The sequence below is a fragment of the Bacillus sp. REN3 genome (genome assembly GCF_017912555.1).
Lineage (GTDB): Bacteria > Bacillota > Bacilli > Bacillales > Cytobacillaceae > Mesobacillus.
Map to the genome: position 1 here is coordinate 115,343 of NZ_JAERSD010000007.1, position 54,058 is coordinate 169,400.

At 48.2% G+C, this 54,058-nt stretch carries 54 protein-coding genes, 2 pseudogenes, 1 riboswitch and 1 other annotated feature (1 of these 58 only partly in view); of the genes and pseudogenes, 24 read left to right on the forward strand and 32 right to left on the reverse strand.

Features of this window, described 5'->3' with window-relative positions; translation table 11 throughout:
- The 4 genes in view from ppaX to hprK are tightly spaced (at most 57 nt apart) and all read right to left on the reverse strand, a layout consistent with a single transcriptional unit that may run on beyond the window.
- Window positions 1–424, reverse strand: the 5' portion of a protein-coding gene (ppaX, locus tag JJQ88_RS08570) for a pyrophosphatase PpaX (RefSeq protein WP_210365327.1). Its footprint begins 221 nt before the window's first position; 424 of the gene's 645 nt are visible here — the first part of the coding sequence; it begins with the start codon at window positions 422–424; its stop codon lies off the left edge, out of view.
- On the reverse strand, window positions 414–1,358 hold the full coding sequence (locus JJQ88_RS08575; protein ID WP_210365328.1) for a nucleoside recognition domain-containing protein: 945 nt from the start codon (window positions 1,356–1,358) through the stop codon (window positions 414–416). The genes ppaX and JJQ88_RS08575 overlap by 11 nt, the downstream gene beginning before the upstream one ends.
- A gap of 57 nt (window positions 1,359–1,415) precedes the next feature.
- Window positions 1,416–2,234 carry a prolipoprotein diacylglyceryl transferase gene (lgt, locus tag JJQ88_RS08580; RefSeq protein WP_210365329.1) on the reverse strand — a complete coding sequence of 273 codons (819 nt, stop codon included), beginning with the start codon at window positions 2,232–2,234 and terminating at the stop codon, window positions 1,416–1,418.
- 47 nt (window positions 2,235–2,281) lie between these two features.
- Window positions 2,282–3,217: an HPr(Ser) kinase/phosphatase gene (gene hprK, locus JJQ88_RS08585; protein WP_210365330.1), complete on the reverse strand. Its 936-nt coding sequence runs from the start codon at window positions 3,215–3,217 to the stop codon at window positions 2,282–2,284.
- Window positions 3,218–3,482: 265 nt separating this feature from the next.
- Between hprK and JJQ88_RS08590 the strand changes: the two genes are divergently transcribed.
- From JJQ88_RS08590 to murQ, 3 genes are all read left to right on the forward strand, one after another.
- Complete coding sequence (locus JJQ88_RS08590; RefSeq protein WP_210365331.1) at window positions 3,483–4,856, forward strand: PTS transporter subunit EIIC; 1,374 nt, start codon at window positions 3,483–3,485, stop codon at window positions 4,854–4,856.
- A 73-nt stretch (window positions 4,857–4,929) separates the two neighbouring features.
- A complete protein-coding gene (locus JJQ88_RS08595; RefSeq protein WP_210365332.1) occupies window positions 4,930–5,988 on the forward strand; it encodes a DUF871 domain-containing protein in 1,059 nt (352 codons plus the stop codon).
- Window position 5,989: 1 nt separating this feature from the next.
- Entirely contained in the window at window positions 5,990–6,898 is a 909-nt protein-coding gene (gene murQ, locus JJQ88_RS08600; protein ID WP_210365333.1) for an N-acetylmuramic acid 6-phosphate etherase, read from the forward strand.
- Here murQ and JJQ88_RS08605 read toward each other — a convergent pair.
- Window positions 6,883–7,077 carry a hypothetical protein gene (locus JJQ88_RS08605; protein WP_210365334.1) on the reverse strand — a complete coding sequence of 65 codons (195 nt, stop codon included), beginning with the start codon at window positions 7,075–7,077 and terminating at the stop codon, window positions 6,883–6,885. The two genes, murQ and JJQ88_RS08605, sit on opposite strands and share 16 nt — an antisense overlap.
- Window positions 7,078–7,178: 101 nt before the next feature.
- Between JJQ88_RS08605 and nagA the strand changes: the two genes are divergently transcribed.
- The 5 genes from nagA to JJQ88_RS08630 all read left to right on the forward strand — a co-directional run bounded on the left by nagA (window position 7,179) and on the right by JJQ88_RS08630 (window position 11,185).
- The gene (gene nagA, locus JJQ88_RS08610; RefSeq protein ID WP_210365335.1) at window positions 7,179–8,357 is read left to right on the forward strand and encodes an N-acetylglucosamine-6-phosphate deacetylase; all 1,179 of its coding nucleotides are present in this window, start codon (window positions 7,179–7,181) and stop codon (window positions 8,355–8,357) included.
- Between the two features lie 15 nt (window positions 8,358–8,372).
- Window positions 8,373–9,098: a glucosamine-6-phosphate deaminase gene (gene nagB, locus JJQ88_RS08615; RefSeq protein WP_210365336.1), complete on the forward strand. Its 726-nt coding sequence runs from the start codon at window positions 8,373–8,375 to the stop codon at window positions 9,096–9,098.
- A gap of 45 nt (window positions 9,099–9,143) precedes the next feature.
- The gene (locus tag JJQ88_RS08620) at window positions 9,144–9,869 is read left to right on the forward strand and encodes a GntR family transcriptional regulator (RefSeq protein WP_282597677.1); all 726 of its coding nucleotides are present in this window, start codon (window positions 9,144–9,146) and stop codon (window positions 9,867–9,869) included.
- A gap of 263 nt (window positions 9,870–10,132) precedes the next feature.
- Window positions 10,133–10,360, forward strand: coding sequence for a DUF2164 domain-containing protein (locus JJQ88_RS08625; RefSeq protein WP_210365338.1), 228 nt, complete (start codon window positions 10,133–10,135; stop codon window positions 10,358–10,360).
- 87 nt (window positions 10,361–10,447) lie between these two features.
- Window positions 10,448–11,185, forward strand: coding sequence for an N-acetylmuramoyl-L-alanine amidase (locus JJQ88_RS08630; RefSeq protein WP_210365339.1), 738 nt, complete (start codon window positions 10,448–10,450; stop codon window positions 11,183–11,185).
- A 38-nt stretch (window positions 11,186–11,223) separates the two neighbouring features.
- Here the strand turns inward: JJQ88_RS08630 and JJQ88_RS08635 are convergent, their stop codons facing one another.
- From JJQ88_RS08635 to JJQ88_RS08650, 4 genes are read right to left on the reverse strand one after another with little or no spacing between them, the layout of a single operon-like run.
- A complete protein-coding gene (locus JJQ88_RS08635; RefSeq protein WP_210365340.1) occupies window positions 11,224–11,580 on the reverse strand; it encodes a phage holin family protein in 357 nt (118 codons plus the stop codon).
- Window position 11,581: 1 nt separating this feature from the next.
- Window positions 11,582–11,770: a PspC domain-containing protein gene (locus JJQ88_RS08640; protein ID WP_210365341.1), complete on the reverse strand. Its 189-nt coding sequence runs from the start codon at window positions 11,768–11,770 to the stop codon at window positions 11,582–11,584.
- Between the two features lie 19 nt (window positions 11,771–11,789).
- Window positions 11,790–12,884 (reverse strand): DUF4097 family beta strand repeat-containing protein, encoded by a 1,095-nt coding sequence (locus tag JJQ88_RS08645; protein ID WP_210365342.1) that lies wholly within the window; start codon window positions 12,882–12,884, stop codon window positions 11,790–11,792.
- Window positions 12,885–12,909: 25 nt separating this feature from the next.
- On the reverse strand, window positions 12,910–13,218 hold the full coding sequence (locus JJQ88_RS08650) for a magnetosome magnetite crystal formation protein family (RefSeq protein ID WP_210365343.1): 309 nt from the start codon (window positions 13,216–13,218) through the stop codon (window positions 12,910–12,912).
- 269 nt (window positions 13,219–13,487) lie between these two features.
- Between JJQ88_RS08650 and JJQ88_RS08655 the strand changes: the two genes are divergently transcribed.
- The gene (locus JJQ88_RS08655; RefSeq protein WP_210365344.1) at window positions 13,488–14,501 is read left to right on the forward strand and encodes a polysaccharide deacetylase family protein; all 1,014 of its coding nucleotides are present in this window, start codon (window positions 13,488–13,490) and stop codon (window positions 14,499–14,501) included.
- A 159-nt stretch (window positions 14,502–14,660) separates the two neighbouring features.
- Here the strand turns inward: JJQ88_RS08655 and uvrA are convergent, their stop codons facing one another.
- The 7 genes and pseudogenes from uvrA to JJQ88_RS08685 all read right to left on the reverse strand — a co-directional run bounded on the left by uvrA (window position 14,661) and on the right by JJQ88_RS08685 (window position 23,952).
- Window positions 14,661–17,540 (reverse strand): excinuclease ABC subunit UvrA, encoded by a 2,880-nt coding sequence (gene uvrA, locus JJQ88_RS08660; protein ID WP_210365345.1) that lies wholly within the window; start codon window positions 17,538–17,540, stop codon window positions 14,661–14,663.
- Between the two features lie 7 nt (window positions 17,541–17,547).
- Complete coding sequence (uvrB, locus tag JJQ88_RS08665) at window positions 17,548–19,527, reverse strand: excinuclease ABC subunit UvrB (protein ID WP_210365346.1); 1,980 nt, start codon at window positions 19,525–19,527, stop codon at window positions 17,548–17,550.
- A 236-nt stretch (window positions 19,528–19,763) separates the two neighbouring features.
- Window positions 19,764–19,994, reverse strand: a complete 231-nt coding sequence (locus JJQ88_RS08670) for a CsbA family protein (RefSeq protein WP_210365426.1) — start codon at window positions 19,992–19,994, stop codon at window positions 19,764–19,766.
- Between the two features lie 136 nt (window positions 19,995–20,130).
- Window positions 20,131–21,393, reverse strand: a complete 1,263-nt coding sequence (locus JJQ88_RS08675; protein ID WP_210365347.1) for an EAL and HDOD domain-containing protein — start codon at window positions 21,391–21,393, stop codon at window positions 20,131–20,133.
- A gap of 123 nt (window positions 21,394–21,516) precedes the next feature.
- On the reverse strand, window positions 21,517–22,464 hold the full coding sequence (locus tag JJQ88_RS21830) for a methyl-accepting chemotaxis protein (RefSeq protein WP_481748288.1): 948 nt from the start codon (window positions 22,462–22,464) through the stop codon (window positions 21,517–21,519).
- Window positions 22,462–23,289: pseudogene (locus tag JJQ88_RS21835) on the reverse strand (HAMP domain-containing protein); the annotation flags it as partial. The gene JJQ88_RS21830 and the pseudogene JJQ88_RS21835, both read right to left, overlap by 3 nt.
- 153 nt (window positions 23,290–23,442) lie before the next feature.
- Window positions 23,443–23,952 (reverse strand): hypothetical protein, encoded by a 510-nt coding sequence (locus JJQ88_RS08685; protein WP_210365349.1) that lies wholly within the window; start codon window positions 23,950–23,952, stop codon window positions 23,443–23,445.
- Between the two features lie 166 nt (window positions 23,953–24,118).
- Here JJQ88_RS08685 and JJQ88_RS08690 point away from each other — a divergent pair, with 166 nt between their 5' ends.
- From JJQ88_RS08690 to chrA, 4 genes are read left to right on the forward strand one after another with little or no spacing between them, the layout of a single operon-like run.
- On the forward strand, window positions 24,119–24,427 hold the full coding sequence (locus tag JJQ88_RS08690; protein ID WP_210365350.1) for a PadR family transcriptional regulator: 309 nt from the start codon (window positions 24,119–24,121) through the stop codon (window positions 24,425–24,427).
- Between the two features lie 26 nt (window positions 24,428–24,453).
- Window positions 24,454–25,080, forward strand: a complete 627-nt coding sequence (locus JJQ88_RS08695; RefSeq protein WP_210365351.1) for an ABC transporter ATP-binding protein — start codon at window positions 24,454–24,456, stop codon at window positions 25,078–25,080.
- Window positions 25,073–25,882 carry an ABC transporter permease gene (locus JJQ88_RS08700; protein WP_210365352.1) on the forward strand — a complete coding sequence of 270 codons (810 nt, stop codon included), beginning with the start codon at window positions 25,073–25,075 and terminating at the stop codon, window positions 25,880–25,882. The genes JJQ88_RS08695 and JJQ88_RS08700 overlap by 8 nt, the downstream gene beginning before the upstream one ends.
- On the forward strand, window positions 25,879–27,063 hold the full coding sequence (chrA, locus tag JJQ88_RS08705; RefSeq protein ID WP_210365353.1) for a chromate efflux transporter: 1,185 nt from the start codon (window positions 25,879–25,881) through the stop codon (window positions 27,061–27,063). Before JJQ88_RS08700 ends, chrA begins: the two co-directional genes overlap by 4 nt.
- 646 nt (window positions 27,064–27,709) lie before the next feature.
- Here chrA and JJQ88_RS08710 read toward each other — a convergent pair.
- From JJQ88_RS08710 to JJQ88_RS08735, 6 genes are all read right to left on the reverse strand, one after another.
- Window positions 27,710–28,240, reverse strand: a complete 531-nt coding sequence (locus tag JJQ88_RS08710) for a chromate transporter (protein ID WP_210365354.1) — start codon at window positions 28,238–28,240, stop codon at window positions 27,710–27,712.
- Window positions 28,240–28,818, reverse strand: a complete 579-nt coding sequence (locus JJQ88_RS08715; protein ID WP_210365355.1) for a chromate transporter — start codon at window positions 28,816–28,818, stop codon at window positions 28,240–28,242. The genes JJQ88_RS08710 and JJQ88_RS08715 overlap by 1 nt, the downstream gene beginning before the upstream one ends.
- 25 nt (window positions 28,819–28,843) lie before the next feature.
- The gene (gene ggt / locus JJQ88_RS08720; RefSeq protein WP_210365356.1) at window positions 28,844–30,457 is read right to left on the reverse strand and encodes a gamma-glutamyltransferase; all 1,614 of its coding nucleotides are present in this window, start codon (window positions 30,455–30,457) and stop codon (window positions 28,844–28,846) included.
- Window positions 30,458–30,912: 455 nt separating this feature from the next.
- A complete protein-coding gene (locus tag JJQ88_RS08725) occupies window positions 30,913–31,362 on the reverse strand; it encodes an Lrp/AsnC family transcriptional regulator (RefSeq protein ID WP_210365357.1) in 450 nt (149 codons plus the stop codon).
- Between the two features lie 413 nt (window positions 31,363–31,775).
- Window positions 31,776–32,948: a beta-aspartyl-peptidase gene (gene iadA / locus JJQ88_RS08730; RefSeq protein ID WP_210365358.1), complete on the reverse strand. Its 1,173-nt coding sequence runs from the start codon at window positions 32,946–32,948 to the stop codon at window positions 31,776–31,778.
- Between the two features lie 62 nt (window positions 32,949–33,010).
- Window positions 33,011–34,249, reverse strand: a complete 1,239-nt coding sequence (locus JJQ88_RS08735) for an MFS transporter (protein ID WP_210365359.1) — start codon at window positions 34,247–34,249, stop codon at window positions 33,011–33,013.
- Between the two features lie 129 nt (window positions 34,250–34,378).
- Window positions 34,379–34,602, forward strand: a binding site (T-box leader).
- Window positions 34,603–34,686: 84 nt separating this feature from the next.
- Between JJQ88_RS08735 and JJQ88_RS08740 the strand changes: the two genes are divergently transcribed.
- The 9 genes from JJQ88_RS08740 to JJQ88_RS08780 all read left to right on the forward strand — a co-directional run bounded on the left by JJQ88_RS08740 (window position 34,687) and on the right by JJQ88_RS08780 (window position 43,743).
- Entirely contained in the window at window positions 34,687–36,024 is a 1,338-nt protein-coding gene (locus tag JJQ88_RS08740) for a sodium-dependent transporter (protein ID WP_210365427.1), read from the forward strand.
- 104 nt (window positions 36,025–36,128) lie between these two features.
- Entirely contained in the window at window positions 36,129–37,631 is a 1,503-nt protein-coding gene (locus JJQ88_RS08745) for a spore germination protein (RefSeq protein ID WP_210365360.1), read from the forward strand.
- Between the two features lie 18 nt (window positions 37,632–37,649).
- Window positions 37,650–38,759, forward strand: coding sequence for a GerAB/ArcD/ProY family transporter (locus JJQ88_RS08750; RefSeq protein ID WP_210365362.1), 1,110 nt, complete (start codon window positions 37,650–37,652; stop codon window positions 38,757–38,759).
- Entirely contained in the window at window positions 38,756–39,877 is a 1,122-nt protein-coding gene (locus tag JJQ88_RS08755; RefSeq protein WP_210365364.1) for a Ger(x)C family spore germination protein, read from the forward strand. Before JJQ88_RS08750 ends, JJQ88_RS08755 begins: the two co-directional genes overlap by 4 nt.
- Window positions 39,878–39,994: 117 nt before the next feature.
- A riboswitch (TPP riboswitch) is annotated at window positions 39,995–40,104 on the forward strand.
- 95 nt (window positions 40,105–40,199) lie between these two features.
- Window positions 40,200–41,198 (forward strand): ABC transporter substrate-binding protein, encoded by a 999-nt coding sequence (locus JJQ88_RS08760; RefSeq protein WP_210365366.1) that lies wholly within the window; start codon window positions 40,200–40,202, stop codon window positions 41,196–41,198.
- Between the two features lie 14 nt (window positions 41,199–41,212).
- Window positions 41,213–41,506, forward strand: coding sequence for a thiamine-binding protein (locus JJQ88_RS08765; RefSeq protein WP_210365369.1), 294 nt, complete (start codon window positions 41,213–41,215; stop codon window positions 41,504–41,506).
- Entirely contained in the window at window positions 41,503–42,261 is a 759-nt protein-coding gene (locus JJQ88_RS08770) for an ABC transporter permease (protein ID WP_210365371.1), read from the forward strand. Before JJQ88_RS08765 ends, JJQ88_RS08770 begins: the two co-directional genes overlap by 4 nt.
- Window positions 42,258–43,001 carry an ABC transporter ATP-binding protein gene (locus JJQ88_RS08775; protein ID WP_210365372.1) on the forward strand — a complete coding sequence of 248 codons (744 nt, stop codon included), beginning with the start codon at window positions 42,258–42,260 and terminating at the stop codon, window positions 42,999–43,001. The genes JJQ88_RS08770 and JJQ88_RS08775 overlap by 4 nt, the downstream gene beginning before the upstream one ends.
- Window positions 42,994–43,743: a TatD family hydrolase gene (locus JJQ88_RS08780; protein ID WP_210365374.1), complete on the forward strand. Its 750-nt coding sequence runs from the start codon at window positions 42,994–42,996 to the stop codon at window positions 43,741–43,743. Before JJQ88_RS08775 ends, JJQ88_RS08780 begins: the two co-directional genes overlap by 8 nt.
- A gap of 73 nt (window positions 43,744–43,816) precedes the next feature.
- Here JJQ88_RS08780 and JJQ88_RS08785 read toward each other — a convergent pair whose 3' ends face one another.
- Window positions 43,817–44,338 (reverse strand): CueP family metal-binding protein, encoded by a 522-nt coding sequence (locus tag JJQ88_RS08785; protein WP_210365376.1) that lies wholly within the window; start codon window positions 44,336–44,338, stop codon window positions 43,817–43,819.
- Window positions 44,339–44,716: 378 nt separating this feature from the next.
- Between JJQ88_RS08785 and JJQ88_RS21840 the strand changes: the two are divergent.
- Both JJQ88_RS21840 and JJQ88_RS21845 read left to right on the forward strand, forming a co-directional pair.
- Window positions 44,717–45,454 (forward strand): annotated as a pseudogene (locus JJQ88_RS21840) (HAMP domain-containing protein); the annotation flags it as partial.
- A gap of 123 nt (window positions 45,455–45,577) precedes the next feature.
- Entirely contained in the window at window positions 45,578–46,396 is an 819-nt protein-coding gene (locus JJQ88_RS21845) for a methyl-accepting chemotaxis protein (protein WP_481748289.1), read from the forward strand.
- A gap of 351 nt (window positions 46,397–46,747) precedes the next feature.
- Here the strand turns inward: JJQ88_RS21845 and JJQ88_RS08795 are convergent, their stop codons facing one another.
- The 9 genes from JJQ88_RS08795 to JJQ88_RS08835 form a co-directional block, all read right to left on the reverse strand.
- The gene (locus JJQ88_RS08795; RefSeq protein ID WP_210365379.1) at window positions 46,748–47,440 is read right to left on the reverse strand and encodes a copper homeostasis protein CutC; all 693 of its coding nucleotides are present in this window, start codon (window positions 47,438–47,440) and stop codon (window positions 46,748–46,750) included.
- A gap of 564 nt (window positions 47,441–48,004) precedes the next feature.
- Complete coding sequence (locus tag JJQ88_RS08800) at window positions 48,005–48,289, reverse strand: SHOCT domain-containing protein (RefSeq protein WP_210365381.1); 285 nt, start codon at window positions 48,287–48,289, stop codon at window positions 48,005–48,007.
- Window positions 48,290–48,315: 26 nt separating this feature from the next.
- Window positions 48,316–48,504 carry a hypothetical protein gene (locus tag JJQ88_RS08805; RefSeq protein ID WP_210365382.1) on the reverse strand — a complete coding sequence of 63 codons (189 nt, stop codon included), beginning with the start codon at window positions 48,502–48,504 and terminating at the stop codon, window positions 48,316–48,318.
- A gap of 44 nt (window positions 48,505–48,548) precedes the next feature.
- Complete coding sequence (locus JJQ88_RS08810) at window positions 48,549–48,965, reverse strand: hypothetical protein (protein ID WP_210365383.1); 417 nt, start codon at window positions 48,963–48,965, stop codon at window positions 48,549–48,551.
- Window positions 48,966–49,005: 40 nt separating this feature from the next.
- Window positions 49,006–49,260, reverse strand: coding sequence for an SHOCT domain-containing protein (locus JJQ88_RS08815; RefSeq protein ID WP_246861001.1), 255 nt, complete (start codon window positions 49,258–49,260; stop codon window positions 49,006–49,008).
- A 70-nt stretch (window positions 49,261–49,330) separates the two neighbouring features.
- Window positions 49,331–49,564 carry an SHOCT domain-containing protein gene (locus tag JJQ88_RS08820; protein ID WP_210365385.1) on the reverse strand — a complete coding sequence of 78 codons (234 nt, stop codon included), beginning with the start codon at window positions 49,562–49,564 and terminating at the stop codon, window positions 49,331–49,333.
- Between the two features lie 348 nt (window positions 49,565–49,912).
- The gene (locus JJQ88_RS08825) at window positions 49,913–50,152 is read right to left on the reverse strand and encodes a hypothetical protein (protein ID WP_210365386.1); all 240 of its coding nucleotides are present in this window, start codon (window positions 50,150–50,152) and stop codon (window positions 49,913–49,915) included.
- 12 nt (window positions 50,153–50,164) lie between these two features.
- The gene (locus JJQ88_RS08830; protein ID WP_210365388.1) at window positions 50,165–50,839 is read right to left on the reverse strand and encodes a response regulator transcription factor; all 675 of its coding nucleotides are present in this window, start codon (window positions 50,837–50,839) and stop codon (window positions 50,165–50,167) included.
- Window positions 50,836–52,155, reverse strand: coding sequence for a sensor histidine kinase (locus JJQ88_RS08835; RefSeq protein WP_246861002.1), 1,320 nt, complete (start codon window positions 52,153–52,155; stop codon window positions 50,836–50,838). Before JJQ88_RS08835 ends, JJQ88_RS08830 begins: the two co-directional genes overlap by 4 nt.
- Between the last annotated feature and the right edge of the window lie 1,903 nt (window positions 52,156–54,058).

Consider the following 54,058-nt stretch of genomic DNA (forward strand, 5'->3'; position numbering starts at 1 on the left):
CAGGCTTGGGCTTTTCCACATGATCAAGTGCGACAACGACTTCAAAAAATTCATCAAGCCCGGTAAGCTTCAAGCCTTTTTGGACCACATCCGAAAGTTTCGTCGTGACAATCCCGAGTTCAAAACCGTTTTCCTTCAGGGTCCGGACCGTTTCATAGACGCCCGCGAACTCTTTCACAAGCATGTCATGGTTCTCGAGATTGTAGGTCCGGTAAGTCTTGATCATCTCTTCATAGCCATCCGGCCTTAGCTTTTCGAACGTCTCCTGCAGCGAAGGCCCTAAAAAGGGCAGGACATCCTCACGCCCATACTGGCCTGGAAAATAGGTTTCCATCGTATGGAGGAATGATGAAACAATCAATTCATTTGTATCTATCAATGTCCCGTCAAGATCGAACAGGACAGTGTCTATTTTATTGCTCATATACTGCTTCCTTTCTTTTTGATAGTTCAGCCCGTTTCCAGAGGATTGCCACAGCCATGGTAAGCGATACTGCCACACCGAGGCGGATCAGCAGCAGCGGCAGTACCGGGATGCCAAGCGGGACGAAAATCAATGTATCCTCGACGACCGCGTGGCAGGCAACGAGGAAAATGAACGCAATCGTCACATCTTTCTTGCTTACCCCATCCTCCTGTACAGCCTGGATCATGACGCCAGCGCCGTAGGCGAGGCCGAACAGCAGCCCAGCCGCCAGCGTCGTCGAAGTGTTTTCCTTCATTCCAAGCGCTTTTGTCACCGGCGCCATCCACCTTGAGAACACGGCAAGCCATTGCTTATCCTTCATGATTTGGACGAAAACCATCAGCGGGATGACGATGACCGCGAGCTGGAAAATTCCCATTCCCGCTTTCGTGACACTGTCAAGCAGGATCGGCCCGAACCCATTCACCGTTTCCATTTTTGCAGGAATCATCCCGTACTTAGCCATTTCCGATCCCCCATGCCAAATGAGGTTGATGAAGATGGCAGAAGCGAATGCCAATCCAAGACGGACGAACACGATGATCCACAGCTTAACGCCAACTTTGAGAGCGACGCTTGATTCAACGAACATATTATGCGAAAAACTCAGCATCACTGCGATGATGAAGACTTCTTTCACCGTTAAGTCAAGTGACAGAATCGCTCCGATGGCAGCGTACAAATTAAGGAAGTTCCCGATCACAAGCGGGATCGCCGCATCCCCGGACAGGCCTAACAGCGACATCAGCGGGGTGATTGCCTCTATGAGCCATGGCAGGATAGGCGTATATTGCAGGATCGAAACGATCAAGGTGACCGGAAAAATGACCTTCCCAAGCGCCCATGTCGTCTTCAAGCCGACAATCAACCCGTTTTTCAATGTTGAAACCATCGAAGCACCTCTCCCCTTTCCAAGAGTTCACAATATGGTATGGATCCCCTCTGGAACTTAATTCGTTTTTTCCAAGTATCGTATCTTTGAATAACCCTTAACCCTTCTGTATACCCATACAGCTGCCGCTGCGGCGATCAGGACTATCGAAATCGTCTGGGCCATCCGCAATGTATCCGTCAGCATTAGGCTGTCCGTACGCATGCCTTCCACAAAGAAACGGCCAATTGAATACCAGATGATATAGCTGAGGAAAATTTCCCCGCGACCTGGATTGACCCTGCGAAGTGACATCAGCAGGATGAAACCTAGCAGATTCCAGACAGATTCGTATAAAAATGTCGGATGGTAATAGGCGCCATTAATGTACATCTGGTTAATGATGAATTCAGGAAGATGGAGGTTCTCCAAAAACGCCCTGCTCACTTCCCCGCCATGCGCCTCCTGGTTCATGAAGTTCCCCCAGCGGCCGATCACCTGGCCGATGATCAGGCTCGGAGCGGCGATATCAGCCAGCTTCCAGAATGACACGTTTCTTGATCGGGCAAACACGTAAGCAGTTGCCACCGCCCCGATCAAAGCTCCATGGATGGCAATTCCGCCATTCCAGATTTGCGGGATTTCCGCAGGGTGCTGGCTATAGTAGTCCCATTGAAAGATGACATAATAGATGCGTGCGCAAATAATTGAAATCGGGATTGCCCACAGCATCAAATCGGCAAAAATATCTTTTGGCAAGCCTCGGCGTTCGCCTTCCCTGATCGCAAGCCACAGGGCAATCGCAATTCCTGCTCCAATGATGATGCCATACCAGTACACCTGGATCGGTCCAAGTGAAAAGGCGACCGGATCAAGCGGTTGAATGTTTTTTTCCATTTCATTTCCCCTTTTTCATTATCGAAATAAAGACACCTGGTCAAAAATCACATGTCTTCCTGGTCCCCTTCTTCAATGACGTCAGCCAGCCTGCTTGTGAACTGCTCAGCTGCATTGACGCCCATCCTCTTCAGCCTGAAGTTCATTGCGGCAACTTCGATGATGACTGCCAAGTTCCGTCCAGGACGGACAGGGACAGTCAGCTTGGTGATTTCTGTGTCGATAATCTTCATTTTTTCCTCATCAAGGCCAAGACGGTCATAAGACTTCTTCTGATCCCAGATTTCAAGATTGATTATCAGGGAAATGCGCTTATGGCTTCTTACCGCACCAGCCCCGAACAGCGTCATGACATTGATGATTCCAAGGCCGCGGATTTCAAGGAGATGCTCGATCAATTCAGGTGAATTGCCGACAAGCGTCCCTAAATCCTCCTGGCGGATTTCCACGCAATCATCGGCGACGAGCCTGTGGCCGCGCTTGACGAGTTCAAGCGCGGTTTCACTTTTACCGACGCCACTTTTGCCTGTGATCAGGACACCGATTCCATAAACATCGACAAGCACTCCATGGACTGCCGTGGTTGGGGCAAGCTTGCTTTCAAGAAAATTCGTCAAATGGCTCGAAAGCCTTGTTGTTTTCAGGTCCGACCTCATGACCGGAACCGACTCATGTTCAGCTGCTTCAATCAGTTCGGCTGGAACTTCCATATTCCTTGTCACGATGATGCCGGGCGTAATGTCGGTGCATAGCTTCTCCATCCGCGACACACGCTCACTCGGGTTAAGCTTTTCAAAAAAGCTCAGTTCAGTCTTTCCAAGCAGCTGAAGGCGCTCAGCCGGGTAATATTCGAAGTAACCCGCTATTTCAAGGCCTGGCCTCGAGATATCACTTGTTATAATCGGCCGATTGACCCCTTCCTCCCCGCTCAGCAGCTCCATGTTGAATTTTTCTATTATATCTTTAGTGCGAACCTTTGCCAAAGAAATTCCTCCTTTGTCTCGCATATTCCTTCTCACTTGAATGCAATATTATATATTTTAGCACTTTTTCACTCATAACCAAATACAAGGGTCCTAAAAACGAGCGAAAGAGAAAATTATTTCCAACTTAACTGGTATATACTACCATAAAACACTGTTTATTTTTTAGAAAAAAGGTATAGACAACTATACTATTATATTGCTATTATCGAACTGTAAGCGAATACATCCTATAGACATTTTTATTAACAAGGGGGAAAACACCATGCGTAAAGAAGAACGCCTGGCAAAAGAGATTATCGAACAGCTTGGCGGCGCGGACAACATTATGGATGTTGCTTCGTGCATGACCCGTCTTCGTGTCCGGCCGGCAGACCCTAGCAAAGTCGATATCGCCGCAATCAAAAAAATCGATGGCGTGCTTGGCCTGGTCGAACAGGAAACATTGCAAATCATCCTGGGACCTGGCATTGTCACCAAAGTGGCGAATGAAGTTTCCGAGATTACCGGAAAGACCGCAAAGCTTGTGGATGAAGAGGATGGGAACTCGTTCGAAGGACTTGCAGACCGCACGAAAGCCGATCTGAAACAAAAGAACGCCACTCCTTTCAAGCTATTTTTAAGAAGGATCGCCAGCATCTTCATTCCGCTGATTCCAGCGATTGTCGCTTCTGGTCTGATTGCTGGAATCACGAACGTCGTCGTCCGTTCAGGCGCCGACCCAGAATCGACGATCATCCAGTTCCTGAATTTGATTGGCTGGGGAATTTTTGGCTATCTTGGTGTATTCGTCGGGATCAATACTGCCCGCGAATTCGGGGGATCTCCTGCCCTTGGCGGTGCTGCCGGCATCCTGCTTATCAATCCAGGCCTAGCGAACATCACTCTGTTTGGTGAAGCACTTGTTCCTGGTCGTGGTGGTTTGATTGGCGTCATGCTTGCTGCAGCGTTCATTGCCATACTGGAAAAAAGGATCCGTAAATTCATTCCGTCCTCATTGGATATCATTATTACTCCTACTCTTTCCTTATTGATTACTGGCATTGCGACTCTATTCGTACTCCAGCCTGTCGGCGGCTTCATTTCCGACTTGATCACCAAAGGTTTGCTCTCATTGCTTGATATCGGTGGCATCCTTGCGGGATTGGTCCTTGCCGGCACATTCCTGCCGCTTGTCGTAACTGGTCTGCACCAGGGCTTGACTCCGGTGCATATGGAATTGATCAACACAATCGGCGATGACCCGCTTCTGCCAATCCTGGCAATGGGCGGCGCTGGCCAGGTCGGAGCTGCATTCGCGATTTATTTCAAGACAAAGAACGAACGTTTGAAGAAGGTTATCAAGGGCGGACTTCCTGTCGGCATTCTTGGAATCGGCGAGCCGCTGATCTTTGGTGTCACACTGCCGCTCGGCCGTCCATTCCTGACCGCGTGCCTTGGCGCAGCTGTCGGCGGAGCTTTCCAGGCTTTCTTTAAAATCGCAACGATCGCGATCGGCGTTTCAGGCATCCCACTAGCCTTCCTGGTAAAGGATAACCAAATCCTCTTGTACCTGATTGGCTTGCTGATCGCCTATGTATTTGGCTTCCTCTTCACATGGCTGTTTGGCTTCAAAGAGGAAATGGCTAAAGGTATCTAATAAAATAAAGGCGAAGGAGGAAGACTGCTTTCCTCCTTTCTTCTTTTCCGGCAAAATGATTGGAGGGATTTCCTTGCTAGGCATTTCCGTTTATTTGAACAAGGGTCGCATGGAACAGAACGCAGCCTGGATTGAAAAAACTGCAGGCTATGGATTCAAGTCGATCTTCACTTCCCTGCATATCCCGGAAGACAATCCGGCAGATTACAGGGATCTTTTACAGAAGCTCGGAGCATTGGCCAAACAGTTCGATATGGAGCTGATGGCGGATGTATCGCCCCGTTCCCTCGAGTATCTTGGCCTTGACTGGAACAGCTACGGGACTTTGCTTGACTGGGGACTTTCGGGGATCAGGGCAGATTATGGCTTCACCCGGGAACAAATCGTCACGCTGTCAGGAAAGATGAAGATAGGAATCAATGCCAGCACCATACCAACAGAAGAACTGTCGGACTGGCTTGCTTCCGGGTTAAGAGCAGAAAATGTCGAAGCCTGGCACAATTTTTATCCGCGGCCTGAAACCGGATTGGACAAAGCTTTCCTTATTGAAAGAAACAGGATGTTCCGCTCGATGGGGATTACGACGATGGCTTTCATCCCTGGTGACGGTGACCTGCGCGGACCGATGTTTGCCGGGCTGCCTTCACTTGAAGAACACCGCGAACATTCTCCGCATATTGCCGCAGCCGAGCTGATGTTTTCAGGTTTTACTGATAAAATCCTGATTGGCGACCATACTGTGAGCGATGAACAATTGGAGCTGCTTGCGTTCCTCAGCAAAGGCATCGTTCCTCTCCGGATGGCAGTTTCCAATAAACAACAGCTGCCTGTTTCACCGCTGACCAACAGGATGGATCCAGCCCGGGATGTCATCCGTGCCGTTGAATCCAGGTCTTTCGCCCAGATAGGAGACAGACAGATCGCACCAGGAAACCAGCAGAAACGACTGCGCGGGACTGTGACGATCGACAATGAGATGTATGGCCGTTATGCAGGTGAACTGCAGATTGCCATCCATGACCTGCCAAAGGACGATAAAGTGAACTGCATTGGAAACATCATCGCTCAAGACCTTCCCCTGCTCCAGCAGATTAAAGCAGGCGGAAAATTCCAATTTATTGTGAGGGATTGAAATGAATATCACGAAGCTTAATACAGAACAGCAAAATCCGAAAACAATGAATATTGACCAGATGTCGACCGAAGAAATCATCACTGTCATCAACCAGGAAGACACCATTGTGCCGAATGTACTCGCAAGACAGATCCCGGTCATTGCCGAGGTTGTGGATGAAATTGTCGCCAGGTTCAAAAGAGGCGGACGGTTGATATATGTCGGCGCAGGAACTTCCGGCCGGCTGGGAATCATCGATGCTTCAGAATGCCCTCCTACATATGGAACCGATCCTGAACTTGTCGTCGGGATCATCGCCGGGGGAAAAGAAGCCATGACCGAAGCAATCGAAGGGGTCGAGGATGACATCGAACAGGGCCGGACTGACATGGAAAACATCCACGTTTCGGAAAAGGATATCGTTGTCGGCATCGCAGCAAGCGGGCGGACACCATACACGATTGGCGCACTCGAATACGCGAAGCAAAAAGGGGCAAGGACAGTCTCCGTTGTCTGCAGCAAGGATTCCAAAATGGAGAAAGTTACAGATTACGCGATAGCGGCTGTCGTCGGCCCAGAAGTCATCACCGGATCGACAAGAATGAAAGCTGGAACCGCTCAAAAGCTGATCCTGAATATGCTTTCAACTGCCTCCATGATCAAAATGGGCAAGGTGTACGGCAATCTGATGGTTGATGTCCAGATGACGAACGAAAAGCTGCATAATCGGGCCGTCAATATCGTTAAGATGGCGACGGACGCGTCAGACGACGAAGCCAAGGCGGCGATTAAAGACCAGAACGGCCATACAAAAGCCGCGATCCTGCAAATCATCACTGGATTGAAAGCTGCCGAGGCAAAAGCGCTGCTTGAAAAACATGAAGGCTACCTGCGACAAGCAATCAGCGAACATTACGAAGGAAAATGATGGCCACTGATCAATCCGAGGCTTGCCGAAGTACTCCGTTCTTCTTCCAACCGGAATGGCGCATGTTTCCTTCCGATGACGCCATCAACGGACCTTTCGAAGACTCGATTCTTAACTCGATAAAGAGCGGAGGCAGCCTCCGCTTTTTCATCTGTATAGACCATTTGTTCGATAGTCAATAGGGGTTTTCACTGGTATAGACAAGCTATCTCAACAAGACTATAATGGAACTATAGAGGGTATAAGAAAATTGGATAATACAATGAATCAGGTGATGAAGTTGAAGAATTTATTATTGCGAAACGCATCGGTTTTGACAGAGAACGGAATGATTGATAAAGGATATATCTTTGTCAAGGAGGGCAAGATTGCCGAAGCGGGCTCTTTATCGGACATGCCTGAAAACATCGCTGGAAGCGAGGTCATCGAACTTCCCCCAGGCAGCACAGTCGTCCCGGGCTTCATCGATGTACATATCCATGGGGCCGGCGGAGCTGATACGATGGATGCGACAACGGAAGCACTGACTACGATTGCCTCCATCCTCCCGGCGGAAGGTACAACGAGTTTCCTGGCGACAACGATCACACAGGATAAGCAAGAAATATTCAAAGCCCTCGAAAATGCCGCAGACTATATAGAGCATCATAACCACCCAGGAAAAGCGGAAATACTCGGAATCCATCTTGAGGGACCTTTCATCAATGAGACCCGGAAAGGGGCGCAGCCGGAAGACCATATTATCGCTCCTGACATCAGCTTATTCGCAAAAATGCAGGAAGCTGCCGGGAAACATATCCGTCTCGTAACACTGGCGCCGGAAAAGGAAAATGGCAAAGAGTTGATTGCCTATTTGGCGAAAAACGGAGTCATTGCCTCTGTCGGCCATTCTGATGCGGGTTACGAAGAGATGAAAGCAGCAGTAAATGCCGGGGCTACCCATGTCACCCACTTATTCAACGGCATGAAAGGGATGCATCACCGTGATCCCGGGGTCGCAGGCGCTGCCCTCCTGTTCAAGGAATTGAAGATTGAACTGATTGCTGACGGCATCCATGTCGTTCCCGAAATGATCGACTTGTCGCTGCGGGCAAAAGGAACAGATGGAGTGATTCTGATAACGGATGCGATGAGGGCAAAATGCCTCAAGAATGGCACATACGACCTTGGCGGCCAGGAAGTCCACGTAGCCGATGGCAAAGCGCTTCTCGCTGACGGAACGCTTGCGGGAAGCATCCTGAAAATGAAGGATTCATTGAAAAACATCATGAAGTTCACCGGGCTTAGCCTGGAAAAAACCATTAAGCTCGCAAGCGAAAATCCCGCAAGGCAGCTTAATATTTATGACCGGAAAGGAAGCATTGCGAAAGGAAAAGATGCTGATCTTGTCGTCCTCGATGGGAACCATGATGTCATGATGGCTTTCTGCCGCGGCACGGCTAGCTACAACCAAAATTAAACAGAGGTGATGAAAATGAAATTGATCAAAGCAGAAAACTACGAAACGATGAGCAAGGAAGTGGCGAGGCAAGTCATCTCCCGGATCAAAGAAAATCCTAAGCTGAACCTCGGACTCGCAACCGGCAGCACACCTATAGGACTGTATAAAAACCTGATAGAAGACCATCGGGAAAATGGGACATCCTATAAACAGATCCATACCTTCAACCTTGATGAATATATCGGGATCCCAAGGAAGGATCCCAACAGCTACCATTATTTCATGCGCAAGAATTTATTTGACCATATCGATATCGCGCTTGACCAAACCCATATCCCGAATGGCACGGCTAATGGACTGGAAGCTGAATGCCAGTCCTATGAATCCATGATCAAGGAGCAAGGCGGCATCGATTTGCAGATTCTCGGCATTGGACAGAACGGGCATATTGGTTTTAACGAGCCTGGAACCCCTTTTGACAGCAGGACTCATGTCATCAAGCTTGCCGAGAGCACCATCAAGGCAAATTCACGTTTTTTTGATTCGCTGGATGATGTGCCAACCAGGGCCATTACGATGGGCATTGCCTCCATCATGGAAAGCAAGGAAATTTTCCTGCTCATCTCCGGAGCTTCGAAGGCAGAGGCACTTGCCCGCTTGATGAACGGCGAAGTGAGCGAGGACTTCCCTGCCTCTGTTTTGAAAAACCATCAGAATATTACGATTTTTGCAGATGAGGAAGCATTGAAATTACTTTAATAGATTGTTTCATTGAATCAGCATAAGTCAGGAGAAAAGCAAATGATGATTGATAAGAATTCACCAATCCCTATTTATCACCAGCTTGAGGAATATATTAAAGCGCAAATTGAAAATGGCGAACTTGAACCCGACCAGGCGATACCGTCCGAACGGGTCTACGCTGATATGTTCCAGATCAGCAGGATGACAATCAGGCAGGCACTGACGAATCTTGTCAATGAGGGTTACTTGTACCGACAGAAAGGCAAAGGCACCTTTGTCAATAAGCAAAAACTTGAGCAGCGCCTGCAGGGATTGACTAGTTTTACCGAGGATATGCGCGAGCGCGGACTGACACCAAGCAGCAGGCTGATTTCGTTTGAAATCATCCCAGCAGGACGAGGTATCGCCGATCGCCTCAACCTTGCCGAAAACACCCCTGTATACGAAATCAAGCGGGTGCGGCTTGCCAACAATCTGCCAGTGGCGCTCGAAACCACCTACCTGCCTGCCAATCTTGTCAAAGGATTGACAGAGGAAATCATTAACCAGTCTCTTTATCAGTACATTGAGGAAAAGCTGTCGCTTGAAATCAGTGAAGCCACACAGCAAATCGAAGCATCGATTGCAAGAGAACAGGAGCTGCGGCACCTGGAAATCGAAAAAGGCTCTCCTGTGCTGCTGATCCTCAGGACTTCGATACTGAAGGATGGCTCTCCATTCGAATTCGTCAAATCCGCCTACAGGGCGGATCGCTATAAATTCGTGCATACGATGAAAAGGTGTTAAAAACAAGGGACACAAACGGAAAGTGGAGAACACTTTAGGTTTGTGTCCCTTTTCGTGTACTGCTCAACAGGCTTGTTTGATAGTCTTACCTCTCCTCGTGTCGGATGCTGGGAAAAACCGGATTATTTCCACGGAAATAATCGCAATTTCAGAGGAAGGGGATGTCGAAACCTTCCCAGCTTGTACTCGCCGCCAAAAAATCTCCGTCTCGTTTATGATGGAATGATAAAGTTAAAATAAGCTGCTATTGGGAGGATGAACTGATGCTGAAGAATTTTTCGATTGATGAGGAATCCAAAAGAAGGATGGTTGAGGAAATCAAGCGATATTTCCTTGAGGAACGGCATGAAGAGCTTGGTGATCTTGCAGCAATCCTGCTCCTGGATTTTTTCGCTGACAAGCTTGCACCTCAGTTTTACAACCAGGGTATCCTGGACGCGCATGACTTCATGTCCCAGCGGCTTGACGACATTTTCGAACTGAACAAATAAACTCCTTTGGTAAATCGCCATGTCCTTTTTTAGCCGGTTTTCATATATATACACGTGAGAGGTCTTTTTTTCGGAGGTGTGTATGAAATGAAAATCATGCTTGATGCAGGGCATGGCCGCAACACCCCGGGTAAGCGGAGCCCAGATGGGCTGAGGGAATTTGAATTCAACAGTGCCGTGGCTGACTATGCAAAAGAATTGCTGGAGAATTATAAAAACACGACGATTTACTTTGCCCACTCGAACAATGAGGATGTACCATTGCAAGCCAGGACTGACAAGGCGAACCGCCTGGATGTTGACATTTACGTCGCGATCCACGCGAATGCTTTCGGAACTGGCGGCTGGAATGATGCAGGCGGAATCGAGACATATGTATATCCAACAAAGCCTGCGATTGCCTATCAGCTTGCACAAAAAATCCAGCGCAACCTTGTCATTGCTACGGGACTGCGAAACCGCGGGGTCAAGACTGCGGACTTCCATGTGCTGAGGGAAACAAAAATGGATGCAGTGCTTGTAGAGTGCGGATTCATGACGAATCCGGACGAAGTCAAACTGCTAAGTTCGGGAACCTACCGCCAAACATGCGCCGAGGCTATTGCCAAAGCACTGGCAGATCAGTACCGGTTAAAACCAAAGTCTGACAAAGAAGCAAAAACAGGATCCGGAACAAAACAGGAATCAACTGGAGGATCGTCCACTGGCGGGTCTGGTCGCCTGTACAAAGTCCAGGCCGGCGCTTTCAAGGAAAGGAAAAATGCGGAAGCAGTGGCGGAACAGTTAAGGAAAGCCGGTTTCAAGGCATTCATTTATCCAGAATGAGAAAAAAAGAAGGCCGGCATCTTGTGCCAGCCTTCTTTTCATTTATCCGGATCCTTCAGGAATGTATTTTGAATGACCAAGTTGGCTAACGACATAATGATCGCTGTCAATAACGCCATTCCAAAGCCGCTGATTTCAAACGAACTTCCCATAAGGCTGTCTGTCAGCATCAGCGTGACCGCATTGATGACGAACAGGAACAAACCAAGACTGAGGATCGTCACAGGCAAAGTAAGGAGAATCAAGAATGGCCGGACCAGAATATTCAGGAACGACAGGATGAAACTCGCACCGACAGCTGCGCCGAATCCTGATAAGTAGAGGTCATCTTCAAAAAAACCGGCAAGGGCAATGAAAAGGACGGCGTTGATGATAATCCCAAGCAGCCATCTCATCTCACTGCACTTCCTTTGGCATGATGAATGCCAGGATAAAATATATAGCCGTCATTGGTACAAATGCTGTGGTGAACAAAAGAATGATGAACAGGATCCTTACCAGGGAAGCACTGATCCCTGCTGCTTCGGCTATGCCGCCGAGCACCCCTGCCAATCTTCTGTTCGTCCTCGAACGAGTCAGTTTCATGTCCTCCACCTTCCTCTTTCTATAAAGGTTTAACCACCTTTTTCACAGTGATCGCACCCGTTTTTGTATCTGCATACAATCTGGCAGCGCGCACTCCGCTGTTGTCAGGCTTGAAGCGCAGTGTCTTCTGGACTACATCGCTTTTTTCCTCAATTACCTGGATGCCATCCAATTCAATCGTAAACGCGCCAAGATTTGTTCTTAGCTCACCGCTTGCAGGCGTCTTCTCCGGAAGGAACACTTCGATGCTGCCGGTCGCCGCTTTCATCTCGATTGTCTGGCAGTCGGCATTGTTCACGGTACAAGCAAGATTGCCATTGAAAGACTGCAGGTCAACATGATCGAAATAGCCCTCAGCTTTGATTGCGCCGTTGATTGTCTCAGCCTCCAGGTCCTTGATCGAGCTTTTTTGGATGCCGATTAGTCCGTTCGCCGTTTCAGCTTCAAGCTTGCCACATTCCAATCCTTCGAGCAACACCTTCCCATTCGCCGTCTTTGCGCGGCAATCCTTCACATTCAGGTTTTCCCCCTGAATCGATCCATTGAAAAGCCTGATGCGGATATTTTCGTATTCTTCGCGTGGAACATGGACTGCCGCTTCCACTTTCATCCACTTCTGCTGGACAACGAAGCGAAGCTTTTGCCCCTCAATCGCAAAGATTGCATCCTCCAGGAATTTACGGCGTGCTTCATCCTGGTTCTCCACTCTGTAAACTTTCGCGCTGCATTCGATCCTGACATCCTTTTGATCCCATGGGATTACCTTGACAGAACCGTTTGCCATATCAATGTCAATTTGCGACAGGAAAGCATCACCCTGATGGAAAATATGCGAAATATCAATCGATGGGCCAAAATTCAGATCAAGATCGAAATCCTTGATTTTCTTGAACGCGGAATCCACAAAATCGAGGACCTTGTCTTTTACAGACTGGAAAGAATAGCTTTGTTCATCTTTTTTCTGCTCTTCCATTTTGACTGCTGTTGACAGCTCTGTTGTTTCGGATGTTTTCGTCCCGCCCTTTTCGAGCTCCTCAATCAAAAAAAGCGCTTCATCTACTGTAATCTTCTTTTCCTCCACAAGCTTCAGGATCCGTTTTCGTTCTTCTGTCATCATCTTTCGCCTCCAAATATGGTAATTATGTTAAAACCTTTATGCCTTTTACCAAATTCCAGACCAGAACAATAATACCGAGGACCGCAATCAAGATGCCTCCCAACAAGGCATACATCCAGTAATCGCCATGCCCCCCCATGACATCAAGGTAAACAGAATACAGGACAAGCGGAATCGGAATCACCGGAACCAGATGCGAAAACAACGCTTTTTTCGCATGTTGCTTCACTTCCTGGTCCTCCGAAACAAAATATACGACCAGCGGGAACAGAATGCCGGCAAACATGATGCTGAAGTAACATAATGCAGATAACCATCGCTTTGTATCCATTCTTTTCGTCTCCTTAGCAATTAATACGCAAAGAAGCCCAAGAAGTTTCACTCTTATCAAGAATTCTCCAAATTAGATGGAAATCCCTTGTAAAATCAAGCTTCGATTTCGAAAGTTTTGTGAACTTTCATTTTCCAGCATTTTCAGATTCCTAATTTCCTATTTTCCTATTATTATGTAATCATGGTGAAATATTCTTGTAATATTTTTGAAATAAAAACATCTACATATATATTAAACAATCAAGAAAGTTCAATGGAGGATGGAATGTGTTCAGCTTGAAGATGAAAACAACAAAGTGGTGTCTAATCATTTGCCTGATCGGAGGCGCGGCGGCAAGTTCATCAGCAGCCTCAGGAGAAGGGAAAAGACCTGTATTCCTGGCAAAACATCCATATAGTGATGCCGCATCAATCGACAAACGGGGAACGGCCGTTAACCCAAAACAGCTTTCTGCCGGAGAAGAACTTGAGGCAGGGAAGCAAGCTCGTTCAGGTGGGAACGCTCACCTTCCGATCGATTCGGAAGGTCCTGTTGGCAATCAACCGAACACATTGGAACACATGGCCGTCGAAGTGAAGGGAAACCAGAAACAACTGAATAAGCAAGACAGTGGTACAAGTACATCTGTCGTTCCTAAACCCGCTCCGGTTCCGGCCAAGACGGTTTCCCCGCTCTCTGCCGTAGAGGAAAAGACCGTCTATTTAACCTTTGATGATGGCCCTCATCGGGTATCGGAACAGATTTTGGCCCTCCTTGATGAACACGGGGCGAAAGCGACTTTCTTCATGCTCGATGGGAACATCCGGAATTTTCCCGGTACCGTGAAAAAGATGGCCGAAAAAGGCCATAGCCTCGGCGCGCATGGAGTATCCCATGACAAAGACAAAATCTATCAAACTCCACAAACTGTCGTCGCTGAAATGAACCAAACCCTGACTACAATCAAACAGATCACCGGCCTGGACTCTTCACTGATCCGCACGCCTTATGGCAGCGCCCCTTATATGACTGCTCCGTATAGGAAGGCTGTCATGGAAAAAGGCTATAAAATGTGGGACTGGAATATCGACAGCAAGGACTGGTTCTTCCGTGACAAGCGGCTGGTCGCAAACACAATCGGCCAGATCGCTGCCCATTCGAAAAAAGAACCTGTTGTGATCCTGCTGCATGAGCGGGAGGAAACATTGGCCCAGCTTCCTGAACTGTTGACATACCTGGAGAAGGAAAAGTACAGGTTTGAAGCACTGGATGAGACAATGGCACCAGTTCACCTGAAATAATCCAACTTTTATGCAGCGGCCCATGAATGCGGAAAGTCATGGGCCCTTTTCATAGGAGAATCACCCTTTCCCGTTTTTCCGTTTACCTCCCTTTCTATTTGTATAGCTGTTCGGAAAGAGCAAAGAAAAAGCCCTTCCCAACTAAGGAAGAGCTTCAGTTCAAACATTGCTGGCGCTTTTTTCTTTTTCTTTGATTTGCCGCTTCATCCGCAGCCTGTCGCGCTCGAGTATTGGCTTCAGGTACTTGCCGGTATAGGAATCCGGTACTTCGGCAACCTTTTCCGGCGTACCCGACGCGATGATATTTCCGCCGCGGTCGCCGCCTTCTGGACCAAGGTCGACAATATAATCAGCCGCCTTGATGACATCGAGATTGTGCTCGATCACAAGGACAGTATCTCCATTTTCGACAAGGCGCTGAAGGACGGCGAGCAAGCGCGAAATGTCATCGACATGGAGCCCGGTTGTCGGCTCATCGAGAATGTAAAGCGAACGTCCGGTCGAGCGGCGGTGCAGTTCGGATGCAAGCTTCACACGCTGCGCCTCCCCTCCCGACAGGGTCGTCGCCGGCTGGCCAAGCGTGATATATCCAAGCCCGACATCATAAATGGTCTGCAGCTTGCGGCTGATCTTCGGGATGTTGCTGAAGAATTCGAGCGCATCCTCGACCGTCATGTCCAGTATGTCGGAAATGTTTTTCCCCTTATATTTCACTTCAAGTGTCTCGCGGTTATAGCGTTTCCCGTGGCAGACCTCGCATGGCACATACACATCCGGCAGGAAGTGCATCTCGATCTTGATGATGCCGTCACCGCGGCAGGCCTCACAGCGTCCGCCTTTCACATTGAAACTGAAACGGCCCTTCTTGTATCCCCTTACCTTCGCTTCATTCGTTGATGCAAACACGTCCCGGATATCATCGAACACGCCGGTATAGGTTGCCGGGTTCGATCTTGGTGTCCGGCCGATCGGGGACTGGTCGATGTCGATGACCTTGTCAAGATGTTCGATTCCTTTTATCTCCTTGAACTCGCCTGGCTTGCTCTTTGCTTTGTGGAGCTTCATCGCCAGCGCCTTATGAAGGATCTCATTGATCAAGGTACTTTTGCCGGAACCTGAAACCCCAGTAATGGCGACAAAGGTCGCGAGCGGGAACTTGACGTTCACATTGCGCAGGTTATTTTCCTTCGCGCCTTTGATTTCAATATAGCGTCCGTCCGGCTTTCTGCGTTCAATCGGGAGTGGGATGAACTTTTTGCCTGATAAATATTGCCCTGTCAGCGAGGCAGGATCCTCCATCACTTCAGCAGGAGTACCCTGCGAGATGATTTCCCCGCCGTGGACGCCTGCGCCTGGCCCGACATCGATCAAATAGTCGGCAGCAATCATCGTGTCCTCGTCATGTTCGACAACAATCAGCGTGTTGCCGATGTCCCGCATGCTCTTCAGCGTCTCGATCAGCCTGTCATTATCCCGCTGATGAAGGCCGATCGAAGGCTCGTCGAGAATATAAAGCACGCCGGTCAGCCGCGACCCAATCTGGGTTGCCAGCCTGATCCGCTGTGCCTCGCCGCCTGACAGTGTCCCTGCTGAACGGCTCAGCGTCAGGTAATCCAGGCCGACATTGATGAGAAAGCCCAGCCGCTCCCTGATTTCCCGGAAAATCATGTTGGCAATCTTCATTTCTTTTTCCGAAAGCTCAATTCCCTGGAAAAATTGATGCGCCTCCTCAATCGACAGTGCCGTCACTTCACCGATGTGGCGTCCCGAGATGAGGACGGCGAGGCTTTCCCGTTTCAAGCGATAGCCTCTGCATGTCGGGCAAGGATGCTCCGCCATATATTTTTCCATTTGCTCGCGAATATAGTCGGAGCTTGTATCTTTATAACGGCGCTCGACATTTTTCAGGACACCTTCAAAGACAATATAGTTTTCACGTACCTGGCCAAAGTCATTTTCATAACGGAAGTAAATCCGATCCTTGCCTGACCCGTACAGGATCTTGTCGAGCTGGCTGGCTGGCAGATCTTTTACCGGTGTATCCATGTTGATACCGTAGTGATTGCAGACCGCTTCGAGAAGCTGCGGGTAATATTGCGAGCTCGTCGGCTCCCACGGCGCAATGGCATGCTGGTGGAGCGTCAAATCTTTATTCGGGATGACAAGGTCGAGATCGACCTCCAGTTTGGCTCCCAGTCCGTCACATTCCGGACAGGCTCCATATGGGCTGTTGAATGAGAACATCCTCGGCTCAAGCTCGCCGATCGAAAAACCGCAAATCGGACAGGCGTGATTTTCGCTGAACATCAGTTCTTCTTCACCGATCACATCGATTAAAACCTTGCCATCGCCAAGCTTAAGGGCTGTTTCAAGGGAATCGGCAAGCCTCGCGGCAATCCCTTCCTTGACGACGATCCTGTCGATGACAACTTCAATCGAATGCTTCTTGTTCTTTTCCAATTCAATGTCTTCGCCGAGATCATACATCTCACCATCGACACGGACGCGGACATAGCCCTGCTTTTTCACATCTTCCAACACCTTCGCATGGGTGCCTTTGCGGCCGGAAACAAGCGGCGCGAGAATTTGCAGTTTTGTCCTTTCAGGGTATTCCAATATCCGGTCAACCATCTGCTCGATAGTCTGCGAAGAGATTTCAATGTCATGGACAGGACAGACCGGCCGCCCTACCCTGGCAAACAGCAATCGCAAATAATCATAAATTTCCGTCACCGTCCCAACGGTGGAACGCGGGTTCCTGCTCGTCGTTTTCTGGTCGATTGAAATTGCCGGAGACAAGCCTTCAATCGTGTCAACATCCGGCTTGTCCATCTGTCCGAGGAATTGGCGCGCATAGGCAGAAAGTGATTCTACATAGCGGCGCTGCCCTTCGGCATAGATCGTATCGAAAGCCAGCGAGGACTTCCCTGAACCGGAAAGCCCTGTCAGCACAACAAGCTTATCTCTCGGAATGGTGACATCGATGTTCTTCAAATTATGGGCTCTGGCGCCTTTGACAATCAGTTTATCCATCGCCATATTATCGTCATCCTTCCGCTTTCAATTCAAGTATAAGATCACGCAGCTCTGCCGCCCGTTCGAAGTTGAGCGACTTTGCTGCTTCCTTCATTTCCATTTCCATGTTTGCAATGACCAGTTCCCGGTCTTTTTTCGACAGCTTCCTCAAGTTTTCTGCCGGGCTGTATGCTTCCTGCTCTTCCGCGGCAATCGTCGCCCGGATCACATCGCGGATTTCCTTCTGGATCGTCTGCGGCGTGATCCCGTGCTTTTTATTGTATTCTTCCTGGATAGCACGGCGCCGCTTCGTTTCGCTGATCGCCCTTTCCATCGAATCCGTGATCTTATCCGCATACATGATGACATGCCCGCGGGCATTCCTTGCCGCGCGGCCCGTCGTCTGGATGAGTGACCTCTCGGAACGGAGGAAGCCTTCTTTATCGGCATCGAGAATCGCCACTAATGAAACTTCCGGGATATCAAGACCTTCCCTAAGCAAGTTGATGCCAACAAGGACATCATATTTTCCAAGACGGAGCTCACGGATGATCTCAATCCGCTCAAGCGTTTTGATTTCAGAATGCAGGTACTGCACTTTGATGCCGATTTCCTTCAAGTAATCCGTCAAATCCTCTGACATCTTCTTCGTCAAAGTGGTGATCAGGACGCGTTCGTTCCGTTCCACCCTGTCCTGAATTTCGCCGATCAGGTCGTCAATCTGCCCTTCGATCGGCCGTACATCGATTGTTGGATCAAGCAGGCCGGTAGGACGGATGATTTGCTCGACCATTTCCGGAGTATGCTCCAATTCATACGGTCCGGGCGTTGCCGATACATATACCGCCTGCTTGATGTGCTTCTCGAATTCCCCGAATGTCAGCGGGCGGTTATCGAGGGCAGATGGCAGGCGGAAACCATGTTCCACAAGCACTTGCTTCCTTGCCTGGTCTCCATTATACATTCCCCTTATTTGCGGCAGGGTAACGTGGGACTCGTCAATCACGATCAAAAAATCCTCAGGGAAGTAATCCAGCAGCGTATACGGCGTCGCTCCGGCCGGCCTCAATGTCAGGTGGCGGGAATAGTTCTCGATGCCCGAGCAGAAGCCCATTTCACGCATCATTTCCAGGTCATATCTCGTCCGCTGTTCAAGCCTCTGGGCTTCAAGGAGTTTTTCCTCCTCCCGCAAGACCTCCAGCCGTTCTTCCAACTCTTTTTCGATATTGTCAATGGCGATTCTCATTTTTTCCTCGCGGGTTACGAAGTGGGAAGCCGGAAAAATCGCCACATGGTCACGGTCGCCGAGAATTTCCCCGGTGAGAGCGTCCACTTCGCGGATCCGGTCAATCTCGTCCCCGAAAAACTCTACCCTTATACAGTGCTCATCACGGGATGCCGGAAAAATCTCGACAACATCGCCCCGGACACGGAAGGTCCCGCGCTTGAAATCAATGTCATTGCGTTCATACTGTACATCGACGAGCTTATGTAAAAGCTTGTTCCGCTCGATTTCCATCCCTGTCCTCAATGAAACGACGAGGTCACGGTATTCTTCAGGTGAACCGAGGCCATAGATACAGGACACACTGGCAATGATGATGACATCCTTGCGTTCGAACAAAGCCGATGTCGCGGAGTGGCGAAGCTTATCGATTTCATCATTGATGCTGGCGTCCTTTTCAATGAATGTATCGGTCTGCGGGACATAAGCCTCCGGCTGGTAATAATCATAGTAACTGACGAAATACTCGACGGCATTATTCGGGAAAAACTCCTTGAACTCGCTGTATAGCTGTCCGGCAAGCGTCTTGTTATGCGCGATGACAAGCGTCGGCTTGTTGACTTCCTTGATTACATTGGAAATCGTGAAAGTCTTGCCCGTTCCCGTTGCCCCGAGTAGCGTCTGATGTTTCTTGTTCGCATTAATCCCCTTCACCAATTCTTTGATTGCCGCAGGCTGGTCTCCCTGCGGGGAATATTTTGAGACTAATTCAAATTGATCCTTCACAGAAAAGCCCCCTGTAATTTATTTTTCAGCCATCACTGCCTGTTTCTTCGAAAAGTCATATCCTCATTCTACCACAAAGCGGTCAAAACAAACCAATAAAAAGCGAACAAACATTCGACAAAGATTTTTGATCGAGAAAAACAGTCTGGATAAATAAATCAATCGTTTGATTCATTTCAGGAGAGGCAAAAAACCTGGCGGACATCTTCCGCCAGGCTGTTTCCCATTTATTATTTTCACTGTCCCCTTTTTCGCTTCATCATCTCGTTTGCCAAATAAAAACCGACAGTAAGTGAAAATGCATCCACCACAATCAACCAGAATGAATCCGTATATCCTTTATAGACAGATGCAGCAATCAGAGCAACCGTCAAAACTAGCGCCAGAATATGATTATAAGCGACCCTTGTGAAAAACACGACCATGAAACCTGGGAGAAAAAGTGCGGATAAATACTTCAGCACCAAGCCAAACACCTCGTTTATCCAATTTGTCATGCATATCAATCATTTCAATAAAGCTTATCTTTAAGAATATCTTTTTTTTCCATCAGAAACAAGAAACAAGCAAAGAAAAAAGCATGCGGATTTGCATACTTTTTGATTATATTTCCTGTTTTCCGGAATTGGGAAATCCGTTCATTACCCTTGTGCTCCATATGCTGGCTTCGGCATACAGGCGGTAAAGTTCCTCCAATTCGAAGGCAGTCGGATTTTCGGCGATTTTCCGATTTTCATGGAAGGCGTATTCAACCCCCTTCAGAAACCGGAGCATCGCAGCTTCCTCATTCTCGTATCCCGCTAAAGCCAGCTTGATTTCCCGGCTGAAAGGGAGGTCTTTAAGCAAATCTTCCATCGGAATATGCAGCAAACTATCCATTAACGAAAACATCCCTAACAGGAAGTATTTCGATGCAAGGGCCTCACTGCCCATCTTCCTGCCGATAAGCTCCCCGAGCTTCCCGCGCCTCAGCGAAAGATCGATGATTTCCCGCTCTTTAGAATCTTCTTTGATCCTTGCGTTTGCATCCCTTATTTCCAGCACATAAATCCATTTCTTTATTTCATTCAGTCCTAATAGAACAATGGCATGCTTAATGGACGACACTTCATTCCTCGGCCTAAAGACCGGATTGTTGATCAACCTCAGCAATTTATACGACAGGGAAAGATCCCGTTCAATAATATCCTTGATATGTTCGATATCCGGATCCGGACTCTCAAGCTCATTCAGCAGTTGAACGTGTGAATGATGGTACGCCGGGATATCGTAACTGTTCAAAATCACTGGTTTGCTGAAATAGAAACCCTGGAAGTAGACAAATCCGTCTCCCTTCGCTTCGTTGTATTCCTCGATGGTCTCAATCTTCTCTGCCAGGAAGCGAAGTCCCCTTCCGCCGGCGAAACGGATAAGCTCCTGCCGTTGGCCTCTATCCGTCTCCCTGAAATCCATCTTGATGATATCCACATAATCAAGGAGTTCGAGAGAATATTCATTCCACTGTGAAACGAAAAAGTCATCAAGGGCAATTGTATAGCCCATCGACTTAAGCTCTCTGCAGGTCTGGATAAGTTCCCCGCTGATTTCAACACTTTCAAGGATTTCGACAACAATGGACAAAGGATTGAAATAGGAAGGGACACCCAATTCCAACAATCTTTCAGTAAAATTGATGAAACACGGTTTCCCATCGGATAGCTCCTTGATGCCGATATTAAGGAAGCTGTTCACAATCACATCTGTCGTTGCCTGGTCCCCATCGGTGTGCTGATAGGCATTGACCGTGCTGCTCCTGTACAGCAGCTCATACGCGACCGACACTTCATTTATGTCAAAAATCGGCTGCCTGGCGACATAAATATCCATTTGCGCTTCCCCCTAGATGAATTATTCTTGCTGGAATTATACACACAGGAAGAATATACTACTATATTCCAAGTTTTACAATAAGTTTCGTTGTATACAATTCCTTACATCCAAAATATGCTTTTACATTTTGAACACTTTCATTTGCTCCGTTAATGTCTCAGCCGCCTTTTCAAGGTGCTGTGAAAGTTCTGTTAGGCTCTCACACATGGCCGATTGTTCTTCTGCCCCTGCAGCGACTTCCTCAGACGATGCGGAAGTTTGTTCTGTTATGGCGGAAGTTTCTTCGGCCATGGAATGGACCTGCTCGGCATATTGCTGGATCGATTCCAGCACTTCCGCAAGCTCCCCGACACTTCTCTCTGTCGATTTTACAGTCGTGACAATATCGGCAATTGCCTCCCCGCCTGCGTTCATATAATCCATCTCTTTTTTCAGGGTCGATAAATGTACATCCATCAATTCCGTTACGGATTTGCTTTCACTTTGGATGGATCTGATCAAATCCGTGATATTTCCGGCAGCGACGCTTGTTTCGTCTGCCAGCTTCCTTACTTCAGCCGCGACAACCGCGAAGCCTTTCCCATGCTCGCCAGCCCTTGCAGCCTCTATTGCAGCGTTCAAAGCCAGCAAATTCGTCTGGTTAGAAATATTGGATATCAACGAAATAATACTTTCGATACGAATAGAACTTTGCTCTAGACTCTTGATGCTTTCTGCCGCATTGATCACGTCTTCTGACATTTTCTGCAGCTGCTCGATTGACTGATCAACCGCGTTCTTACCCTGTTCAGCAATGGAAGCAGAGTTTGCTGCCATTTGCATTGTTTGTGAAGCGTAATCCTGTCCCCTGTTCACTTCTTCCACTGTCAGATTCATTTTTTGTGAGATAGCAAGGATTTGCTGTGACTGATTCTCTGCTCCCTGGGCAATCTCACCGATACTCACAGCAACCTGGCTGGAGGCATCCTCCGTCTGCGCCGCTGCGATGGATATTTCACCACTCGTTTTCATTATCGTATCCGTGACATCACGGATGCCATGAAAGAGAGTTGCCAAACTTGTTCTCATGCTATCAAATGAATTCGCCAATACCCCAGTTTCATCCGAACGCTTGATGCTTATATGATGAGTGAAGTCCCCCTCCGCATACTTTTTGCTGCTATTCGTCAGATCCGTGATTGCCTTGATGAAAGGATTCATCAAAAGATAGGTCGTGGCGAATGTTAGGATAATGGTAATCGCAACGACAATCGTTGTCATGAGTTTTGCCCTGTTGAAATCCTCTTCAAGTTGTCCAATACTGTTTTCAATCGTTTTTTGAGCTTCCTCACGATACTTCTGTATGCTGTCATTGATATCCATCGCAAATGTATCGAATTCATCCATGACCGGATTCCCCTTTTGGGGTCCCCCTTCTATATAGGCATCCGCCATTCGCTTGCCCATCCCGTAATATGCTTCGAAGGATTCCTCGTATTCTCTCAATTCCTCTTGATGCTGCTCATCTATTTTTTGAAGTTCCGCTATCGTTTTACGGAAATGCCGCGCGAACACCTCAGCCTCCTCAAAGCCATCATCATACCCTTCTTCGGCCCTAGTCGCACTGATGTCCGTCAGCCATTGCTGCACCTGGATTACATCAAGCTTCAACTCATCAGCCTTTATCGTGATTTGAAGATCCCGGCTTTCGATTTCTTCAACCTTTTTTGCATAAGAGTTCATGCCATTCATGATATAGCCAATATTAGATAAAAATAAGCCAATGACAAGGATGTTGGCCATCAAGAATTTTTTCTTTATAGACATCGTAGTTTTCCTCCATATTTCAGATAAAAACGTTCGTATCCAAAATATTACATTATAGAAATGGATTGTTAAATACTGTATGATCATTCAGGTGTGACAACTTCTAGTATATTTGATACGAAAAAACCACTTCCTGGCGTTTTTGGCGTGAAATGTGCATAGGGGAGTCGACCAATGAAGGAATGGTGATAATGTGCTGCAATCATCCAACAAGAACAAGCATTATCAATAAAATAAAGTTCAGCCAAAAAGGAGATGTACCCCGAGTCCCACGGCAAAGACAATGGCGATACCCCTATGGATCCTTTTGATTCTTTGCCGTTTACTCCTCTTCAGGATCATGCCAACGAACACAAGCGCCGAAAATGCTATGAAAGCAGCCAACCCGCTGTAGATGCTGCCTGATTCTTCTGAAGTTTGGAGAAAAAAGTACGATCCATGGGCAAAAGCCGCAGCAAATCCAACCCAGCCTATAAGGACATGATTCTTATTTAACAGCTTGAAAATGAACTGGATTGCTTTTGAATAGGGGAACTTCCTCTTTTTCCATTGAATGAAGCCGATCCTGGCCATCCATAACGAAAAAGCAGCAATTGCCCCAATCTCCGCAGCCGTCCCCACTTTCTCATATAACTCATTCATGAATTCTGTTTCTCCGGTAATAAACCCGGGAACACACAAACCCGCAAAAACTGCCGCCAGGAATACGCCGCCGATTTTCATGATCCTGGAAATTGCTTGTTCATCCATCGTTTTCCACCTCCTGTATAGTGTTCTTTTTTCATCATAAAAAATTCATTCTTTTAATTGCGATCATAAACACTATTCTCTTAATCAGTTGATTTCAATCGAGATATAGTTTATCATGTTATCGGATTTCGTTATTGAATTCCGATATTGAGAAAGGAAGTCTACTATGGAGGAAAAAGTCTTAAGAAAACTATTCCTCGGGTTCATCCAGATCCATATTTTGCACCATGCGAAGGAAGCCCCGATCTTTGGATTGTGGATGCTTGAGGAGCTGAAGGAGCATGGCTACAGTATCAGCGCCGGAACCCTCTATCCGATTCTCCACTCGATGGAAGCAGATGGCCTTCTCTTAAAAGAGGAAAGAAACGTTGAAGGAAAAATCCGGAAATACTATCGGACAACCGAAAAAGGCAATAATGTGCTTGAAGAAGCAAGGAAGAAAGCCTATGAACTATTCAAGGAAATCAGAGACTGACAGTGCCGTTGAGGAGGCCATTTGAAATGTTTGAATTACTGGATGTCAAAGTAGATGGGATACTGAATATTCCGCAGCTGACTATACCGGCTGGGAAAATAACCGTGATCACCGGGCCGAGCGGCAGCGGAAAATCGACCTTTCTCCGGCTGCTGAATAATCTGGATCCCGCAGACGCCGGGACGATTTTATATAAAAAAGAATCCATCCTCAACCTTGAGCCGCTCTCATTAAGAAGGAATGTTGTGATGGTCCCGCAAGCCCCCGTCATTTTTGACGGGACAGTCAAAGACAATCTGGAAATCGGCCTTATTTTTGCCGAAAAGGAACTGCCTTCCGTGGCGGAAATGGAAAAGGCCTTAAAGCTGTTTGAGCTCGATAAGCCTCTCAATGAGGAGGCAGAACATCTTTCCGGGGGTGAAAAGCAGCGACTCGCTTTAGCGAGGGCTGTCCTTCTCGATCCTGAGGTTTACCTTTTGGATGAGCCTACATCCGCTCTAGATGAAGAAACAGCAGAATCCGTCATGTCCAGCTTTTGCGCGTACGCCAGGAAGCAAGCGAAGACGGTCATCATGGTCACTCACTCGAAAGAGATCGCGGAGCTAGCCGCAGAAAATGAGATTGAAATCAAGGGAGGTGTCGTTCATGGATAAGGCGATGGATCTTTCCTTTTGGCAGCTCGCTTCCGCCTATATTTTTATCGTGCTCTTGATCGTGATTGTGAGATTGCGGGGAATCCCGCGGGAAAAAGAAATCATCCTTGCAACAGCAAGGATGTCGCTCCAACTGATCCTGGCTGGGTACCTATTGGTTTACTTATTCGAAAATCCGCATCCGCTTTTCACTTTGCTGATCATCGCTCTCATGCAGGCGTTTGCGATCTATAACATCTATAAACGGACAAAGTATGCGCTCGCATTCGAGATGAAAAAGTACATTGCCTATGCGATGGTCGTTGGCATCATGATCAGCCTTTTCTATTTCATTTTTGTCGTGATCGGCGTGGAACCATGGTATGAGCCACGCTATTTCATCCCGATTGCCGGGATGATCATCGGCAATTCGATGACAGGGATTTCCCTTGGTGTCAGCAATCTTATCGAGGGCTTCCAGGCGAACAAGGCTCGGATTGAAGGCGCGCTCATGCTTGGGGCTTCGCCAAAAGCAGCCGCCAAAAAGGTCGTCAACCAGGCATTTGACTCAGCGATGCTGCCTACGATCAATTCGATGGTCGGCATGGGGATTGTCTTTTTGCCTGGGATGATGACTGGCCAGATCCTATCCGGCACCTCCCCGCTCGTTGCAGTCGAGTACCAGATAGCGGTGATGCTTGGTGTTGCCGGGAGCGTTTCACTGACGGTCATCCTTTATTTGCAGCTCGCCTATAGATCATTTTTCAACGATCGCAATCAGCTTATCATTCAAAAAAACAACACGAAGGAGATGAAAAAATGAACCATAATCGCTTTCGATCTCTTATGGAGATTTTTCTGGTATCGACCCGTCTGGGACTGACTTCTTTTGGCGGTCCGGTCGCCCATTTAGGGTATTTTCATGAGGAATATGTCCGCCGCCGGAAATGGATGGACGAAAAAAGCTACGCAGACCTCGTGGCATTGTGCCAGTTCCTCCCCGGGCCAGCCAGCAGCCAGGTTGGGATCGGCATCGGGCTGATGCGTGGCGGACTGCTCGGCGGACTGATGGCATTCCTCGGTTTCACACTGCCGTCCGTTGCCGCCCTGATTGCCTTCGCGCTGATCCTTCAGGGATTCGATGTCGGGGATGCCGGCTGGATCCATGGCTTGAAAATCGTCGCCGTCGCAGTCGTTGCCCATGCAATCCTTGGGATGGCGCAAAAACTGGCACCTGACCTCCCAAGGAAGACCATCGCCTTGCTCGCGCTAGCAGGGACGCTTCTCTGGCAGACCGCCTTTACACAAATTGGTGTCATTATCGCATCTGCTATCATTGGCTACTTCTTATTCAAACACCATGCTGCAAAAAATGATTCCAGAATGCCTTTCCCGATTACACGGCGCGCAGGTTACGTGTCGCTAGGATTGTTCTTTGGCCTGCTGCTCCTGCTGCCAGTTTTGCGGGAAGCAACATCCCTTGAATGGATCGCAGTGTTCGACAGCTTTTACCGATCCGGGTCCCTTGTATTCGGAGGCGGCCATGTCGTCCTGCCGCTGCTTGAACGGGAATTCGTGCCGACCGGATGGCTGAGCGAGGAAGCCTTTCTTGCAGGCTACGGCGCTGCCCAGGCCGTCCCGGGTCCGCTGTTCACCTTCGCAGCTTATTTAGGAGCGATCATCAACGGGTGGCAGGGCGGGCTGCTGGCAACCGCTGCGATTTTCCTGCCGGCATTCCTGCTCATTTTCGGGACGCTGCCCTTCTGGGATGTCCTCCGCCGCAACAGCAAGGTGAACGGTGCCTTGATGGGCGTGAATGCAGCAGTCGTCGGCATCCTGATCGCCGCTTTCTATCATCCGATTTGGACAAGCTCGATTCTAGCGTCCGTGGATTTCGTTTTTGCCGCGATCCTGTTCAGCATGCTTGTCCATTGGAAGCTTCCGCCTTGGGTAATCGTTGTGGCAGGAGCAGTCGGCGGAACGGCTTCATCTATGTTATTTTGAATAAGGAATGCTAAAACCGGGCATCCAGGCGCCCGGTTTTACAAGTTTTTAGATTGGTAGACCTGAAGCAAATCGTGCGCTATTCGTGACCATATGGGGGCGCGGAAAAGTGGACGGGGAACGAGGCGGGCATGTTCGTGACCAATGGGGGCGCGGGTAGACGAAACGCGAACGATACCGAGCCGATCGTGTCCAAAGGCATGCTCAGAAAAACCAAAATGGGCACGATCCATGCAAGATCGTCCCCAAAGCTTTCTCAGAAAACCAACACGGGCACCATCCAGTTCACTTTGTACCCAAAGAGGCTTACTCTAGCAAAATCAGTACAATCCCAATTGGTTTCCTCCCAAATGGGTGCTCAAAGGAAGCATCAGGCGTCATGAGTGCCAAAAGGGCTCCCAATATAGCCAAATGAAACAGGCTACACTTTAAGGACTTAAAAAATTCCCTGAAATTTTTCGTAATGGTTCACCATTCCGTGAATCCTTGTCAAAATCCCGCAATTTACCCCCGCTTTTCCGCGAAAATCCCGCGACAGTTTGTCAAAATCCCTTAAACTGGAAATTGCCTTCGTTTTTTCCCAGCCCTCACTCTCATTCCCTCCCCCCAAAAACAAGCCGGCAGGAACTCCTGCCGGACCATATGCTCAGCTTAAAAATATCGCTCCATAACCGAGCGCCATCATGATCACGAACGCAGGATGGATTTGTATTTTTTCCATTAAAACATATCCTGCCACAATCAATAACAAGGTTTGCCAGCCCCCGATATCCAAATACGCATCGGAGAAAAAGCTGTATGCCATCACACCAAGCATGACGGCGATCGCCGGCTTCACAAACAAGGTCATTTTCTTCACTTTAGGAGAATCCTTGAACTTGTATAGCAGCCCGAGCAAAGTGATCATCAAGATAAGTGATGGAGCGACGGTCGCGAAAACTCCGACAAACGCGCCGAGGATCCCGCCCTGTTGATAGCCGATGTATCCGGCCATTTTCGTGGCGATCGGTCCTGGAAGCGAATTGCCGAGCGCAAGCACTTCGCTGAATTCACCAACAGTCATCCATCCATACCGGTCAACCACTTCATTTTCGATCAGCGGGATCGAAGACGGACCGCCCCCATATCCCAGAATCCCTGGGATGAAAAAGGCCAAGAAGATTTTCCATTGTATCATCACACTGTCTTCCTCTCAGATGCAACAGCTTTTTGCCGTTCTTCTTTTTTATCAGGACCGAAGATTGCCCAGCTAAGCAGCAGGGCAATGACGATGCCTGGATGGACGCCAATCCATTCCATCGCCAGGAAGCTGAATGCCGCAATGGCCAAATTCCCTTTCCAGCCCATCCCCTTTTGGCCATTCTGGAAAAATTGCCATGTAAGGACTGCGAGCATGACACCGACGACCGGTACGACTGCTTTCGTCATCCCCGACACCCAGGGCAGGTCCTTATAAGCTGATAGGGATGTGAGCAGCAAGATCATCAGGATGATGGTCGGAATGATCGAGGCAAGCAACGCATTCACAAGGCCTGGAAACCCGGCGACACGGTAGCCGATGTATCCGGCCATTTTCGTGGCGATCGGCCCGGGCAAGGTGTTGGCAAGGGCGAGGACATCCCCGAATTCCTCATCATCCATCCATTTGTATTTTCCGACTACCTCGTTGTGGACAAGAGGGATCGAAGATGGCCCTCCTCCATAGCCAAGCATCCCAACCCGGAAAAATGCCAGGAATAGATTCCGTTGTTTCATGTAAAATCAAATCCTTTTTAAGCGGTTACCAGGCGGCAATACAGCCGTCTGTCCTTGATTCGGTGCCTCCTGTCAGCACACCCGTTTCCGGGTCGCGCCAAATGATCTGGCCGCGGCCAAATCCGCCGGAATCATTTGCTACCTTGATGTTATGCCCTTTTTGTGCAAGTGCCTCTGCAATATGGGCCGGCACACTCCGCTCCACCTCGACTGTCTTTCCTTCCATCCATTGCCACCTCGGTGCATCAAGAGCTGACTGCGGGTTCAAGTGAAAATCAATCGTATTCATGATGACCTGGACATGTCCTTGAGGCTGCATGTAGCCTCCCATCACACCGAATGGCCCTACCGGCTGCCCGTTCTTTGTCAAGAATCCAGGGATGATGGTATGGTACGTTTTCTTGCCCGGCTCCAACCTGTTTTCATGGCCAGGGTCAAGCGAGAAATCATGCCCCCGGTTTTGCAGAGCAATCCCCGTACCGGGAATGACAATCCCCGACCCAAAACCCATATAGTTCGACTGGATGAACGAAACCATATTTCCATCTTCATCGGCAGCGGCAAGATACACAGTTCCGCCGTTCGGTGGTGTTCCTGGTTCGGGAGTCAGCGCCATTTCGCCAATCAAGCTCCGGCGTTCCCTGGCATATGCCTCGCTTAGGAGCTGGTCAACCTTTACATTCATTTTCTCTCTCTGAGTGATGTATTTTTTCCCGTCGGCAAAAGCAAGCTTCATTGCCTCAATCTGCCTGTGGTATGTCCCTATCGATTCTTTTTCGGTAAAATCAAAGCCTTTCAGCGTGTTAAGCGCCATAAGTGCGACCATTCCCTGGCCGTTCGGCGGGATTTCCCAGACATCATAGCTGCGGTAATTCACACTGATCGGCGTCACCCATTCAGGCTGATAGGCGGCAAGGTCTTCCTTGCGGATAAAGCCACCATGCTTCCTGGAAAACTCATCGATTTTTTCAGCAAGCTTTCCTCTGTAAAAGGATTCAGCGTTTGTTTCAGCAATCTCTTTCAAGGTTTCTGCATGTCCCGGCGAACGCCACATTTCCCCAACTTTAGGCGCCCTGCCATCTGTTGTGAATGTTTCAAACCATCCAGCATATTCTTCCCCATTCAAATGCTGCTTGAATACCTCAGCAGCCTGTTTCCAGTACTTTCCGAGGACAGGGGAAACGGGAAAACCATTTTCTGCGTATTGAATCGCGGGTTCAAGCACATCACTTAGCGGCAGCTTGCCAAACCTTTCCGACAAAGCCGCCCAGGCACTTGGCGCACCAGGGACGGTCACAGGAACAAGGCCGAATCTCGGCATCGACTCATGTCCCAGCCCTTTGACCGCTTCAATCGTCAGGCTGCTTGGAGCTGGGCCGCTTGCATTGAGGCCGTGAAGTTCTCCCTGTGTCCAGACAATCGCGAACGCATCGCCGCCAATCCCGTTCGACGTCGGTTCAACGACTGTCAGGCAGGCAGCGGTGGCAATAGCGGCATCAATGGCATTCCCTCCTTTTTTCAACATATCCAGCCCTGCCTGTGAGGCAAGCGGCTGGGATGTAGCGACCATTCCTTTCCGCGCAACCGCAGCCATACGCTGGGAGGAATAAGGGTAATGCAAAGCATCGTATAGCATCATCGTACTCTCCTTCTCTCCATCCTAGTATTCTTACACTCTATTTAACGTGGCAGGTAATGAAATGCCCTTCATCTATCTTTCTCCAATCTAGCCACTTCTCCCTGCAAAGATCGCCAGCAAGTGGGCAGCAGAGATGGAAGGCGCAGCCTGCAGGAGGCTTCCCCTGTGACACCAGTAGTTTCAGTTTTGTGATGCCCTCAACGGCTTACGCGTCGATCTTGCCCGCTCCTATGCCCACCACTCTCCTCCTTCCTTGAAAAACCCAGCCGAAAAACCTAGGAATTTAAATCATTATATTCCGTTTGTTAATAAAATATTAAATTATCATTAACAATCGTAACCAAAATTAATTTTTCACTATTTTACGACATATTCTGAAAATTGTCTATATGTAGCTGCGTTTCCCACACAAAAAGCCCATGGAGGAAACCATCCGCCACGAGCTTATACTTGATTCATAATTTCATGCCTGTTCGGCTTTTGAAACGGCGGAGCATGATTTGGCTCTCCACCCGGGTGATTCCTTCTACTGCATATAATTCGTTGTTGATGAACTTTTCAAGGGAGGCAAAATTTTCGACAAGGACATGCATATGCAGGGTGCTAGGGCCTGTCATCTGATAACAGCTTGCGACATTGGGATTATTGGCGAGGTTTTCGGCAACAGAAACGAGGTACGCAGGTTCACAGTCTACCTCGAAAAAAGCCGAAACCTCTTTCCCGACCGCTTCCGAATTGATTACCACACTGAACTTCTCAATGACCCCCGACTCCTCCATCCGATTGACACGCTCACGGACGGCGACCCGGGAAAGATTCAGTTCTTTTCCGATATCCGCATAAGAAGCCCTGCCATTCTCCGTTAGAATCTCCAGGATTTTTCTGTCTGTATCATCTATTTTCATTCCAATCACCACACAATCTGATGAATAACAAAGCACGGCGAGCAGACATGCTTTAGCTTTAGCTTCAATTCATTTTCTGAATATTCCACTCTACCATTATATCCTTTTCAAATGGCAAGTAGGTAAACAATTTCCATTGAAAAAATGGAGATAACTTCCCCTTGCCCGCGCCATGGAACAGAACGGGGTATGCCAGGTTCCGAGCCGCGACTAGGATGTGAAAGGCTAGGTTCCAAGCCGAAACCAGGATTTAAAAAGCCATGTTCCGAGCCAGGGGCAGGATATGAAAGGCCAGGTTCCAGGCCAAGACCAAGAGGTGAATAGCCAGGTTCCAACCCAGGTCCAGGATGTGAAAAACATGTTCCGATCCCGGGGCAGAACGGGATATGCGCGGTTCCGGGCAGGGCGGCAGCCTATTCTTCGAAAGTTCCCTTTACAATCGCTTCCCCATTCTCGACCATCACCTTTCCAAGGGCAATCACCGTATCAATTCGAAAGCTCCTGTCAAGCAGCACCAAATCCGCATCACGACCGACTTCAATCCGGCCCTTGGTGCGAAGCTTGAGGATTGCGGCGGGGTTTTCCGTTATCACCCGGATGGCGGTCTCGAGCGGGATGTCCTCCTCCTGCACAGCTGCTTTTACCGCTTCATACAGAGAAGAAACACTGCCAATCCGCAAACCGATCAGCTCGCCAGCTGCGTCAAAATCGGGAAGGCTTGCCTGCCCATCAGAAGTAAAGGTAATCTGGCGGATACTGACGCCAGCTTCCAGCATCCTGCGAAGGCCTGCGCTGCATTTCACTTCGCCTTCTTCGAGGAATTTCGGGATCGTACTCGTGGTGAAGTCAACCCACCCTCCCTTTTTCGCATACTCGATTCCTGCTTCGAACAGATGCGGGTTCCGGTTGATGTGTGTCGGATAGAATTGGCGGATTGGGATGTCTGTTGTTTCAACAACTTGTTCGATCACCTTCAGATGGTCCCTGCTGTCGCCCACATGGATATTGACGATCCCGCTTTTTCCTGCAAGCATTCCGCCAATCCGGGCAGCAGACGCGATCTTCGCCAATTCCTCTGGCGTCGGCTGCGAAGAGCGATGGTCAGCGATCGCGATTTCGCCGACACCGATGATGTTATCGATCAGGATAATGTCATCTTCAATTTTTCCAGTGAGCGTCTTTACCGGCACCTGGTAGGAGCCTGTCTGGACATAACAGCTGATGCCTTCTTCCTCGAGCGCCCGGGCTTTCGCGACAAGGCTTGCCATTTTTCTTGTAGTCCCGTCAGTGCCGATGACGCCGACAAAGGTGGTGATCCCTGCAGCCGTCGCCTGTGCCAGCTGGATTTCCGGTGTCCGTGTCTTGAATCCCCCTTCCCCGCCGCCGCCAATGATGTGGACATGCGCATCAATGAACCCGGGAACGACCATTTTCCCTTCCGCATCGACCACCCTGATGTAAACAAAGCGCTCCGGCAAATTAATCTCATCCTCAATGAATCCGATTTTCCCATCAACAAGCAATAGATCTTTTTTTCCGAGATGATCTGGTGCGTAAACATCTCCATTTTTTATCAGTGTGAGCAATGTGATTTCCCCCATCCAGGATTCATTCTTTTCCTATATGAATTATAAACCAAATCCCATGCTCATGAATCCCCTTTGCTGACATATGTCTCCTCCATGCGGATCAAGGCATTGAGCCCGGAAACGAAAGGCAAGACGGCCACGAGCCCGATCGCCCATCCCACTCCAAGCAGATCGGCCAGGATTCCTGCGAAAAGGGCGCCGAACGCATATCCGCTGTCCCTCCAGAAACGGTAGACACCCATCGACGATGCTCGCCATGAGGGTGCTGCCACATCACTGATGGCTGCCTGTAATGTTGGGTAGACCATGGCGGTGCCCAAGCCAAGCAGGGCTGCGCCGAATACCCAGAATCCAAAACTGCTTGTTAGTAAGATAAACCAAAGCGCCCCAGCCTGTGTCCACATCCCGGCTGTAATCAGCTTTTTCCTGCCAATCCTGTCACTCAGCGTACCGGTGACAAGCTGGAATATTCCCCACGCAGCTGGGTAGACCGCCACGATGGTGCCAATTTGCCCGACATCCATGCCTGCTGTAGAAAAAAAGATTGGAAACAGCCCCCACGCCATCCCGTCCTTCAGGTTCGTCGAAAGTCCAGCAAAACTGATGCTTGACAGGTTTTTATCCGTCCAGCTCGTCCTGGCGAAAACCTCCTTTGCCGATAACGGCGGTTCTCCATTGTTCTTTCCTCCCGTTTTCATATGCAGCTCCAAATGTTCTCCCGTGTCCCTGACGATGATGGACAACAGGAACCCGGTGACGGCAATGGCCATCCCAAGGTAAAAAGGCTCCGGGCTTAATGAATACGCAGAGGCTATATATCCAGAAACAGCAGCCATCACTGCGACACCCGAATAACCAGCGAACTCGTTCAAGCCAACAGCGGTACCCCGCTGGTCCGACCTTGAAAGATCGATTTTCATATTGACCGTCATCGACCAGGCAAGGCCCTGGTTGATTCCCAGCAAGATATTGGCAACAAGGACGACCCACCATGCATGCGCCAGCATGATCAAGACGGGGACAATCAAGCCTACTGACCAGCCAAGCATCAAGACTCGCTTGCGCCCAAGGCTGTCAGCAATGTATCCTGCAAAGTAATTGACAATTGCCTTTGAAAAACCAAAACTGATGATGAAAGACAGCGCCGCGCTGGCGGAAGCGAGCCCGAACTGCTCCTCCCCCAAAAGCGGCAGGACGGTCCTCTCAATCCCGACCATTGAACCTACGAATAGATTTATAACGACAAGCAAAATGAATTGGGACAGGTTTTCCCTTATCCCGATTTTGGGAGTACTCATAGCTGCCCCTCTCCTCGCACTATATACCTCTTATAGTATTGCTTTTCCTTTGATTTTTAAATCATCTTGTTTGGCGTCTTGACATGGAGGGGTTACCATACTATAATTTCGAGAAATATCTTTTAATAGCTTGAAGCGTTGAAGAGAGTTTAGTAAGCCGGTCTCCCTGTTGGCAGAGAATCAGTGGTTGGTGGAAAATGATACAAAGATTTGGTGAATTTCGTTCTTGGAGCTTTTTCTTTTTGGAGCATTCGATCCGGAAAGAACGGTTCATACCGTTATCTTTAAACTTAAGCGGGAAGCATCGTTGCTTCCAAATAGGGTGGTACCGCGTGTTCAGCCACGTCCCTATCCAGTCGATGGATAGCGGGCGCGGCTTTTTCTTTTGCCTTCTTGAAATCGATCAGCTGATACATAGAGACAAAGGGGAGAATCAAATGGAAAAAGAACAATGGTCTTCGAAGGTGGGCTTCATTTTAGCAGCAGCCGGTTCCGCGATTGGCATCGGAGCGATCTGGAAGCTGCCGTATGTGACAGGAGTCAGCGGCGGCGGGGCATTCTTCCTGCTGTTCGTCCTGTTTTCGCTGTTCATCGGCCTTCCGCTCCTGCTGGCCGAGTTCGTCATTGGCCGCAGCACCGGAAAGGAAGCGATCAGAGCCTACTCAGCGATTGCGCCAAATACAAAATGGCACTGGATCGGCGTCATCGGGGTCATCACCTGCTTTGTGCTGCTAAGCTTTTACAGTGTAGTCGGCGGCTGGATCAGCCTTTATTTCGTGAAGGGACTGGCTGGCGGGATCATCGGGAATGGCGCTGATTATGAGGCGCTTTTCGGAAAGACAATCAGCAGCCCCTGGAATGTTCTCGCTGCCCAGGCAGCCTTCTTGGTCGTAACGGTCATCGTTGTCGCCAGAGGGGTACAGCAGGGCATTGAGAAAGCAAGCAAATTCCTGATGCCAGCCTTATTCCTGCTGTTTGTGGTCCTGATCATCCGTTCGCTGACCCTTGAAAATGCCGTGGAGGGCGTCAAGTTCTTCCTTGCCCCCGATTTTTCAGGCATCACATCCGAAAGCATCCTGTTCGCAATGGGCCAATCGTTTTTCTCATTAAGTGTCGGCGTGTCGGTGATGGTCACATACAGTTCTTACCTGCCGAAGAAATCGAGCATTGTCCAGCCGGCCGTTTTGGTTGTCACAATGAACCTGTTCATCGCCCTGCTTGCCGGGCTTGCAATCTTCCCGGCCGTCTTCTCGCTTGGCCTGGAGCCAGCAGAAGGGCCTGGCTTGCTTTTCATCGTGCTGCCAGCGGTTTTTGAAAAACTCGTCTTTGGCGAACTGTTCCTGCTACTCTTCCTGGCCTTGTTTTTATTCGCAACCTTGACATCAGCCTTCTCGATGCTGGAAATTGTCGTTGCCACACTCGCTAAAGGCGATCAGCGAAAAAGGGCTGCTTTCTCCTGGCTGGCCGGCGGCCTGATTTTCCTGCTCGGGATTCCTTCAGCGCTGTCCTTTGGCCCGCTGTCTGAGCTGACGGTATTTGGAAAAATCATTTTTGATGCTGCCGATTTCCTTGTCAGCAACATCCTTATGCCGCTCGGCGTATTGCTGATTTCGATTTTCGTCCCGCTGAAAATCAAGAAGGAAGTCCTCCGCCAGGAATTGCTGCAGCACTCCAAAAGCGGGACCTGGCTGTTCAGCCTTTGGTACAATGCCATGCGGTTTATCATCCCAATCGTCATTGTCGTTGTATTCCTCGATTCATTGGGGGTCATTTAAAGCACGAAGCTGTCCTGATGCGGGACAGCTTCTTTTTCATCTTCTGCATAATTATCCCTGAATTGGCACACGGTAATAACAGTATGACTGTGAGGGGAATTGTGATGTTTTTTAAAAGAAAAGACCAGCCAAAGGACAATACGGACCAGTCTGCGCAAAATCAGGCAGACATTCCAGCCGCTAAGGATGCATTCCTGGCGGAAATGAAGGGCCGCTTCTCCAATAGTGCTGATTTCATCATAAAGGAACTTTCTCCCGAGCTTTCCTTGCTCTATATTGAAACCTTGATTGAAACAACAATGCTGAACGAGAACATCATTGGAGCCCTATGCGAACCTGTCCGTTCGCTTGACCAGGCACTCGAACAAATTGACAGCGGCAGCAAAAATAAATTGGACTCGCTGGATAAAACAATCGATGCCCTGCTAGAGGGCAGTGCGATCATCCACTTCGATGGGATCCCTTCCGTCCTTTCTGCCAATATAAAAACAACGGTCGATCGTTCCTTGAACAAGCCTGAAAACGAATCACAGGTGTTAGGGCCACAGTTGGCATTCATTGAAAGCCTGAATACAAATCTCTCCCTTATAAGAAGATATTTAGTCAATCCAGCACTGAAGGTTGAAACATTCCAACTTGGCGTCCGTACCCGCTCAAAAGTTTCCCTGTTGTTTCTTGAAGGAATTGCTGACGATGGAATGATTGCGACCGTCCGGCAAAGGATCAATGACATCCAGATTGACGGGATCCTGGACAGTTCGATCCTTCTCCAATTGATTGAAGATAACACGCTATCGATTTTTCCGCAGATGGTCTTAACTGAGCGGCCAGACAGGACCTGCTCCTTGCTGCTCGAAGGGAAACTCGCCATTTTGACGGAAGGGAGTTCCCAGGCAATCATTTGCCCTGTGAATTTCGTCGAATTTTTCAAAAGCATGGAGGACCAGAACGTAAGATGGCATATCGCTACTTTCCTGAGACTCCTAAGATTGTTCGCGATGCAGATTTCCATTTTCTTCACAGCTATCTATGTTGCGTCACTGACTTTCCATTATGAAATCATCCCTCAGCCGCTGCTTGTCCCATTGAGTGAGTCAAGGTCCAAGGTGCCGTTTCCGCCAATCTTTGAAGCACTCCTGCTGGAATTCACGATCGAACTGCTCAGGGAAGCAGGGGCAAGGCTGCCTACGAAGGTCGGCCAGACGATGGGTATCGTAGGTGGTATCGTTGTCGGAACGGCAGCCGTCCAAGCCGGGTTCACGAGCAACATCCTGATCATCATCATTGCATTGAGTGCCCTGGCTTCCTTCACAACCCCAAGCTATATGATGGGCAATGTCATCCGTATCCTTCGCTTCCCGCTCATTTTCCTGGCCGGTTTCTGGGGTTTTTACGGACTTTCGCTCGGTTTCGCGTTCATCGTGATCCATCTTGTCAGGCAATCAAGCTTAGGGAGCCCTTACTTGGCACCTTTTTATCCTCCGCGGTTCAGCTACTGGCTTGACAGCATCATCAGGATGCCGCTTCCTTTTACTAACACGCGCCCTTACCAGTCGAGACCGAAGGATATGGTCAGATACCCTCGTGATCCAGACCAAAATGAATAAAAATGTGGTGTTTTCAATATGAAGGTACTAATCGAGCCGAAGCCTCAATCCATGTTCAACGCGCTGCTGCTTTTTTTCATCATCCATTCCATGCAACTCGGTGTCGGCATCCAGGGATTCCAGAGGATCGTTTTCATTGAAGCAAGGCATGACGCCTGGATTTCAGTTCTCATCAGCGGAGCTGCTGCGCATGCCATCGGCTGGGTGATGGTAAAAACGCTGGCGCTCTATCCTTCTGCGGACCTATATGGCATCCAATATGATGTCTTTGGGAAATGGCTTGGAAATGCGTTGAACCTTGCATTTGTCGTCTATTGGCTCTTCGCATTCTTTATCATGATCAGGAATTACATGGAGGTCATCCAGGCATGGGTGTTCCCCGACCTTCCAACCTGGTTCATGTCCCTGACCCTTATTCTACTCGTTGCTTACGGAGTGTCCGGTGGGCTCCGTCCCATCATTGGAATCTGTTTTTTAAGTGTGATTCTTTCCCTGTGGATTATCCTTCTGATGGGCTTTCCAATGCAATTTACCAATTGGGATTATCTTTTTCCTATCTTTGAATCCGATATCAAGCAGATTTTGAAAGGCGCGAAAAAGATGACCTTCACAATCATCGGCTTTGAAATCATTTACTTTGTCTATCCTTTTATCAAAGAAAAAGAGAAAGCAGGCTTATATATGCAGTCAGGTCTCCTTTTCTCCAATCTGCTGTACCTTACTATCATGCTTGTCTCACTTGCCTACTTCAGCGGCGGCCAGCTCGAAAGGACTGTATGGGGCACCCTTTCCCTGTTCAAGATTGTGCGGATGCCATTCATTGAGCGGTTTGAATATGTCGCGATCACCTATTGGATCATCTTGATCCTGCCAAACCTGATCCTTTTCCTTTGGGCAGCATCAAGAGGAATCACCCGAATCTGGAACAGAGCCGACAGGAAAGTCAGCATCGGGTTCCTTTTGGGGTTGTTACTGGTTCTCCAGATTCCGATGACACGGCTCGAAATCAATCTGGTGAATGATTATTTTGCAAAAGCCGGATTCTATATTATCTTTTTGTATCCGATCCTGCTATGGATGGCAGCCTCGATGAAGAATAAGTTTATCAAAAGGAGGGGAAATGGATGAAAAGGCGATTCGTGATTGTCTCTGTCATTCCCATTCTTTTTCTCGCTGCCTGCACTGAACCGAAGACAATGGAAAAGATCGGGATGATCACGACACTCGGCTATGATCTGGTGGAAGATGACCATATCCAAAGCACGCAGCTGCTGCTGCAAATCGATCCCGAAGCCCCCGAAAGCACCGCTCTTCTTAGCTCCAAGGCAGCATCCAGCAAAGGAGCCAGGCTGAAGTCCGATTTAGAAAGCCCGAAAAGATTGCAGTCCGGCCAGCTGCGAGTCGCACTGTACAGCGAGGAAATTGCCAGGGAGGGATTGATTAACCTTGCTGACACATTGGCCCGTGACCCCTCCATCAGTGATTTGACCTATCTCGCGGTGGTCGAAGGAAATGTGTATGAATTGATGAAGCATAGGAATGACCAATTCTCCGACATCGGCCAATATATCTACAAAGAGCTGGACCAGAACATTAAAGGAGAATTGATTCCCTCCTCTACCCTGCAGGAAACGATGCATGATTATTATGCGATTGGGGTAGACCCCGTCCTCCCGACAATGAAGCTTGTCGATGGCAACGTGAAGATCACAGGATTGGCCCTGATGAAAAGGGACAAGATGGTCGCAAAAATCCATCCTTACCAGGCCTTTTATTTAAAATTGATCAATGACCGTTACGAGGCTGGGAATCTTGAATTGACCATCAGCAAAGAGGGACTTGATGTGAACGAGGATAATGGCAGGACGGACAAAGTGACCGTTGTGCTTGATACAATAACAAGCAAAAGCAGGATCACGCTTATTGATAAGAAAACTCCGGAATTTGATCTGACAATCCATCTAGACTCAAGGCTGCTGGAAATCAACCAGACCTTTGACTTGAAGGTCCCGGAAAACATCAAAAAGCTCGAAAAGGCGATCTCGAAGCGAATGAAAAAAGAGGTTGAAAGCCTGATCGCCTACACGCAATCGAAAAACACCGATCCTTTCGCATTCGGTGAAAATTACCGGAAATCCGTCAGAAAGTCGAAACTGACGCCATCCAAGTGGCACAGGATGTACAAGGACAGCAAAGTAAACGTCAAAATCGATTTCAGGATCATGAGAACTGGGGTAGTAGAGTGAAGGTCCCTGCTTGGGGGAGAAGTCTGGCTAGCCGAATTTTCCGCTAGCCTATTTCCGCTATTTTGATATAATAAGATTGGAAAGTGATGATCAGACTTCCAGTCTTAATTGAATAGCAGCAAAGTGTGGGGGAACTGGTGTTGCCGGTTGAGACTTCATCCATAAGATGTTGACCCTTTGAACCTGATCTGGATCATACCAGCGTAGGGAACATATCTTGAACATCCGTTATGTTTGCTTATATGCGTCCTGGTATGATCGCCAGGACGTTTTTTGTATTTGCGGATCACCTTCCAACGACATACATTAGGAGGACAAAAACATGAAGAAATGGATTGCGGCGATTTGTGCCATCCTGCTGCTTTCTGGCTGTGGAAACAGCGGCAAGGAAACAGCACCGAAAAGCGGTGCCGACAAGGAAAAATTGAAGAAAGTGTCCGTCGTCCTCGACTGGACACCGAACACGAACCATACAGGTCTATACGTTGCCAAGAAGAAAGGATATTTCAAGGAGGAAGGCCTGGATGTTGAAATCATCATGCCAGGCGAAGCAGGAGCCGATCAGCTGACTGCTTCCGGCAAGGCGGATTTTGGGATCAGCTACCAGGAAAGCATTACAGAGGCTAGAGTCCAGGGAGTCCCGCTCGTTTCGATTGCCGCTGTCATCCAACATAACACATCCGGCTTCGCTTCCCCTGTCGGAAAAAACATCAAATCCCCGAAGGACTTCGAGGGCAAAACATATGGCGGCTGGGGAGCGCCTGTTGAAAAATCCGTCATTGATTCGCTGATGAAGACCGAGAAAGCGGATGTCGGGAAAGTCTCCTTCGTCAATATGGGGGACGCTGACTTTTTCACGGCAGTGAAGCGGGATATCGATTTTGCCTGGATTTATTATGGATGGACAGGCGTTGAGGCAGAGCTTCGCGGCGAAAAGATCAACATGGTTTACCTGACCGACTACTCGGAAAAACTCGACTATTATACGCCAGTAGTGGCGACAAGCGAAAAGATGATCGAAAAGGATCCTGACACAGTCAAAGCATTTGTTAAAGCAGTTTCGAAAGGATACACATCCGCGATTGAAAACCCGGGCGAAGCAGCAGATATTTTGCTCGAAAGCGTTCCGGATCTTGATGCCGAGCTGGTCAAAAAGAGCCAGGAATGGCTATCGCCTCGCTATCAGGACGATGCTGGCAAATGGGGCGAGCAGAAGCTTGAAGTATGGGAAAACTACGCAGAGTGGATGCATGCCAACGGACTGTTGGATAAAAAATTGGATGCCGGCAAAGCTTTCACAAATGAATTCCTGCCGGAATAAGGAGGGTAGCTGACATGGCGAACGCACTTATAAGCATACAAATCATCCCGAAAACGAAGAATGGCGAAGACGTAATCCCTTATGTGGATGAAGCCATCCGCGTCATCGAGGAATCCGGGGTGAAATACGAAGTCCATCCACTCGAAACGACGATGGAGGGCGAACTTGAACACTTATTGAAAATCATCGCTGATATGAATGAGCGGATGATCCAAATGGGCAGCCGCAACGTGATTTCCCAGGTGAAAATCCTTTACCAGCCTGACGGGATCGAAATGGGAGACCTGACGGAGAAATACCGTCCATGAAACCTGCTGTCATGAAGGGGTGGAGACCGGCGGCGGTTCTCCTCCTTCTCTTCATCCTGTGGGAGCTGGCTGTCAACATCGCGGAGGTGCCAGCCTGGCTGCTGCCGCCGCCATCAGCTATACTCCAGGAAGCTCTTTCGGGATGGCCCGGATTCCAGCCTCACCTTCAATCTACTGTCGCCCTGTCATTATTGGGCTTCGCAATCGGCGCAGGCATCGGGCTCATAGCCGCGGTACTGCTCCACCTTATTCCCCTGTTAAGGGAATCCGTTTATCCGCTTTTGATTCTGTCGCAAAATGTCCCGATCATCGTCCTTGCCCCGCTATTGGTCGTATGGTTCGGTTTCGGCATCCTGCCGAAGCTGATTGTGATTACGCTTGTTTGCTTTTTCCCGGTCACGATTGCCGCTTTGGACGGATTCAGGCAGACACCGCGGGAGATGAAGCATTATATGCTGATGGCCGGTGCGACGAAAAGCCAATTGTTCCGGAAACTGGAGCTTCCATACTCGCTCCCCTCGATTTTCTCAGGGTTGAAAATATCGGCTACGTACAGCGTGATGGGTGCGGTCATTTCTGAATGGCTTGGCGCAAAATCGGGAATTGGCGTCTACATGACCCTCTCATCGTCCTCGTTCAGGACTGACCGGGTATTCGTCGCGATTTTTGCGATCATGGCGCTGAGCCTGTTGTTTTTTGGATTGATTTTATTGGCAGAGCGGCTGATGGTGAGATGGGAAGGTGAGAAGAATTGAGCCAGCTATCAATCGAACAATTATCAAAGAATTTCGAATCGATACAGGTTTTGAAAGAATTGAATTTAAAGATTGATGAAGGCGAATTTGTCTCGATCCTTGGCCCATCCGGAAGCGGAAAGAGCACGATTTTTAACCTGATTGGCGGGCTGCTGCTGCCTAACGAAGGAACGATCCGGCTAAATGAGGAAGTCATCAACGGCCGCAGGGGATCCGTCAGTTATATGCCGCAAACCCCTTCCCTGCTCCCATGGAGAACAGTCCTCCAGAATGTGATGCTTGGACAGGAGCTAAAGGGGACGGCGGACCCGGCCGCGGCGCGTGAAATGCTCCGGAAAGCGGGCCTTGCGGACTATGAGAACGCTTATCCCCGCCAGCTGTCCGGAGGAATGAAACAAAGGGCTGCTTTCATCAGGGCACTGTTAAGCCCGCAGCCTGTCATCCTGCTTGATGAACCCTTCTCCGCCCTTGATGAACTGACGCGCTTTGACATGCAGAAATGGCTGCTTGATATCTGGAGCGAACACAAACAGACCATCCTGTTCGTCACCCACAATATCGAGGAAGCCATCTACCTGTCCGACCGGATCCTGACACTAAGTAACAAGCCAGCGAAGGTAATCCATGAATTCACCGTCCCTTTTTCCCGGCCGCGGGAAGAAGGACTCCTGCTGGACGAACAGTTTTTGGCCTGCAAACGGGAAATCCATGCCGCATTAAAGAGTGAAGCAAATGGATAAATTAATTGATTCCCATATTCATCTTGACCGGTACAGTGATGAAGAAATCAAGAGGATTCTTCTTGAATCGCCTTTTCTCGAAGCGATGATCAGTGTGTCCTTCGACCTGGATTCAGCGCAGCGCAATCTGCATCTTTCAAAAGAGTACCCGTCTGTAAAGCCTGCGTTTGGCTTCCATCCTGAACAGCCGCTGCCGGGTGACCATCAGCTTGCCGTTCTGTTCAACTGGATGGAGGGACACAAAGACCGGATGATCGCGATAGGAGAAGTCGGCCTGCCCTATTATACAAGAAAGGAGCAGCCGATCGAACCCTATGCCGAGCTGCTCGAGGAATTCATCAGGCTGGCGAAGAAATGGGAAAAACCAATCGTCTTGCACGCCATTTATGAAGACGCTGAAATCGCCTGTGAGCTGCTGGAAAAGCATTCGATCAAGAAAGCCCACTTCCATTGGTACAAAGGAAAGGTCGAAAGGCTCCTTTCAAACGGTTATTTTGTTTCCGTGACACCGGATGCCCTCTATGAACAAGAAATACAGGAACTGATCCAGACGTATCCCCTAGAACAAATGATGGTTGAAACAGATGGGCCATGGCCATTTGAAGGGCCTTTTGAGGGGCAGCTGACCATGCCTGCCATGATGCAGCATACAGTCAGAAGAATCGCGGCCATTAAAAATTGGCCAGTTGACCGTGTTTATGAGGCGCTGTTTAAGAATACGAAAGATTTTTATCAGCTATGATGGCCATTCAGGCTGGATTGCTTGGGCCAAGGCAAAAAAGGGCTCCCGGAAAGGACTTACCGGGAGCCTTTTTTTACATCAATTGCATGGTTGTGATGCACGTGTTGTCACCTTTAAAGGTCGAAATTTCTGATTCTACGGATTTTCCGTCATACTCAATCTTCGCATTATACGTGCGATCGCGAGGGAGCCATAAATCGATGAACCCATTCGCCTGCGATTTCAGCGTTTTATCGACAACCACATTTCCTTCCGTATCTTCAATGTATACTTTGAATTCTTCATTTACCATTTCACCTTGACAACCTGTCAAGCTATGATTCGTTCATGGATGCGTCTGGTTGACATAAGGAGCGATTGAAACAAAAAATTCATCCTTCGGCAAGTCATAAGTCTTGCTTTCATTCACAATCAGCTGGTCAGAAGTGATGGAAGCAGGTTCAGCTTCCTTGTTTCCGCTATACTCCTCGACCAGGGCTTTAACGTCTTTCGTTTCGTTCCCCTTTGAAGCCTGATCCTCGGCCGCATTCCCTCCGCCACAGGCAGAAAGCACAACCGCCGCCAATGAAGAAACCAACAGAGCTTTCATTTTCATATTGCATTCACCACCCTGCTTCTATTTTATTTAATACCGATTTTAAAAACCAGCATTCCAATCCTGGTTGCTACTTGTATGTTAGCAATGAAATTTGCAGAAACCGTGCAAAAAAAACAACAGGAAGTTGAACAATGGAAGCGCACGTTTTTCGAATCCAGGATACATCCCAAAAATTTGTCCGCAATCATAAAATCTCAAGCCACATCAACCGATATATTATAGTAGGAAAAGTTTAGCAGCTTAGAAGAATGGGGATAAGGCAGGGTCGCCGCAAAGCCCAGGCATGGGTGCAGGATCTTTGATATAGAGCGTTGCAAACCTTCAGCCCTTCACCCAACCGCTTCCAGAGACTATATAACTGAAGGAGACCATATTATGAAAAGTATTCGAGCAAGGATTCAGCTTGGTTTCGTGACAATTGTCATCTTAACCATTGGATTATCTGTTTTTAACTACATTTCAATCAAAAACATCAATAAGGATACGGACAGCCTTTTCAACAAACAACTGCCCCAGCTAATAGCAGGTGAGAACCTAAGTTTCAATATAGCCCAGAGACTTGCTCTTGCGCGGGGCTATGTATTAAATGGGGATCAAAGCTATAAGGATTCCTTCCTTGAATATACAAGTGAAAGCGCCAATCTGCAAAAGAAACTTCTCGCAAACCAGCCTTCACCGGAGATCAAGCAAGTGATTGATGACAGTATCACTTGGAAAAACTTGATTGCCAATAAGGTATTCTATGAATATGACAATGGCAATGTCGAGGAGGCCAGACGGGCTTTAGAAGAGGAGGTCCAGCCGATTTCAAGCAAGCTGATCGCTGATCTTGAAAAACTTTCCGCGAAAAGCGAAAAACAAATGGCCAAACAAGGAAAATCCGTTCTTTTTCATGGAGATACTGTCGTGACGAATGGGGTGATTGTTTCCATTCTTATTGTAATTGGAAGCCTGGTGGTCAGCTATTTGACTTCCAGATCCATTTCGAGACCAATCGTGAAAGTGATGGAGAGGATGAACGTCATTTCCAAAGGCGATCTCTCCCATGAAGATTTGGCAAGTAAATCCAAAGATGAGATCGGACACCTGGTGATGTCAACAAACCAGATGGCACAAAACCTTCGAAGTCTCCTTTTTGATATTTCAAGGGTCAGCACAACCGTTACGGCGCAGAGCGAAGAGTTGACCCAAGCTTCAAATGAAGTGAAGGAAAGCAGTGAGCAGATTGCTTCAACCATGCAGGAACTTGCTTCTGGCACAGAACAGCAGGCACACATGTCCACGGAAATAGCGCAATCAATGAATGGCCTTTTCGCCATGTCAAAATCAGCTAGTGAAAAAGGAAAAGCAATCGAGGAATTTACTGGCAAGGTCCTTGAAAGTACTACCGAGGGCAACAAGTTCATGAATCAATCGATAGAAGACATGCACGAAATTGATTCAATGGTAAAAGAAGCTGTGATAAAAGTTAATAACCTGGACCAGGAAACACAGGAAATCTCCAAGCTCGTAAACGTGATCCAGCAGATTGCCGATCAAACGAATCTTTTGGCGCTGAACGCGGCAATCGAGGCAGCGCGTGCCGGGGAGCATGGGAGAGGATTTTCTGTGGTAGCGGATGAAGTCAGGAAACTGGCTGAACAAGTATCGTCTTCCCTAGTCGAAATCTCTGGAATCGTTGCGAAAGTGCAGAGTGAATCGCAAAATGTTGTAGCATCCCTTGAGAACGGATACAGCAAGGTCACAGAGGGGGCCAGCAAAATAAAAACCACCGGAGAGACGTTCCAATTAATCAAAGATCTTGTTGGTGACGTCGTGGATGGGATGAATGGAATCAACACAAGCATCCAGGCGATTGAAGAGGAGGGGCAAAACATTAACACGTCAGTAGAGAATGTCGCCTCCGTTGCCGAGGAAGCCGCAGCAGGTGTAGAACAAATTTCAGCATCCTCCCAGCAAACCGCCAGCTCGATGGAAGAAGTCGCATCAAGCGCCAACTCCCTGGCAGACTTATCCGAGGAATTGAATGCTCTTGTTAAGAAATTCAAATTATAGTCGTATCCTAGAGCTTGTGATTATGCTTCACAAGCTCTTAATTCATTGATCCGATAACGGCATCTTAATGACCAATAGGTATAGGCTGAAGCATTTCATCATTCCAGAAAAACTCATCAGCAGGTGTCCTTCCGGATAAAGGATACCGCTAACAAGCTCTGTTGGCATAAGATGTACCATACATCGCTAGGTTAATCCTTTTTTCCATCCGAACATATGAGGAATTAAACTTTTTTCATTCCCTTCACAGTCTGAATGGGAATAGCAACTTTTGGGATATCTTCCGCCACTCTAGTCGCTATTGCGTCTTTTTCAATGATCATCGCTTGCTGCTGTCGTTTTGGGGGAGAATCAACCACTCCCCTCTTCTTTCATCAATTCCACGAGTTTCTTCAATTCTTCTTGATCGATTCCTTCAATAGGACTCGAATTTTTTCTTACAGAGGTCCCAAAGTGATAATGTCCAGTGTTGACCGTTGAATGAATGGTACTTATATTTTCCCTGTTCAAACCACTCCCCACCAGGAGTTCAAGGTGTCCACAAACTTCCTTCATGCCCTTGATGTTATTTAACCGGTCTGTTAACTCTCCCATTCCACCAGAGGTCAAAACGGTCTTTATTTCCTTGTATCTGCTGAGGACTTTAATTGCCTCGATGGGATCTTCAGCCCGGTCAACCGCCCGGTGAAAGGTGACTTCCAAATTGCTTGACTCTTCCAATAGCTCTTCAACGCTTTTAAGGTCGACTTCATTCCGATCATTCAAAACACCAAGGACCACCCCATTTGCACCTAAAGAACGGACAACCTTGAGATCATTTTTCATGATGGACAAATCATCGTTTGAATAACAAAATGATTGACTGTGCGGCCGTATCATCACATTGACAGGAATCTTCACCTTGTTAACCACTGATTCTATAAGCGAATAACTTGGTGTAATTCCACCTTCTGAAAGAGCAGATACGAGTTCAATCCGGTCTGCTCCTGACTGCTCAATCAAGATTGCATCTTCAATGGTTGTTGCTATGATTTCAATAAGCATGGTATCAATCAGCCCCTCTTTCTACACCGTTTTCCTCTTTATTTTCAAACAGAATGCTTTATAAAAGCATACCATATTCATCCTGCCGGTCCAGAGGGCAGTAAGTAATTTTATGGCAGGCGAAATGGCCCATCATAACACCGATTGGCGGGGCAGCCCAAAAGATGGATCCCCCATCTAGCCCTTCAAAACCGCCAGCTGAAATGAACTAGATCACCCATTTGACGTGCTCACTTAAAAGGGGGAAAACGAACATCCGATGATGGAATTTGTAACATTTGAAAGATAGACAGAAACAGAGAGGAAAACGGAAAATTGCTTGCTTTGCCCCTGAATGGAGAGGGAAAAAGTGAATCATCATTTTCAGGCAGGACAACTGAAGGAAGCTGCCACACCAGCAGCTTCCCCGAGCTTTTTTTGAATTTCAGATACGGAGTTCCATACCCCTCCATATTTATGAGAAGTCTTGCAAAACACCGATGAACTTAAAAAATCGCGAGTTTCCTCAAATTAGCAGAGGGAGATTGCCATGAACACATGCTTGGCCACATCCTCTGCTTTTTTTTATAACCGAATGGTTTTCAAGATATTCTGTAACTCATCAATGGTTATTTCCCCCCTGGCATACCGTAGTTTCGCCATTTCTTCCGCTCCAATGCCAAGCGGCTTCCTATCCTTTTCCTTAACAGATGTTTTATTCTTATAAAGCAAATAGAATCCTAATACGATCGACAGCAGGAAGACGAGCGCAGCCAGGCTGAAATATGGCATCATGCCAGATTGGCTGAACTCTGGTAGAAGTCTGTTGCTATATCCGCTCATAAAAGAATTCATATGTCCATTCATCATGATTTTGCACTCCTTATTTCAAGAAATCAGATCAAGTTTCTCAATTTGGCATGTTCTTCCGCGGAAATTTGCCCAGCCGCATACCTTATGTCGATGACCTTCCTGGCTTCATCTGCATTCACGGTGTCCCTGGAACCAATTTTACCGAGAATTTGCTGCAAGTCGCCTGTCTTATACAAGTAAAAGCCAATCGCTAAAATAAGCAATGCGAACATAATCTAATCCTCCTTTGCCATCCAGATAGCATAGATGGCTACAATTAATTCATTCCCATTCCCCTGAAATTCCGGCTGTTTTCAGCCCCGCCAGTCCCATGCATCCCCTTATACATCCTCTCTAGGTCCCGGTCACTCAAATCCGGGTGCATTTTTTTCATATACGGTTTCATCTGTCCAAAATTAATGTTCTGTTCCTCCATGAATCTTTGCATATCCTCAAAATCGCCTGATCTAATCATTTCATCCATGCCAGGCTGTTGTCCCTCCATGAACTTTTGCATATTTTCATAGTCCCACTCTTTTTTGGAATCCATCATATTCCTGGTACCGATTCCCTTTCCCTCCATAAATTCTGCGGGATTGGATGGCCGCTCGTTTGCCGAAACCATATAAAGGCCGGTTCCCCCTGTAGCGATAAGGGCTGATGCCAATGCAACAATGACGACTTTTTTATTCATTTTCCTTCTCTCCTCGTTTTTTCATTTCCAATGAACTTTTTTATAAAAGCTGTGTCTTGATTTGTTCAAACTCTTCCACAGAAATTTCGCCCCTAGCCAATCTACCTTTAGCAATTTCCAGCGCCTCCGTGTTAGCTGCTGGACGGGAAACCTGATATTGTCCAGCTCCATTGTTCTGTTTCTTCAAAGCGAGATAAAATAGGAATCCAATCGCCAGGAATCCGATGATCATCATCATGAATCCACCTCCCATCCCGAATCCTCCGTAATAACCAAGCCCGTGACCCATCATCATTTGTTTTTCTCCTTTCCACTTCTTTATACTTTCATTATCTGCGGTAATTTTGTAGAAAGTATGAAGCCTATCATGGTGATTTTGTGATTGCTTCCTTTATCTGCTGATATTCATCAGTCGTGATTTCCCCGCGGGCTAGCCTCATTTTCAGCTGCTCCATCGCCCCCTGATCCGGATGTTCTTGTGAATCAATATTTGGCTTCCTCTTGTTTTTGAAAAAATAAAAGAATAAAAGACCGACAAGCAGGAAACCAAAGAAAATGCCAATCGGCGCAAAGCATGCCGTGTTATATACCGGTCCCATCACTGATGGTTCCTCCTTCCGTCAGATAGTTGTTTGTATCTTTACTTTAAATATAAAAGTGATTTATGGAGAAAATATGTAGACCCCCGAAACATGTACAAGAGAAAAAATCGTGAGCAAGATGGAAAGACGAATCGCCGATCCACCCAACTCCCTCATCAAATGTCCATTCGAGCATCGAAACAATTTTTAAAAAGAACAAGGCATATCCTGGCGGCCAAGCTCGTTATCATGTATTGGAGAGGAATGGGCCAAAACAAAATAAAGCCATTCTATTCAAATGGATCCCTATGGATCTTCCATTGAATAGAATGGCTTTTAGTTTTAAATTGGAGTTTCCTCACAAACTTATTTTTTCTTATTGTGGCTGAAAAGAAGCCACAAAAGCAAAACAATTCCCGAAACCAATAATAGAATCATAAAAAACTGGCCAAACCAAAATGCCATATGATGGTACATCATTTGCCTTCCCATCATCATCCCCATCGGTCCAGGCGGGAACCAAATCATCCTAAGCACAAAGAAGAGGAAAGTAATTCCTGTCACAATCGCTATCGTAATTATGATGATTGGCAGTATACGCTTCATTCTTTATCACCACTATTCTGCTTTATAGCCGATTCCCCAAACTGTCTTGATCATCGTTTTTTCAACCCCGGCTGCATTCAGCTTTTCTCGAAGATTTTTGATGTGCGAATCGACTGTCCTGTCCTCGCCCATGAAGTCCATGCCCCAAATCAATTCAACCAGCTGTTCGCGCGACAGCACTTTTCCTCTGTGTTCCACGAGGGCCGCTAGAAGATCGAATTCAGTCTGGGTCAGGTTAAGTTCCTTTCCCCCGCACATCACTTCCCGTGCGACAAGATCAATGACAAGCCCTTGATACTTCAACACTTCTTGCGCTGAATCCATTTTGCCCGTCCTTCTCAAAAGCGCCTTTATCCTGACGAGCAATTCGGCTTCATCAAACGGTTTGACAATATAATCATCCGCCCCTGTAGAAAATCCATCCACTTTATCCTGGATGGCCCCCTTTGCAGTGAGCATGATAATAGGAATATCCGACAGCTGCCGTGCCTGCTTAATCGTTTCCCATCCATCCATCATCGGCATCATCACGTCCAGGATCATTAAATCGTAGTCATTGCGCTTAAGTTTCTCAAGTGCTTCATAGCCATCTTCCGCCTCATCCACTTGATAGTTTTCCTGGAGCAGGTATAGCCTCACTAGTTGCCTCATCTGAAATTCATCATCGACGATCAGTATCTTATTCATTTTATTCCCCTCTTACTACTTTGTAAATAGATGGTAAAAGTCGATCCCTCATTAAGTTTGCTTTGCAGTTGGATATCTCCGCCATGAGCTTCAATGATCTGTTTCACCACATAAAGGCCCAATCCTGATCCACCTGATTTCCTTGCCCGGGACCTTTCGATACGGTAAAATCGATCCCAGACTCTTGCAAGGTCTGATTCAGGAATGCCCTCACCAGTGTCTGAAATCTGGATCATGATCAAATCATTCTTCCTTTTGGAACCGACCGTGATTCCGCCGTTGCTGCTGAATTTTATCGCGTTTTCGATCAGGTTGTACAAAACTTGCTCCATCCTTTGGCCATCCACTTCCGCTTCCGGCAAATCAGGTTCCAGATCAAGCACGAAATCCAATCCTTTCTTGACTGCTGCCGGCTTGAGACTCAAGGCCACTCTTTCGATAATGGCATTCAGGTTGGCTGGGTGCTTGTCCAGTTCAAACTTCCCTACTTGAAGCTTGCTCATTTCAAATAGGTCATTGACCATGTAAGAAATCCGTTGTGCTTCCTTATTGATGATTGTCAAATATTCAGTCTGTTCCTCCACGCTTTTAGCGATACCTTTATTCAAGATATCGCTGTATCCCTTGATATACGTCAAAGGTGTCCTCAGCTCATGGGAAATGGCCGCAAGAAATTCATTCCTGCTGTCTTCAAAATATTGAAGCTGTTGACCCAGTTCCTGAATCGAACGCCCAAGCTGGGCAACCTCATCCTCTCCCCGGACCGGGATTTCCTGCCGATACTTTCCGAGCGCGATTTCGGAAGTCGCCTCCTTCATCGCCAGAAGCGGGTTGGTCAACTTCCTCGAAAGAATCGCGATCAGGCCAAACGCAAGCAGAATGATCCCTGCACTGGCAACAACGATAAGCACATTCATGACAAAAACGATATCCCGCAGGATGGTTGAAGGATAATACATATAAACATATCCAGAATCATTGCCAATAGCTGAAACCGAAACGATGTATGGATGTTCCCTCCAGTCATCATCAAGGATGTGGCCGGCTTTTTGTTGCGGTTTCGAAAGCTGGCTTTTCATGCCTTCATCGGGAATCTTTGAAGCTGCGATGATTTTTTGCCCGCCATCCGTAATCACAACCTCTGTCATGACACCTTTTTCCATTTCCACCACATGATTTATAGTGGAATCATTGAAGTTCCCGCCCAGTACCCGCGCATGGTTATTCCCCCTTGCAAGAACATCTTGTTTGATATAATCAATCAGCACATTGGAAAACACTCCATACAAAACTAAGCCCATAATAATCAGCAGCATTATGAAAATACTGCTGAACAAAAGCCCAAGCTTAAACGAAATACTTTTTAACCTGGAAGGCATCTTCATATCCGCTCCCAACAAATACCGGTCATATCCTCATTGGATACACCTATCATTGACATACTTGTAAACCGATTATTCATTTCCATTATAGCAAGTAAAAATCAAGAAATTGTGGAGGAAGACGATTAAAAGCCCATGGATGAGGGCGAAAAAAACGCTGTATCCAGCATGCGGAAGTTCACATCCGTTATTTTTCACCACTCTATGAAGCTCAAAAGGGAGCGCATTCCCCGCTTGCGTTACCTTTTGCCACTCCATGAAGCCCAAAAGGGAGCGCATACCGCGCTTCCGTTACCTTTTACCACTCCATGCACCACCAAAGGGAGCGCATACCTCGCTTGCGTTACCTTTTACCACTCCATGAAGCTCAAAAGGGAGCGCATTCCCCGCTTGCGTTACCTTTCATCACTCACTGCACCACCAAAGGGAGCGCATACCTCGCTTGCGTTACCTTTCATCACTCACTGCACCACCAAAGGGAGCGCATACCTCGCTTGCGTTACCTTTTGCCACTCACTGCACCACCAAAGGGAGCGCATACCTCGCTTGCGTTACCTTTCACCACTCACTGCACCACCAAAGGGAGCGCATACCTCGCTTGCGTTACCTTTTACCACTCACTGCACCACCAAAGGGAGCGCATACTGCGCTTGCGTTACCTTTTACCACTCCCTGAAGCCCAAAAGGGAGTGCATCCCCCGCTTGCGTTACCTTTTACCACTCACTGCGACCCCAAAGGGAGTGCATCCCCCGCTTGCGTTACCTTTTACCACTCACTGCGACCCCAAAGGGAGTGCATCCCCCGCTTGCGTTACCTTTTACCACTCACTGCGACCCCAAAGGGAGTGCATTCCCCGCTTGCGTTACCTTTTGCCACTCCATGAAGCCCAAAAGGGAGCTCATTCCCCGCTTGTGTTACCTTTTACCACTCACGGCAACCCCAAAGGGAGCGCATACCTCGCTTGCGTTACCTTTTACCACTCACTGCACCACCAAAGGGAGCGCATACCACGCTTGCGTTACCTTTTACCACTCACTGCACCACCAAAGGGAGCGCATTCCCCGCTTGCGTTACCTTTTGCCACTCCATGAAGCCCAAAAGGGAGCGCATACCGCGCTTCCGTTACCTTTTACCACTCACTGCGACCCCAAAGGGAGTGCATACCGCGCTTGCGTTACCTTTTACCACTCCATGAAGCTCAAAAGGGAGCGCATTCCCCGCTTGCGTTACCTTTCTCCACTCACTGCGACCCCAAAGGGAGCGCATCCCGCGCTTGCGTTACCTTTTGCCACTCCATGAAGCCCAAAAGGGAGCGCATCCCGCGCTTGCGTTACCTTTTACCACTCACTGCACCACCAAAGGGAGTGCATTCCCCGCTTGCGTTACCTTTTACCACTCACGGCAACCCCAAAGGGAGTGCATTCCCCGCTTGCGTTACCTTTTACCACTCCATGAAGTCCAAAAGGGAGTGCATTCCCCGCTTGTGTTACCTTTTACCACTCCATGAAGCCCAAAAGGGAGCGCATTCCCCGCTTGCGTTACCTTTCACCACTCACTGCACCACCAAAGGGAGCGCATACCACGCTTGCGTTACCTTTTACCACTCAATGCACCACCAAAGGGAGCGCATACCGCGCTTGCGTTACCTTTTGCCACTCCATGAAGCCCAAAAGGGAGCGCATACCGCGCTTGCGTTACCTTTTGCCACTCACTGCACCACCAAAGGGAGTGCATTCCCCGCTTGCATTACCTTTTACCACTCACGGCAACCCCAAAGGGAGTGCATTCCCCGCTTGCGTTACCTTTTACCACTCCATGAAGTCCAAAAGGGAGTGC

Bases quoted from the DNA above. Each gene is read 5' to 3' on its own strand.
- JJQ88_RS08575 (WP_210365328.1), bottom strand. From the start codon at position 1,358: ATGGTTTCAACATTGAAAAACGGGTTGATTGTCGGCTTGAAGACGACA.
- lgt (WP_210365329.1), bottom strand. From the start codon at position 2,234: ATGGAAAAAAACATTCAACCGCTTGATCCGGTCGCCTTTTCACTTGGA.
- JJQ88_RS08590 (WP_210365331.1), top strand. From the start codon at position 3,483: ATGCGTAAAGAAGAACGCCTGGCAAAAGAGATTATCGAACAGCTTGGC.
- murQ (WP_210365333.1), top strand. From the start codon at position 5,990: ATGAATATCACGAAGCTTAATACAGAACAGCAAAATCCGAAAACAATG.
- nagB (WP_210365336.1), top strand. From the start codon at position 8,373: ATGAAATTGATCAAAGCAGAAAACTACGAAACGATGAGCAAGGAAGTG.
- JJQ88_RS08620 (WP_282597677.1), top strand. From the start codon at position 9,144: ATGATTGATAAGAATTCACCAATCCCTATTTATCACCAGCTTGAGGAA.
- JJQ88_RS08625 (WP_210365338.1), top strand. From the start codon at position 10,133: ATGCTGAAGAATTTTTCGATTGATGAGGAATCCAAAAGAAGGATGGTT.
- JJQ88_RS08630 (WP_210365339.1), top strand. From the start codon at position 10,448: ATGAAAATCATGCTTGATGCAGGGCATGGCCGCAACACCCCGGGTAAG.
- JJQ88_RS08635 (WP_210365340.1), bottom strand. From the start codon at position 11,580: ATGAGATGGCTGCTTGGGATTATCATCAACGCCGTCCTTTTCATTGCC.
- JJQ88_RS08640 (WP_210365341.1), bottom strand. From the start codon at position 11,770: ATGAAACTGACTCGTTCGAGGACGAACAGAAGATTGGCAGGGGTGCTC.
- JJQ88_RS08645 (WP_210365342.1), bottom strand. From the start codon at position 12,884: ATGACAGAAGAACGAAAACGGATCCTGAAGCTTGTGGAGGAAAAGAAG.
- JJQ88_RS08650 (WP_210365343.1), bottom strand. From the start codon at position 13,218: ATGGATACAAAGCGATGGTTATCTGCATTATGTTACTTCAGCATCATG.
- uvrA (WP_210365345.1), bottom strand. From the start codon at position 17,540: ATGGCGATGGATAAACTGATTGTCAAAGGCGCCAGAGCCCATAATTTG.
- JJQ88_RS08675 (WP_210365347.1), bottom strand. From the start codon at position 21,393: ATGGATATTTATGTCGCCAGGCAGCCGATTTTTGACATAAATGAAGTG.
- JJQ88_RS21830 (WP_481748288.1), bottom strand. From the start codon at position 22,464: ATGAGAACAAGTTTGGCAACTCTCTTTCATGGCATCCGTGATGTCACG.
- JJQ88_RS08685 (WP_210365349.1), bottom strand. From the start codon at position 23,952: ATGGATGAACAAGCAATTTCCAGGATCATGAAAATCGGCGGCGTATTC.
- JJQ88_RS08690 (WP_210365350.1), top strand. From the start codon at position 24,119: ATGGAGGAAAAAGTCTTAAGAAAACTATTCCTCGGGTTCATCCAGATC.
- JJQ88_RS08695 (WP_210365351.1), top strand. From the start codon at position 24,454: ATGTTTGAATTACTGGATGTCAAAGTAGATGGGATACTGAATATTCCG.
- JJQ88_RS08700 (WP_210365352.1), top strand. From the start codon at position 25,073: ATGGATAAGGCGATGGATCTTTCCTTTTGGCAGCTCGCTTCCGCCTAT.
- chrA (WP_210365353.1), top strand. From the start codon at position 25,879: ATGAACCATAATCGCTTTCGATCTCTTATGGAGATTTTTCTGGTATCG.
- JJQ88_RS08710 (WP_210365354.1), bottom strand. From the start codon at position 28,240: ATGATACAATGGAAAATCTTCTTGGCCTTTTTCATCCCAGGGATTCTG.
- JJQ88_RS08715 (WP_210365355.1), bottom strand. From the start codon at position 28,818: ATGAAACAACGGAATCTATTCCTGGCATTTTTCCGGGTTGGGATGCTT.
- ggt (WP_210365356.1), bottom strand. From the start codon at position 30,457: ATGATGCTATACGATGCTTTGCATTACCCTTATTCCTCCCAGCGTATG.
- JJQ88_RS08725 (WP_210365357.1), bottom strand. From the start codon at position 31,362: ATGAAAATAGATGATACAGACAGAAAAATCCTGGAGATTCTAACGGAG.
- JJQ88_RS08735 (WP_210365359.1), bottom strand. From the start codon at position 34,249: ATGAGTACTCCCAAAATCGGGATAAGGGAAAACCTGTCCCAATTCATT.
- JJQ88_RS08740 (WP_210365427.1), top strand. From the start codon at position 34,687: ATGGAAAAAGAACAATGGTCTTCGAAGGTGGGCTTCATTTTAGCAGCA.
- JJQ88_RS08745 (WP_210365360.1), top strand. From the start codon at position 36,129: ATGTTTTTTAAAAGAAAAGACCAGCCAAAGGACAATACGGACCAGTCT.
- JJQ88_RS08750 (WP_210365362.1), top strand. From the start codon at position 37,650: ATGAAGGTACTAATCGAGCCGAAGCCTCAATCCATGTTCAACGCGCTG.
- JJQ88_RS08755 (WP_210365364.1), top strand. From the start codon at position 38,756: ATGAAAAGGCGATTCGTGATTGTCTCTGTCATTCCCATTCTTTTTCTC.
- JJQ88_RS08760 (WP_210365366.1), top strand. From the start codon at position 40,200: ATGAAGAAATGGATTGCGGCGATTTGTGCCATCCTGCTGCTTTCTGGC.
- JJQ88_RS08765 (WP_210365369.1), top strand. From the start codon at position 41,213: ATGGCGAACGCACTTATAAGCATACAAATCATCCCGAAAACGAAGAAT.
- JJQ88_RS08770 (WP_210365371.1), top strand. From the start codon at position 41,503: ATGAAACCTGCTGTCATGAAGGGGTGGAGACCGGCGGCGGTTCTCCTC.
- JJQ88_RS08780 (WP_210365374.1), top strand. From the start codon at position 42,994: ATGGATAAATTAATTGATTCCCATATTCATCTTGACCGGTACAGTGAT.
- JJQ88_RS21845 (WP_481748289.1), top strand. From the start codon at position 45,578: ATGCAGGAACTTGCTTCTGGCACAGAACAGCAGGCACACATGTCCACG.
- JJQ88_RS08795 (WP_210365379.1), bottom strand. From the start codon at position 47,440: ATGCTTATTGAAATCATAGCAACAACCATTGAAGATGCAATCTTGATT.
- JJQ88_RS08800 (WP_210365381.1), bottom strand. From the start codon at position 48,289: ATGATGAATGGACATATGAATTCTTTTATGAGCGGATATAGCAACAGA.
- JJQ88_RS08805 (WP_210365382.1), bottom strand. From the start codon at position 48,504: ATGTTCGCATTGCTTATTTTAGCGATTGGCTTTTACTTGTATAAGACA.
- JJQ88_RS08810 (WP_210365383.1), bottom strand. From the start codon at position 48,965: ATGAATAAAAAAGTCGTCATTGTTGCATTGGCATCAGCCCTTATCGCT.
- JJQ88_RS08815 (WP_246861001.1), bottom strand. From the start codon at position 49,260: ATGATGATGGGTCACGGGCTTGGTTATTACGGAGGATTCGGGATGGGA.
- JJQ88_RS08820 (WP_210365385.1), bottom strand. From the start codon at position 49,564: ATGGGACCGGTATATAACACGGCATGCTTTGCGCCGATTGGCATTTTC.
- JJQ88_RS08825 (WP_210365386.1), bottom strand. From the start codon at position 50,152: ATGAAGCGTATACTGCCAATCATCATAATTACGATAGCGATTGTGACA.
- JJQ88_RS08830 (WP_210365388.1), bottom strand. From the start codon at position 50,839: ATGAATAAGATACTGATCGTCGATGATGAATTTCAGATGAGGCAACTA.
- JJQ88_RS08835 (WP_246861002.1), bottom strand. From the start codon at position 52,155: ATGCTGCTGATTATTATGGGCTTAGTTTTGTATGGAGTGTTTTCCAAT.